Here is a 57671-nt window from a genome sequence, read left to right as displayed (position 1 = left end):
CCAGCTGTGCCGCGTTCCCTAAGAATCTGAAATATTGCTCGTAAAGCGGGTCATTTAACCCGAGTCTTGCCTCAATCGCTTTTACAGTAGCTTCCGGCGCACTTTCCCCTGCCATAATAACAGCTGGGTTACCTGGAGTGAGGTGCATCAGACTGAACACGAGTACCGTAACTCCGAGGAGCACGGGAATAAGCTGAAATAATCTGCGAACTATAAATTTAGTCATGATATCCTCCTCCTATTTTTTGGCCTTCGGATCGAGAGCGTCTCTCAAACCGTCCCCAAACAAGTTAAATGCGAGTACTACGATAACGATCATCATACCAGGGAAGAACGTAATGTGTGCTGCCTGATACATGTAGTTACGTCCGTCGTTAAGCATAGCTCCCCACTCAGGCGTCGGCGGCTGTACTCCTAATCCTAGGAACGACAGACCAGCTGCTGAAAGAATCGCTGTTGCGACAAATAAAGTTGTGTTAACGATAATCGGAGACATTATATTCGGCAGAATATGCTGGAATATAATTTTTCCGTCACGTGCACCAAGTGCTCTGATTGCATCAATGTATTCGAGTTTGCGCGTTGTCAGCGTTGAACCGCGGACGATACGTGCGAACTGCGGCAGCGCCCCGATTGCGATGGCCACAGTTACGTTGAATGTGCTTCCGCCAAGTACACTTACAATTGCAAGTGCAAGTAAGATACCGGGGAACGCAAGAAGAACGTCCATCAGGCGCATGATGACTGTATCAAGCCATCCGCCGAAGTATCCTGCGAGGAGACCGATTGGCACCCCGACTATAGCAGCCATAAAGGTTGCTGCAAAACCTACACCCAGTGTTATGTACATTCCGTGAAGAATACGATAAAAGATATCGCGGCCCAGGTGATCTGTACCAAACCAGTATTGCGCTGAAGGACCCAGCAGTTTATCGGTAAGGTTGGTCGCGTTTGAATTGACGCCTAGTATATTATAGTTGGCGTCCAGCGCACCAAAGATTGAAACGAAAAATAAAAATACCAATACGTAAAGACCGACGAGTGCTGCTTTGTTCTTTCGAAGCTTCTTATAGAAGTCTTTGAAATTGTCGAGTCTACGATTGGCAGGTTTTGTTACTGGAACCTGACTTGGTTGTATATTGGACATACAACTTAACCCCCTCTTGAAACTGAATATTAAGATAAATCTAAAAATTTCAGACATATTTATTGATAATACATCGATGTATAGACTATAACAAGAATGAATCCCATTCGTCTATACTTTTTACTGCCAATATTCGCAAAACTCAACATATTGAAAGCGTTTCCTTATATATATCAAGGGTTTGAGTAAAAATTAACGGTTGCATCTTTTTAATTCCTAGTGCTATAATCTGGATTATAATACATACAAGATTCCTATGAATTGAGTGTATCACAATAATGGAGGCTGTAAATTGGCTAATAAATATTATACATATCTATTGATGGCTGCACTTATGATAATAATGGCAGCTTGTACGAGTGACTCGGATGTCGAGGTCACTGATGAAGAAGGGAATACAGAAGAAACGAGTACCGGCGGAGATCTGGTTGCTTCATATGCAACAGATGTTTCATCACTTGATCCGGCAGGGCAGAACGATTTGCCGTCCGACCAGCGCAGAAATGTCATTTATGAAGGACTCCTTTATTTAAATGATGAGCTGGAGCCGGAACCCCGTCTTGCGACAGATTACGAGCAGACAGCTGAGACAACGTGGGTCTTTAATCTGCGTGAAGGTGTTCAGTTCCATGACGGAACTGAATTAAATGCAGAAGCGGTCAAAGCGAATATCGAAAGAATTGTTGACCCGGCAGTAGCATCATCACGGGCGAATATTTTTGAAATGATTGAAGAAATTAATGTCGTTGATGATTATACAGTTGAAATTATTACTGAATATCCATTTGCGGCACTGCCGAACTATCTGGCACATGATGCCGGCGGCATGGTCTCCAAAGCAGTAATCGATGAAGACTACCAGAATGCACTCGACGAAGCGGAGCTCGATATGACACTCGATGAGTTCTACGAACAGCGTGCAGCTGGCGGCGCAGAATATGAAGAAACAGCTAACGAGGTCGGAAGAGCGACAGGAACGATTGTTGAACAGAAACCTGTCGGTACAGGCTATATGCAATTCCAGTCACGCTCACCGGGAGAAAATGTAGTCGTTGAACGATTTGACGACTACTGGGATGAGCCTGCGAAACTCGACACGATTACTTTTAAAGTCGTTGCAGAAGATGCCTCAAGAATCGCTGAGCTTGAAAGCGGACAGTCTCACTTCATACAAGGGTTTGATAATGCGCAGTGGGAACGGATAGAAAACCATCCGGAGATGGAAACACATCCGGTGTATAACCTGTCTAATGAATACGTCGGTATGAATACACAAAAAGGACCGCTGGAAGATAAGAGAGTGCGTCAGGCAATCGGCCATATGGTCGACAAAGATACGATTATGGAAGGTATCTATTACGGTGTCGGCCGGACGATGAAAGGCGCACTGCAGGAAGAAATTTTAGGCTATAACGAAGATCTTGAAGATCTGGAGTACAACCCGGAACGTGCGAAAGAACTGCTTGAAGAAGCAGGCTACGGCGACGGCTTTGACTTGACGATTATGACAAATGACACACCTGAACGTGTCGATCTTGCAATTTATCTGCAGGAAGAACTGAAAGAAGTAGGTATTAATTTAAGCATCGAACAGCTTGAGTGGGGCGCGTACTTAGAAGCAGTCTCAAACGGTGAACACGATCTCTTCATCTTAGGATGGCCGAATCCTGTCGGTGATCCGGATCAGGGCATTTGGCCGCTGTTCCATTCATCCATGCAGGGCACGGCAGGCAACCGTTCGTTCTTTGATAATGCTGAAGTCGATGAACTGCTTGAACAGGGACGCAGAGAATTGGACGACGCTAAACGGGAAGAAATTTATCAGGAAATCGATAAAATTCTCGTAGAAGAACAGCCGGCAGTCTTTATCAGACAGTCACAAAGTGCGAATGCTGCACGTACTGAAGTCGAAGGGCTCTACATCAGCCACTTCAATAAACCTGATTTTAGAAATGTCACTATTAATGAGCAGTAGGAGTTTTTCATAAAAAAATAGAGATAATCCAGGGGGATATATAATATGAAGTATTTCAAACGTTTAACAATCGCTGCAATGGCACTGGGGCTTGCGGCATGTACGAGTGATGCAAATGTGGAAGTTGCAGGTGAAGACGGCGAAACGAATACTTCAGGGGGAGATTTCATTGCATCATATGCGAGTGATACCTCCTCGCTTGATCCGGCAGGACAAAATGATCTGCCGTCAGATCAGCGCAGAGACGTATTATATGAAGGGTTATTTGATATAGACGAAAATATGGAGCCGGAAATGACACTGGCAACAGACTTTGAGCAGGTCAATGACACAACCTGGGAATTCAGTCTGAGAGATGACGTAAAGTTCCATGATGGCACGGATTTTAATGGAGAAGCATTTAAGGCGAGCATCGAACGTATCGTTGACCCCGCTGTTGCGTCATCGCGCGCGAATATTTTTGAAATGATTACTGAAATTAACGTGATTGACGATTATACAGTAGAAGTTGTGACGGAATATCCGTTCGCAGCACTGCCGAACTATCTGGCGCATGATGCCGGCGGTATCGTCTCTAAGGAAGTAATAGATGAAGACTATCAGAATGCTATCGACCAGGCAGGACTTGATATGACTGTAGATGAATATTACGAACTCCGCGCTGCAGGCGGCGAAGAATTTGAGGAGACTGCCAATGCAATCGGCGCGGATACAGGGGCAGTAATCGAACAGAAACCGGTTGGAACGGGCTACATGAAGTTCCAGTCGAGAACACCGGGTGAATCAGTTGTCGTTGAACGATATGATGACTACTGGCAGGAACCGGCAAAAATCGATACGCTGACATTTAAAGTAGTCACAGAAGCGACCGCGCGTATTGCGGAGCTTGAAACAGGACAGTCTCACTTTATTTACGGTATTGAAAACTCGCAGTGGGACAGATTGGCAAGCAATCCGGAATTAATAACTGAAGAAGGCATTTATAACATTTCAAATGAATACATCGGCATGAATACAGAAAAAGGTGCACTTAAAGATAAAAGAGTGCGTCAGGCAATTGGTCATATGGTCGATAAAGAAGCGATTATGGAAGGTGTCTATTACGGGCAGGGGCGCACGATGAAAGGTGCGCTGCAGGAAGAAGTACTCGGCTATAACGAGGACTTGGAAGACCTTGAACATAATCCTGAGCGTGCAAAAGAGTTAATGAAGGAAGCGGGCTACGACGATGGTTTGGATTTGAAAATCCTGACGAACGATGTGCCGGAACGTGTCGATATCGCGATACTGATGCAGGAAGAGCTGAAAGACATCGGCATTAACCTGGAAGTAGAACAGCTTGAGTGGGGGACGTATCTCGAAGCAATATCGAACGGCGAGCATGATTTATTTATTCTCGGCTGGCCGAACGCAGTAGGAGACCCGGATCAGGGCTTATGGCCGCTGTTCCACTCCTCGATGAAAGGTTCGGGCGGAAACCGTGCATTCTTTGATAACGAAGAAGTCGATAAACTGCTTGAAGCCGGGCGCAAGGAGTCAGATACAGAAAAACGTGCAGAAATTTATAAGCAGGTCGATGAAATTCTCGTCGAAGAACAGCCTTCTATATTCATCAGACAAGCTCAGGGACCGCAAGCTCACCGTACAGAAGTTAAAAACTTTGATCCAGGAGCTCTCGGTAAGCCTGACTTCAGAACAGTAACATTGGAAGAACAGCCAGAGTAATAAAAATATAAACAGAAGCAAAAACTGCTAACTATTAATAGTAGGTTTTGCTTCTGTTTTTTTTCTCCAGCATATACAATTTAAATAATATGAAAATTGCACGGCGGAGGTAGTAAAATGGATCAGTGGTATAAAATAGATAATACAGGGAAAATTTTTCATGCAGTATCGAATGCATCGAACTCTGCAGTATTCCGTGTATCGATGACGCTGCACGAAACGATTGATCCGAAAATTCTGCAGAAAGCCCTCGATATCGTTGTAATGAGATTCCCGACACTGACGGTCAGAGTGCGTAAGGGGCTGTTCTGGGATTTCTTAGAACAGAACGATCAGGTGCTGCAGGTGAAAAAAGAGTCGGATTATCCATGTGCACCGATAGATAGAAAAGAAAATAATGCATTTTTAATCCGTGTGCTGTATTTCGGCAAGCGTATCTCGGTGGAAGTGTTTCACTCGCTGACGGACGGCGGCGGTGCGGCTGAGTTTTTAAAAACGCTCGCGTACCAATATGTAACGCTGAAAGGTGAACCGGTGGAAGCTGACGAGAAAATTATGCTGCCTGACGAGGCGCCGAAGCGTGAAGAAGTTGAAGACAGTTTTGAAAAGTATGCAACGTCGCGGGAAGTTAAAAACCCGGCGTCGAGCGACAAAAAGGCATATCAGCTAAAAGGAACGCAGCTTAACCCGCCCGGCATTAATGTAATTCAAGGTGTGGTCGATGCAGGCGCATTGAATACTTACGCAAAAGCACAGGGCACATCACTGACAGGATTTTTAACGAGTCTGCTGATAAAGGTCATTCATATGGAAAAAAACCGTGAGAAATCAAAAGCATCGCTGATTACTGTAGCGATGCCGGTCAGCCTCAGAAGACATTTCCCGTCGGTTTCAATCCGGAACTTTTTCTCGGTGTCGAATATCGGTGTCAGAATGAGTGACGATGTCTTGTTCGAAGATGTAATAACAGAAGTAACGAAACAGCTTATTGAAAAAACGGATAAAAGTTTTTTACAAGAAAGCATTAACCGTTTCGTCGCATTTCAAAGCAATCTGCTGCTTAGAATCATCCCGGTGTTCATTAAATATCCGGTGATGCGCTTCGCGTTTAATCAGTTTGGAGAACGGGCGAAGACAATCACGGTGTCGAATCTTGGCAATATTCAGCTGCCTGATTCCATGAGACCGTATGCCGATTCGATGGATGTCGTTCTTTATCCGACGAATAAAAGTCCGATTAACTGCGGAACTGCCACGGTAAACAATAAATTAACGATTACATTTTCACGTTCAATAGAAGAAAATGAAATCATAAGGACATTTTTTAAAGAAATCACAAGGTTAACAGGGCTTGAAGTGAAGGTATCTTCTAATGGATGGGGGGAGTAATGATGAACAGATGCGGGGAGTGTGAAATAGTCACGGAAGAACAGACATGCCCGCTGTGCCATAAAGTATTATCGGAAGTTGAACAGGCTGAGGACGACAAGGCCTATCCCGTCTACGACCAGCAGGAATATAAAACACGTGTGCGTATATCGAAACTCGCAATTATCGGGGGCATTCTCGCAACGCTGATCTGCTTTTTAATCAATGTTATCGTTATGCCGCATTTTCTGTGGGTGTTCTACGTGGCAGTGGCAATATTTTATCTGCTTGTATCGCTGAACCATACGATACTGTCAGCATCGCATCTCGGCGGTAAAATAACCGCCCAGGTCATCAGTCTGACGATACTGCTGCTCGTTATCGACGGTATGTCCGGTTCAGTGAAGTGGTCGGTTAACTATGTCGTACCGTTCGTTATTATTGCGGGGATTATGCTGATTTCAATCATTATGCTGAAAGTCCGCATGAATTGGACCGGCTACATCAGTTTTCTTTTGATGATGATTGGATTTGGATTTCTGCCGCTTATACTGTATCTGTCAGGCGTTGCAGATATCTTGTGGCCAAGCGTTTCGGCAGCATCATTCGGTGCGGCAACATTCATTGCAATGCTGCTTATTGCGAACGAATCATTTATGACACAGCTCGGCAGAAGATTTCATTTTTAATATAAGTAAATGATAAGAGGGACGGATGAGATGAAAATATTATTTAGAGGTATGGCGCTTTTTACTGCAGTCTCCGGTGTCATTATGTATGTCTACCGTGCACTGTTTGTACATAAAAGAAGTATCGGGAGCGAGCTTGCTGAAGATTTAATCAGGGTGGCGAACTTTGATATTCAGGATGTAAATGATGAAATGCTGGAACGTAATGCTGAAGAAAATCGCGTGGAGTATGAAATCCCAAAGAGTATCGTCAGGTCAGAAATCGAAAGTTATAAAGTATCAGGCATGAAAATATTCAGGATGTCTCCGAAAACAGAAAAACGCAAGCAGCGTGTACTGTACCTGCACGGCGGCGGATACATTCACCAGCCGTCGGTATTCCACTGGAGATTTTTAAGTAAACTCGTTAAAGAAACAGAGATGGAATTTATCGTGCCGATCTATCCTAAAGCACCGGAATATACGTATGAAGAAGCGTATGAAGCGGTGCAGGAATTATATAAGGGTCTTATCCGGGACGACAACAATATTGTCATCATGGGCGACTCCGCAGGCGGCGGTCTGACACTAGGTCTTGTACAGTGGATGAAAAAAGAGCAGCTGCCAATGCCGAAAGCACAAATTGTCATTTCACCATGGCTCGATATTACACTTTCCAATCCTGATATTGAAGCGTATGAAACGGTCGAACCGATGCTGAAACCCGATAACCTGAAAATTATCGGTAAAATATGGTCCGGAGATACAGAGCCGGATGACTATAAAGTCTCACCGATGTTTGGTGACTTGAGCGGGCTGCCGAAGCTCTATCTTATAGTAGGGACAAGAGAAATCATTCTGCCCGATGCACGGAAGTACATTCAGCTGCTCGCAGAATCAGGAGCGGATTACGAATATTACGAATATGCAATGCAGAATCATGTATTTCCGCTGTACCCGATTAAAGAAGGCATCGAGGCAAGAAAGCAGATTAGAGATATACTGCTTGAATATGATAGCTAGACAGTAAGATTAAGAAAGCGGAGCCTGGGCTCCGCTTTCTTTGTTTTGGCGTGTATTTCCTTTGTTAACCGACCTTACCGGCTGACAACATACACTGTGACAATATAAATTAAATTATCTGAAAATTGAGTTAGTTAGCGTTTTCATAAAAGGGAATCTCTGCTTTACTTCTAGTTAATTACATAAGAAGGGGGTTTATTATGAAATTTAATAAGTATTTAGCAATGTTACTTGGTGCAACTTTAGTTCTTTCAGCCTGCGGCGATGACTCCGCGGATGAACCTGCAGCAGAATCGGAAGAGGCGACAGATAGTGAGGAGAGTTCCGGCGATGCTGCTTCACTTGAGACGAATATCGTTACTATTGCGACCGGCGGTTCTTCAGGGCCTTACAATATTATTGCGACGACGCTTGCAGAGGGATACAGCAATGAGTTTGGTGTGAACTCCAGAACTCAGACAACTGGTGCATCAGCAGAGAACTTAAACTTAATGGCAGAAGAGAAAGTGGAAATGTCATTTGTGATGAGTGATGCTTTAACACAGGCTGTAAATGGTGAAGAGACATTCTCAGAACCGATTGATAATATCCAGCAGGTTGCAGCTCTTTATCCGAACTACGTACAGCTGATTTCTACTGACGGCGCGGGTATTGAAAGTGTTGAAGATCTTGCAGGAAAACGCGTTGCAGTCGGAGACCAGAACTCGGGTGTTGAAATTGCAACACGTGCGGTACTGGAAGCTCACGGCATGTCTTACGATGATATCGAAGTCGATTACTTAGGATACGCGGAAGCTTCTGAAGCAATGCGCGGCGGACAGCTTGATGCAGCATTCCTGACAAGCGGATTGCCTAACGCATCTGTAATGGAGCTGCAGAATTCAGTAGACCTCAAAATTGTACCAATCGAACAGGAAGCTGTAGATGTGCTGAGTGAAGATGCGGATTACTTTGAAGCATTGGAAATTCCGGCAGATACTTACGGTAATGAAGAAGCAGTGCCTACTGTTGCGATTATGAACGCGCTCGTTGTCCGTTCGGATATGAGTGAAGATGATGTTTATAACTTAACGAAATACATGTTTGAAAATCTGGATACTTTAGGCAATGCTCACCAGGCGGCGAATGATATTAATATTGAAACAGCAGAAGATAGTGCAGTAATCGATATTCACCCTGGAGCCCAAAAGTATTACGATGAGCAGTAAATTTAAATGGATGATTACGGGGAGCATGCTAGTTGTGCTCCTTTTCATCTTTCTGGTACCTCAAAAAAAGATTGTAATTGATTCTGAATCAGGTGAAGACCTTTATCTTCCCCCTGAAACTTTTGAAATTCACTGGATTCATTCGATTGAAAAAGAAGAATGGTTTGAAGTGTACAGCGTTGAAGATGAGAGTTTTATTTTAACGGAGTCGCATTTTAAAACGTTTGGCGCAGGGGTCCCAAGTGATTCGGATGAGCCTGCTGAAATGACAAAAGATGGTTTCGTAAAATACACGATAAACGATCCGTATCCCGATATTTACCTTAATGTTTCTGATAATGTCGAAACTAAAATTGTGCAGGATGATGAAGAAATCTTGCTGTACGAATTATACGAGCCGTATACCGCAGTGGAAATTACAATAGAATACATATCGTTAATCAAACAATTAACAGGGGGGTTAATATGAAAAAGCATACAGAACCGGCAGTTGCGCCGGACACTCAGGCAGTCCAGGAGAAATATGATAAAGATGCACGAACACGGAAATTCAGCAGTAAAGGTACCGTTTGGACTGTAACAATACTTGCAGTGCTGTATTCGCTGTTCCATTTATATATGGTCTTTAATCCGATGCCTGCACTGCAGCAGCGTTCTATACACGTTGCGGTCGGACTGGCACTAGTTTATATGCTTTACCCGATGTTTAAAAAGCAGGACCGGTCGAAACTTCCAATCTTAGACTGGGTGCTGGCAGCGGCAAGTTTATTTACTGCCGGATATATATTAATAGAATATCAGGCAATTGTTACTGAACGCGGCGGCATTCCGAATAACGTTGATATTATTATGGCAATTGTTACTGTGCTGCTAATTCTTGAAGCGGCACGTCGTGTGACCGGCTGGATATTGCCGATACTTGCGTTAATATTTTTAGTATATCCATTTATCAGTCATATGGATGTTCTGCCGAATATGATGATGACGCGTCCGTTTGATCTCGGTGATATATTCGGACAGCTGTATTTGAAAACTGAAGGACTGTACTCTACTGCTATAGGGGCGTCTGTAAACTTTATTTTCCTGTTTATTTTATTCGGGGCATTTTTACAAAAGTCTGGAATGGGTCAATTCTTTAACGACTTGGCAATGGCATTGGCCGGTGCCCAGCGGGGCGGACCAGCTAAAGTTGCCGTTGTTTCAAGCGGATTCATGGGAAGTATTAACGGTGCAGCAGTTGCAAACGTAGTAAGTACAGGCGCATTTACCATACCATTAATGAAAAAAATCGGTTATCACAAAAATTTCGCCGGTGCAGTTGAAGCCAGTGCATCAGTCGGCGGACAAATTCTGCCGCCGATTATGGGAGCGAGTGCATTTATTATGGCCGAAACTACGGGTATAAATTACGGTACTATCGCACTCGCTGCGCTGCTCCCGGCGCTCTTGTATTACTTTGCTGTAATTTTGCAAGTCCATTACAGAGCGGGAAAACGTGATTTAAAAGGTATTCCGAAGGCAGATTTACCGAGAGTTAAACAGGTAATGAAAGAACGCGGACACCTGATTATTCCACTTGTCGGTTTAGTCGTTATGCTGTTCATGAACATGCCAATACCGAGAGCAGCAATCTATACGATATTCCTGACGATTATTATTGCATCATTAAGAAAAACAACACGCATGTCATTTAAAGATATTTTTGACGGCCTTGCACTTGGTGCCCAGCAGGCGTTATCAGTAATGATTGCCTGTGCGGTTGTCGGAATTATTATCGGTGTCGTATCGTTAACGAGCTTTGGTGCGATAATGACTTCTGCAATTGCAGGATTAGGCGGAGGATCATTATTCCTGACACTGTTCTTTACGATGATTGCATCAATGGTGCTCGGTATGGGTCTGCCGTCAATACCGGCATATATCATTACTGCAACTATGGCAGCACCGGCACTTGCTGAATTCGGTGTGCCGATTCTGTTAGCACACATGTTTGTATTCTACTTTGGTATCTTTGCAAACGTGACACCGCCGGTAGCACTTGCGGCATTCGCTGGTGCGGGAATCGCGGACTGATGTGATTGGATTAAGTATAGCGATTATTATATTTATACTTAACTATGCGAAATGGAAAAAAGAAGAACCGGCAGCTGCATAAATTGATAAAGTTAAAGACACCCCTGCAACTGGATAAGGTGTCCGGCTGAGGGGTGATTTGTTTATAATTATATTCTCTTTCTGCTCATATTCATCAGCAGGTTAGTAAGTGTAAATAATAATTAGAGTTTTCTGAAATAATAGTTGTGCAATTTTAGTTTCTAGTGTAGTATTCTGAATATTATAAGAAGTTCTTTTAGGCTTCTGGGAATTGGGGGGAATCAAATGAAAAAGTTTAGTTTTATGGCATTACTCGGTGTATTAATACTTATTCTCGCAGCATGTACTGATGATAGTAATGTGGAAGAGGAAACAACTGAAGGTGAAGATGCCGCATCTGAGGAAGGCGGTACTCTGACTCTGGCAATGCCTAGTGATGCTGTATCGATGGACCCGCACGGCAGTAACGATGTGCCGTCTGAACAAATCCGCGATACAATTTATGAGCCGCTGTTAACGCAGGATGAAAACTTCGAAATCGTTCCTGTATTAGCTGAAGAGTATGAACAGATTGACGATACAACATGGGAGTTTAAACTTCGTGAAGGTGTTACTTTCCACGATGGCAGTGAATTTAATGCAGAAGTAGTTAAAGCAAATATCGAACGTGTGAAAGATATAGCGAAAGCTTCACCGCGTTCATTCCTGTTAGACATGGTAAGTGAGGTTAACATTATCGATGATTACACTGTTGAACTCGTTACAGAGTATCCTTTCGCACCGCTTGCGAACAACTTAACGCATGGTGCAGGTAAAATGATCAGTAAAGATTTAATCGATGCTGATTACCAGCAGGCACTGGATGAGGCTGACAGTGAATTATCTCTTGAAGAGTATTACGAACTGCGCGCTGAAGGCGGCGACGAACACGAAGCTGTAGCGAATGAAATCAGTTCATTTGTCGGTCAGCTTGTTGAATCTGAGCCCGTTGGAACAAACTACTTTAAGTTTGAATCAAGAAGCCCCGGCGAGCAGACAGCTGTTGTACGTAACGATGACTACTGGGGAGATACTGCACTGCTTGACGGTGTAAACTTCAAAGTAGTATCAGAACCGGGTTCACGTATTGCTGAGCTGGAGTCAGGTTCATCAGACGCAATTCTTGCTACACTTTCAAGTAATATTGAACGTGTGGAAAGCAATGAAGACGTAACACTGCTACGTAATGACTCAGTATCGATCGACTACATCGGTTTCAATACTGAAAAAGAACCATTCAACGATCCGAGAGTACGTCAGGCAATCACTCATGCATTTGACAGTGAAGCTGTACTTGAAGGAGTTTACAATGGCTCAGGCACACCGGCAGAAGCACCGCTTGCACCGGGAGTACTTGGTTATTCTGAAGACCTTGAAGGATTAGACTACAATATGGAACGGGCACAAGAACTGCTTGATGAAGCAGGCGTTGAAGACTTAACAATCAACTTAATGGTTAACGATGATAACCCTGAACGTGTCGATGTTGCATTATGGTTACAGGAATCATTAAGCACACTTGGAATTACAGTGAACGTGGAACAAGTTGAGTGGGGTGCATACCTTGCAGCGACTGGTGCAGGTGAACATGATATGTTCATCCTGGGCTGGAGCAACTCAACAGGTGACCCGGATAACGGAATTTCACCATTATTCCACAGCGATAACATCGGTGATACTGGTAACCGTTCATTCTACAACAACCCGGAACTGGACAGCATTTTAGACGAAGCCCGTCAGTCAACTGAAGAAAGCGAACGCGAACAGCTTTACATGGACGCTCAGCAGATCTTAGTAGACGAGGCACCGGCAATCTTTATCCGCCACGGTGAAAACTTAAATGCACATGGCAATCACGTTGAAGGATTCGAAGGCGATGCATATAACATCTTCGACTTCAGAGGAACTTCAATGCAGTAACTGAATAATTAACACGATAAACCACCCTTAAATCTTAATTATAAGATTTAAGGGTGGTTTTTTGGTGTATTGGAGCTTTTGGATGACCATGTCGAACTCACGAGGTAATCCGCGGCCTTTTGGATGACGATGTCGAACCCACAAGGTAATCCGGAGGCTTTTGGATGACCATGTCGAACTCGCGAGGTAGTCCAGCAGCATTCGGATTACCATGTCAATTCTATGAAGGGTTCCTGCAGCTTTTGAATCCCGTCTTCAATTCCATGAAGGGTTCCGTCAGCTTTTGGATCCCGTCTTCAATTCCATGAAGGGTTCCAGCAGACTTTGAATCCCGTCTCCAACTCCGTGAAGGGTTCCAGCAGACTTTGGATCCCGTCTCCAATTCCATGAAGGGTTCACTTTACCGTGAGGTGTTCCAAGACACTCCACCTCCCCGTTCATTGTAAAAAAATTGAAATTTTTATTAAACCTTAAAATATTTCCTGTTAAACAGAGTATGAGTGATATAAAAATAATATTATAAGCGAAGGGGCGTTTTCCATGAAGAAGTTCAGTTTTATCTCACTGACAGCATTTTTACTGTTAATTCTCGCAGCATGTACAGACGATAGTAATGTTGACGAAGAGGCAGCTAGCGATGATTCAGCTGCAACACAAGACGGCGGCATGACGATTGCAATTCCGTCTGATATTGTGTCACTCGATCTGCACGGGAGTAATGATGATCCTTCCGAGCAGATCCGGGATACGATTTACGAACCGCTAGTAACTCACGATGAGGATTTAAGTATCATCCCGGCTTTGGCTGAGGAGTATGAGCAGGTTGATGAAACGACGTGGACTTTTAAATTGCGTGAAGGTGTGACTTTCCACGATGGCAGCGAGTTTAATGCAGATGTGGTCAAAGCAAACATAGAACGGATTCAGGATCCGGCAAGGGCTTCTGCCCGCGCGTCGCTTCTTGATATGGTCAGCGAAGTAAATATTATCGATGACTACAATATCGAACTCGTTACAGAATATCCATATGCGCCGCTCTTAAATAATTTATCGCATGGTGCAGGGAAGATGATCATCAAAGATTTAATCGACGCAGATTATGAAAACGCACTGGAACAGGCAGAAAGTGATTTAACGCTCGATGAGTATTATGAACTGAGAACTGCTGGCGGCGAGGAGCATGATGCTGCTGTCGAAGACATCAGTCAGTTTGTCGGTGAAATGGTTGAAACCGGACCTGTCGGGACAAACTACTTCAAGTTTGAATCGAGAAGCCCGGGTGAAGAAACTGTCGTTTCCCGCAATGATGAATACTGGGATACACCGGCACTGCTTCAGGATATAACTTCTAAAGTGGTGACTGAGCCGGGAACGCGTATTGCAGAACTTGAATCAGGTTCATCGGATGCAATCTTGTCTACATTGACGAGCAACACGGACCGTATTGAAGAAACAGACGGTATGACACTTATGCGCAGTGATGCTGTAAACGTTGACTATATCGGATTTAATACAAGCAAAGAACCGTTTGATGATCCCAAAATCCGTCAGGCAATTTCACATGCTTTTGACAGTGAAACGGTTCTGGACGGCGTATATAACGGTTCCGGCATACCGGCCAATGGTCCGCTGGCACCGTCATTACTCGGCCACTCTGAAGAATTAGAAGGTCTCGATTATGATATGGCTCGTGCAGAAGAACTTCTTGCTGAAGCTGGAGCAGAAGATTTAACGATTAATCTCATGGTCAATGACGATAACCCCGAGCGTCTGGACGTTGCATTATGGCTCCAGGAGTCGTTAAATGAAATCGGTGTAACGCTGAATGTTGAACAAGTCGAGTGGGGCGCTTATCTAGATGCGACCGGCAACGCCGAACACGATATGTTCATTCTCGGCTGGGGGAATACAACAGGAGATCCGGATGAAACGATCGCTTCGCTGTACCATACGGATAATGCCGGCAATAATGGGAACCGTGCTTTTTACAGCAACCCTGAACTTGATCAAATTATAGATGATGCGCGTCAGGAAACGGACGAAGCCGCACGCGAATCACTTTATATCGATGCACAGGAAATTATTATTGAAGAAGCACCGTCAATTTTTATTCGTCACGGTGAATATTTAAATGCACATAACGACAACGTGCACGACTTTAAAGCCAACGGCTTCAATATGCTGGACTTCAGCGGGACTTATATCGAAGAGGAATAAATATAAAAATTTCACTATGCAGTCATGACTTTTTGAAATGTCATGACTGCATATTTTATATTTTTTCAGTTATGCATGAACTTATAAAAATTTATTGAAAGCGCTTTATTTTGAATAAAGTCCATGATATAGTGAGAAAAGGCTGAGGATTGATAATTTAACAGCAAATTATTATATTGTTAATATTTTCAAAATTCAACCTTGTAAGAAAAATTGTTTTACGGTAATATTATAAGAGTGAAATTTTAGGATTCTAAATAGTTCTAAAATTTAAAATTATTTGAGGGGGAAATACATAATGAAGAGCCTTAAACAACTGCTTACTTTAAGTTTAGTGCTGATGTTCACATTAGTACTGGCAGCTTGTACAAGCGACAGCGACGTTGAGCCTGAAAGCGAAGACGGCGCAGCAGAAGGTACACCGGCTGGGAGCCAGGACCTTGTCATCTCTGCAATGAGTGACATCGTATCAATGGACCCGCACGGTAACAACGACGTACCATCATCAAACGTACGTTACAACTTATACAATGGACTGACTGTCCTGAATGAAGATATGGAAGTGGAACCCGGTCTTGCGACAGAGTGGGAACCAGTAGATGACACAACATGGAGCTTTACTCTCCGTGATGATGTTACATTCCATGACGGCACACCTTTCAATGCGGAAGCTGTTGTTGCAAACCTTGACCGTGTACTTGACCCGGCTATGGCATCACCTCGTATGTTCTTATACGAAATGATTACTGATGTTGAAGCTGTAGATGAGTTCACAGTTGAAATTACGACAGAATATCCATTCGCACCATTACTTGCACACCTTGCGCATGATGGCGGCGGCATGATCAGTAAAGATGTTATCGATCAAGACTACCAGCAGGCGCTTGATGCTGCAGGTGAAGAGATGACAGCAGAAGAGTATTACGAACTACGCGACAGCGGCGAAGCTGAAGAAGTTCAGGATGCAATTTCATCTGACCTTGGTCAGTATGTTACAGAAAATCCAGTGGGAACAGGCATATTCAAATTACAAGAACGTACACCAGGTGAACAGGTTGTGCTTGAGCGCAACGATGATTACTTCGGTGAAGCTGCAACGCTTGATACAGTAACGTTCAAAGTAGTTCCTGAAACTGCTTCACGTATTGCTGAAATCGAAGCGGGTACTTCACACGTTGCCGGCGCAGTTGAATCAAGCAATGCTGAGCGTATTGCAAACGGAGCAGACACTACACTTGACGAAACAGAGTCAATGTCACTTTCTTACATCGGTTATAACACTGAAAAAGAACCATTAAACGATCCTTTAGTACGTCAGGCAATTTCTTATGCAATCGACCGTGAAGAAATCATTAACGGTGTATACGACGGCGTAGGTATTCCTGCTAACGGACCGCTTGCTCCAGGCGTATTCGGTTACGATGAAAACGTTGAAGGTATCTCTTACGATATCGAACGTGCAAAAGAATTAATGGCTGAAGCAGGACACGAAGATGGATTCGATGTGTCAATTCTGACTAATGATTCACCAGAACGTGTTAACACTGCAATCTACTTACAGGAATCACTTCAGGAAATTGGTATTAACCTTGAAGTTCAGCAAATGGAGTGGGGCGCGTACTTAGAAGAAACAGCAGCTGGTAACCACGACATGTTCGTTCTTGGATGGTCTACTGTAACAGGTGACGCGGACTATGGAACTTATCCGTTATTCCACTCATCAATGCATGGTGACCCAGGTAACCGTTCATTCTTATCAGACGATAAAGTGGATGAATTACTTGAAGCGGGACGTCGTGAAACAGATGAAGAAGCACGTCTGCAAATCTACTCTGAACTTCAGGAACAGCTGGTTGAAGCAGCGCCAATGGCATACATTCACCATCAGAACTACTTAACAGGTATGAACTCTAACGTTCAAGGCTTCTGGGTTGATGCACAAGGTATTTATCACCTTGATCAGGTAACAATTGAAGAATAGTAAAAGCTTAAGGAACCCGGCATATTTTTGCCGGGTTCTTTTCTATAAATTTAAAAAAATACATATGAATGGTATAATATTGGGTAAGATAAACTATAGGTGAATATAATGAAAAAACTGATGATGTTAATACTCGTACTGGGACTTGCGGCGTGCAGCGGTGAGGCAACTCAGGCAGAAAAAGATTTAGAGAATATCAATACGGAAATTACAGAGCTGGAAGATCAGATTAATACACTGCAGGGTGACAATGAAGCACTCCAGCAAAATGTTGATGCAAAAGAATCAGAGCTGGAAGCACTTGAAAAAGAATTCGAAGAAAACCAGCAGCCTGAAGAAGAAACAGAAGAACAAGAAGAGCCAGAAAACGAAGAGTAAAGGAGTTTTAATGATGCATGAAGAGAAATTTTATTTAATCGAAGGTAAAAAGATGACGCTTATGGAACTGGCTAGAGAACTCGAGTCAGCTGCCGGCGGTGAATTTGAAGATGTCCGCGGTTCAATCAATCGTGTTGTCGTAAAAAAACCGGCACCGGAACAAGGTTTTGAGACTTTTACCATTACTTTTAAGATGAAGCATACAGTCGATTTAATCGATGCGGTCGTAACGACTGATAACAAAAAGAAAAATCTTGAAGACTACGACTTCGAGAACAATGAGTTTACTGTACGTTTAATCAGTTATATCCGCCGCGATGTGCCAATTAAAAATGAATCAGAACTTTAATAGATAGGTCTGAATTAAAATGAAATATATTAAGACAAAACGTCTGATTTTACGCGACTGGCAGGAAAGTGACTTAAAAACATTTATAAGAATGAATCAGGATCCGGATGTCAGACGCTATTTCCCATCACTTGCTTCACCGGAAGAATCTGTTGAGTATGCACGGGTTGCTCAAAAGTGCATCGTCGACAGAGGCTTTGGCCTGTTTGCTGTGGAACGGAAAGATACGAATGAATTTATCGGTTTTACAGGCATTCACGTGCTTGAAGCAGATGACAGTCTGGATTTTGAGTTTCTGCCCTGTATTGAAATAGGATGGCGGCTTCAGAAGAAACACTGGAACCAGGGATTTGCGACGGAAGCCGCCCGCGGGGTATTGAAGTTCGTAGAACGCCAGACTGACATTAAAGAAGTATACGCTTATACGGCGGTACGGAATATTCCATCGATAAATATTATGGAGAAAATCGGTATGGAGCCGGTGAAAACTTTTGACCATCCTGATATTATGGACGGGCATTCTTTAAAACAGCATGTACTGTTTAAAAAATCTACAAAAAAAGAGCGCAGATTCAAATTGTAACTTTGAATCCGTGCTCTTTTTATTTTGCCATCTTATTTTAAATCTTCGTAAGTTCTAACTTTTACAGGAACGTATGATTCAAAGCCTTCAAGAATATCATTTAGATTATCGCTGATAAACAGCATATCCAAATAGCGTTCTTCTAAAAAGCCTTCTTCAATGGATTTATCGATGACCATCTTTAAAGTATCGAAATACCCGTCGACATTTAATATGCCGATTGGTTTTTCATGCAGACCGAGCTGACCCCAGGTGAAGACTTCAAAGAACTCTTCAAGCGTGCCTGCACCGCCCGGCATCATAATAATCGCATCACCTTCGGACTCAAGCTCGAGCTTACGCTGGTGCATAGACTGTACGATACGCATATCTTTTACACCGGGATGAGCGACTTCACGGTCGACAAGGAACTGGGGAATAACGCCGGTAACTTGGCCGTTTTCAGCTAAAGCGCCATTTGCGACTGCGCCCATCAGGCCGGTCGCGCCGCCGCCGTAAACGATGGTTAAGTTTTTCTTCGCAGCATCAGCTCCAAGCTTGTAAGCTGCCTTTTCATAGTTTTCATTTTTGCCGGTTTTGGCACCGCAGAATACGGTGATTTTTTTAACGCTCATACAGTTAGCTCCTATGCTGTTAAACTTATTTATTAAACATTAACTCTTCGTAGTTTTTAATCGACTGGTCTTTAACGTATGCACTGCCGTCTGTTACAACACGTTTACGCTTGTTTGCATGTTCAAAGTTCATACGGCGGTGTTTGTTGAATAAGCTGTTGCTGTTTCTTAGCTCTTCTTTTTCTTTTTTCTTTTCTGCAACATGCTTATCGCGTGCTGCACTGCGCGGATCTAAAATGTTTTTATGCTGCTGGCGAAGCGGTAAAGACTCGTCCTGCAGATCATTTGAATTTCTTGTGAATTCAGTATCATTGAGCACTTTTTCTTCATTAATTTCCTGGATGTTTGTCATTTTCTCACTGCTTTCAATAGTTTGAATTGCGTTACCTGTATATGGTACCAGTTCGTTCTGAACTTTGTCATCCTGGAAGGTGTTTTCTGCTTCTTCCGTTTCTTCTTCAATATCATCAAACATGTACATTTCACCGTAATCGGGTTCCTGGTTATCAGGTTCTGTTAATTTATCAGTGTTAATGTCCGGTGTCGGTTCATCAGAAGACATCAGTTCATCGGAAACTGTCATGCCATCTTCGATATCCTCAGCAGATTTTTCCTGGTGGGATTTAAAGATTTTCGGCACGAAAGAAGAACGGCTTTTATCGTCATTATCAGATATGCGTTTTTCTTTATGTGCTTCTTTATCTTTTTCAAAATGTTTTTCCAGAGACTCTTCCTGATCGAGGCTCTTCTGATAACTTTTAACTTCTTTGTTATAACTGCGTTCCTCGAGCGTATTGCTTACTTTCGTACCGATAGTCTGCGCAGTATTCTTCGTCGATTGATACGCACTTGATGCAGCATCTTTACTGCTGTCTTTCACGCGTGTATATACTGAATTTGAAACTGCGCCGAGCTTTTGCACATCGGGATGCTTCGTTATCTTTTTACGTTCATTAAATAAGGGAACTGCAATCAATGGTATAATTGTGGCTAACATTTTTAAATTTTTGTTCACTGGGACTGACCTCCATATAAATGCTGTTTAGATTAATTATACAATACCCTGGGCAATAAAGAATTAAACGGTATCAAGGTTTAAAAATTTTCAAATAATGGTATGAATATAAAGAATAGACGAGGAGGATTCAACATGTCAAATATAAATGAAACGATGAAATTAAAAGATATTTTATTTAAAGTGCCATCTTCGGCAGGCGTATTCCGCGAAATCGATATTGATTTTGTGAATCACGGTGAAAAGACTTTAAAAGAATCGCATGAAGAAGGCAGCTTTAATCTTGAAAACATTATTTATGAACTGAATGAGCAGTCGAAGGAACGTATCGAAGGCATCGATATTTCTTATATGGATCAGACGAGTATTATTAAATATATCGAACGTAAATATTACGAAGATCTGCTGGATGAACTGCCGGTATTAAATGATTACGTTGAAAAACTTAGTAAGAAATATAAAAAAGAAGAAGTTGAATACGATAAAGTAGCCGAACTCTTCTATAATATTTACCGGGAAATGACGGTTCATATTGAAACGGAACAGTCAGACGTGTATCCGCTTCTGCTGACGTACTACGAAGAAAACAGCGACGCGGCATATGAAGCATTGAAACCGCACATTACAAGACTGCTGGATGAACACAAAAACATCGTCCACTGGTTCAAGCAGATTCGCTCGCTGACAAACGGCTATACGCCGGTCGACAGCAACGAACCATTAAACGTCTTTGTAATGAAGAAACTGGAAGAAAACGAAGATAATATAATGACTCTCCTGCATCTGGAAAACAACCTGCTGTTTACCCCGTTCAGGTAGGATGTAAATCGGAAAACCCGCTCATGTGAGCGGGTTTTTGTTGTTTTTAGGGGAGAAATATATTGATTTTCAGACTGACGGGTCACTGTAGCTTTGACAATGACGGAGTAGCGGGTTTATCCCGTCATTGTGACTTTGACAATGACGGGGTAGGAGGTTTATCTCGTCACTGTAGTTTGGACAATGACGGGGTAGGAGGTTTATCTCGTCACTGTGACTTTGACAATGACGGGGTAGGAGGTTTATCTCGTCATTGTGAAGTCCATAATGCACAGCAGCGATCTCCTCTGCCTGCAACATCGTCTCACGAGCAGAGGAGAACAGCTGACCCCCATCCGCAACAACAAAAAAACGGGCGCATTTTCTGCACCCGGCCTAATCTAACTATATTATCCCTGCGTTTTCGGCAGTTCGACTGTAAACGTGGAGCCAACACCTTCCACACTTTTTACGTATATCTTACCCTCGTGGGATTCGACTAAGTGTTTAACAATGGCGAGGCCCAGTCCCGTTCCGCCTGAGTGGCGGCTCCGTGCTTTGTCGACCCGGTAGAATCGTTCAAACAGTCGGTCGAGGGCTTCTTCCGGAATGCCCATTCCGGTATCGCGCACCGTCAGCACAACTTTCGATGAGCGTTCTTCAGCGTCGATATAAATATCGCCGTTGTCCGAAGTATAGTTGACGGCGTTTGCGACCAGGTTCAGCACAATCTGCCCAAGCCGATCTTCATCTGCTTCAACATAGATTGGGTTTTCATCACTCGGCAGATGCAGCGTAATATTTTTATCGCGTGCAAATTTAGAAATCGTCTGCGTGGAGTTGCCAATAATTTCATTCAAGTTGACTTCGGTAATATTCAGCGGCATTGCTTGCTTTTCAATTTTCGACAGCTCGAGCAGATCCGTAATTAACCGGTTTAAGCGCTCGCTTTCATCGTAAATAATCTGCATAAACTGCTTGGCTGTCGTTTCATCTGGTACATCGCCGCTCAGCAAGGTTTCAGCAAAGCCTTTCACCGAAGTAATCGGTGTCTTCAGCTCGTGCGACACGTTCGCAACGAATTCACTGCGCATTTTCTCTAAGCGCCTAATATCAGTAATGTCATGCAGCACGATAATCGCCCCGCGCTGCTGCCAGCCCTGACTGTAGTACGGCGCAATATGCACGTCAAGAATACGTTCTTCCGGGAAGTAAATATGCGCCTCGTCGTGCCGCTTCACATTGTCTTCAATAACAGTTTCGATTAAATGATCGATACCGAGGGGTCCGAATACGTATGTGTATTCCTTGCCGTCAATTTTTGAAGTGTGTTTCGATAAAAAGCGTTCTGTCGCATGATTCGTAAGGTCGACTTTACCTTTATCGTCAATCAGCACAACGCCGCTCACGAGGTTCGACAGAATACTGTTTAACTGCTTTTCGCTTTCTTCTATTTCATTAACATGCGCCTGCAGACTTGCAGCGAGCGCATTAACGGATGTATTTAAATTACCGATTTCACCGGAATAGTCTGCATTAATTCGCGCACTGTAATCTTTATTCTGCAGCCTTTTTGTGACATTAATCACTCTGTTAATCGGCTTCGTAATATTGTAGCTTAACAGCGCCGCCGATATAACGGAAACGAGTAAAATGATGAACAGTATCGCACTCAGTGTAGTCCAGATAGCGCTGATGGCGTTATCTATCGACTGGGTCGACACAGAAGTTCTCACTGCACCGATAAGCTCGCCGTCAGCTTCGACGGGAATCGCCACGTACATCATCGACATATCCCGCGTATCACTCAGGCGGACCGACTCGCCGAGCTCTTGATTTTTCACGAGTACCGCATCAATCTCCGGCCGGTTAAGATGATTATCCATCGATTCAATATCACTTTCAGAATCGGCAATCACAGTCCCATCTCTCGCAATAATCGTATAACGGAGCGTAATCTCTTCATTAAAATGACTCGTCCATTCATCGAGCGTTTCACGGTCTTCATCAAGTCCGCCGAGCGTAATAACTTCAGAAATCAGCTGGGCGTTTTCAATCAGATGGTCTTTTGTCATATCTGTATATGTATTTTGAATGATTGAGCTGATAAAAAACCACAGCACCAGTACAAATGTTATCGATAATATTAAATACGATCCTGTGATTTTCAGCCACAGTCTCTGCATTTAATCCTGTCCTTCCATCTTATAGCCGAAGCCGCGAATCGTCCGTATATAAACCGGCTGTTTCGTGTCCGCTTCGATTTTTTCACGCAGGTGACTGATATGCACGTCAACAATGCGCGTATCGCCGTCGTAATGGAAATCCCATACGCCGTTTAAGAGCTGATCACGGCTGAGTACTTTACCGCGGTGATTTGCAAGATAGAGAAGAAGTTCGAATTCTTTCGGTGTTAAGACGAGCTGTTCGCCTTTAAACATCACCATATATTTATCCGGATGAATTTCCAGTTCCCCGATTTTAATCACTTCATCTTTAACTTCAGCGGCAACGAGGTTTGTGCGGCGCAGAATTGCTTTAACGCGCGCTACCACTTCTCTTGGACTGAAGGGTTTTGTCATATAGTCATCGGCCCCCAGTTCAAGACCGAGAATTTTATCGAACTCATCGTCTTTTGCTGTCAGCATTAATATAGGGGTATTAATTTTTTCCTGTCTGAGTGTTTTGCAGACATCCATGCCGTCCATGCCCGGAAGCATGAGATCGAGGACGATTAACGTCAGGTCTTCTGTTGTTGCGATATCAAGTGCATCATTGCCATTCTCAGCAGTCAGTACTTCAAAACCGCTCTGTTCCAGGTTGAATTTCAGTAATGTTAAAATTGATGGTTCATCATCCACAACTAGCAGCTTTTTCATCTATATGCCCTCCGTAAATTTCTTAATCTTATAACAACTATATTTTAGCACAATTCATACAATTTACAGACGAACTTTACACCTTCTTAACAATACGTCTGAATGCCCATATATTGTAAATCAATAAAATGATTTCAGGTGGTGTCTGTGATAAAATCAGAGGAGAATGATTTACTTAAATTTAATATATTAATGAGTGAAAATAATGGATAACAGATATTCAAGACAGTTGCTTTATTCAAATATCGGCGAGCGGGGGCAGGGGCTACTCGGAGAAAAAACGGCAGTTATTGTCGGCCTCGGAGCGCTCGGGTCTTTATCGTCTGAAATGCTCGCGAGAGCAGGCGTCGGCAAACTGATTTTAATCGACCGCGATTATGTCGAGCTGACTAATTTGCAGCGCCAGACATTATATAACGAAGAAGATGCGGAACTTAAAAAACCGAAAGCTGTTGCCGCCTACGATAAATTATCGAAAATCAACAGCAGCATCGATATCGAAGTGCACGTCGCACACTGCGATGCGGGGCTAATTGAGTCCGTCGCTAAGAATGCGGACCTCCTGTTAGACGGTACGGATAACTTCGATACACGTATGCTGATAAACGACGCGGCTTTTAAATATAAGATTCCGTGGATTTACGCGGCATGTGTCGAAGGCTCGTACTCAAGTGCAGCTTTTGTACCAGGTGAAACACCATGCTTCAGATGCTTAACGCCGGTTCTGCCGACGACGACATTGACGTGCGATACCGCAGGTATTATCTCGCCGGCAGTCCATATGGCCGTCAGCAACCAGGTGACGACAGCACTTAAAATACTGACGGAACAATTTACAGCGCCGTACCATATGCATATCGGCAACGTCTGGGATATGGACTATATGAAGTTCGATTTCGGCAATATGACGGACAGTACATGTCCGACGTGCCAGACTAAGGACTACCCAGAAATTAACAGAACCGAATCCAGTGCGATGAAATTCTGCGGCCGGGATATGATTCAGGTCATCGACGAACGCCTGACTGAAAATATCGTGACCGAGACACTGGAACAGGCAGATATTGCATTTAAAAAGACGCCGTATTTTATCGAATTTAATTACGGGGATACACGTATCGTCAGTTTTTCAAATGGCAGAATGCTGTTGCATAACGTTGAGAATTTAAATAAAGCACGAACCATCGTCAACCAACTATTTGGCTAGGAGCGGATACGAATGAGTATTGTGGACAGAATTGACAGAGATATTAAAGTAGCGGTGCTGACAGTCAGTGACACGCGTAATAAAACGACGGATAAGGGCGGTAAGCTCGTCATTGACTATATAGAAACAGTTAACGCTTTTGTACCGGATGAACATTATGAAGTCGTGAAAGACGAGATTGAAACGATTCAAAACGCAGTGAAAAAACACCTTGAAGCGGGTGTGGATGCGGTCATAACGACAGGCGGCACGGGCATCGCCAGACGCGACGTAACGATTGAAGCGGTCACGCCGCTGTTCGATAAGGAAATCGAAGGCTTCGGTGAACTCTTCCGTATGCTGAGCTACACAGAAGACATCGGATCACGCAGTTTACTGTCACGCGCAGCAGCGGGCACGCATGACCATCAGCTGATTATTTCCCTCCCCGGTTCAAGCGGTGCAGTGAAACTGGGCATGGAAAAACTCGTGATGCCGGAATTAAATCACTTAGTGTTTGAACTGAATAAAGAGAACTAGAGCGCCTCACATTGGGACAAATACGATTAATCGACCCAACGAGCGCCTCACATTGGGACAAATACGATTAATCGACCCAACGAGCGCCTCACATTGGGACAAGTACGACTAATCGTCCCAACGAGCGTCTCACATTGGGACACAACCTGCTAATCGCCTCAGGCAAGCGTCCCATCGCTTTACCCATCCTAAAAAATCCGCCTGCCTATATTAATAAGCAGACGGATTCAATCATATTTAAGCCTTGTAGTCGCCGGATTTACCGCCTGACTTTTCAAGGAGTTTCGTTTCTTTAATAATCATGCCTTTATCTAAAGCTTTGCACATGTCGTAGACAGTGAGTGCAACGGCGCTTGCTGCCGTCAGTGCTTCCATTTCAACACCGGTTTTGCCGGTCGTTTTTACTGTTGCTTCAATAACCAGTATGTAGGCGCCTTCTGTTTCCCAGCGGAACGATACATCGACACCGGACAAGGACAGCGGATGGCACATCGGAATGATTTGATGTGTATTTTTTGCCGCCATAATGCCAGCGACCTGAGCGACACCGAGAACATCACCTTTTTTAACAGTGCCTTCGGTAATTCCCTGGTAAATATTTTCCGGGACTTCTAAGAGCGCCTGTGCAGTTGCACTTCGCTTCGTCACCGTTTTATCTGAAATATCGACCATTTTAGCACGGCCTTCTTCATTAAAATGCGTAAAATTAGACATAATGACCCTCCCATTTAGTACAATAAGTATAAGTAAACAAATTATATCAGACATTAAGAAAAAAATGATAAATAACTTAAATACAGCGAGGATGATAAAGATGACTTTAAACAGAACACCGCTTCATGTTAACGATGCAGTGGCTAAACTGATGGAACATGTCACGGAGCTTGGTACAGAAACTGTCAGCTACAAGGATAGTTACAGCAGAGTGCTGGCGAAAGATTTAACAGCGACGTCGGATGTACCGTTATTTACTAAATCGGCAATGGACGGTTTTGCGATTAACTCCAAACACTCAAAAGGCGCTTCAGGCGAAACGAGAGTTGCGTTCAAAGTTGTCGAGGAAGTGCCGGCCGGCAGTTCGAGTGATTACGTGTTAAAAGACAATGAAGCATTCCGTATTATGACAGGTGCCGAAATTCCGGAGTCAGCGGATACGGTAGTAATGTTCGAACAGACGAAAGAAACTGATGACGGCTTTACGATCCGCCGTGAGTTTAAAGCGGATGAAAATATCGCGCAAAAAGGCGAGGAGTGTAAAGTCGGTGACGTCATTGTCGAAAAAGGCACGATGATTAATCCGGGTACTGTCGCAACGCTCGCAACCTTCGGCTACAGCGAAGTTGAAGTGTTCAAGCAGCCGTCAGTCGGTGTGTTATCTACAGGAACAGAATTGCTGGAAGTTGAAGATGAACTGGAACGCGGTAAAATCCGCAACTCAAACACACCGATGGTAATGGGGCAGCTGCAGCGTATGGGCATCGCAGGGAAACACTACAAACTCGAGACAGATGATTTCGATACGCTTTATACGCGTATTAAATCAATGCTCGAAGAAGTCGATGTCATTATTACAACAGGCGGCGTCTCGGTTGGAGATTACGACCTGCTGCCGAAAATCTATGATGCACTCGGCGCAGAAGTATTATTCAACAAAGTCGCAATGCGCCCGGGCAGTGTAACGACAGTGAGTACATTAGGCGATAAACTGCTCTTCGGTTTAAGCGGTAATCCGTCAGCGTGCTATTCAGGTTTTGAATTGTTTGCACGTCCTGCGCTGAATTTAATGCAGTCAGCAGCATTGCCGTTTGCGCCGATTATCGATGCGGTACTCGATGAAGATCATACGAAAGCCAATCCGTTTTCACGCTTTATCCGTGCGGAACTGTTTTTCAAAGAAGGGAAAATCTATGCACGTCCGTCCGGTTTTAATAAATCAAACGCAGTTACATCGATTGCACGAAGCAACGGTGTCATCGTTCTGCCGGGCGGTACGCGCGGATTTGAAAAAGGCGATACTGTCAAAGTGATGATGACCGATGTTACAACAGGTGCAGATAGTTTCGGGGTGGAGTAAATGAAAACATTACAGATAGCAGGCTATAAAAACACCGGGAAAACAACACTAATTCTCGATTTCGTGCAGTTATTGAAACAATACGGCTATACTGTGGCAATCATTAAGCACCATCATATTACGGAAGATGTAGAAAACAGCACGGATACCGGCAGATTTTTTGAAGCGGGCGCAGATTATACGACGTTCAATATGCCGGGACATTCAGTGATGCTGGAGCAGCCGGAAAAACCGCTGACAGTTCAACTTCAGCGCTTTCAAAATGAAGGTGTGGATTTCGTGCTCGTTGAAGGCTACAAAAATGAAAACTACTCAAAAATTATACTCACATATTCGTTTACAGCAGGCGATACAGATATTAATGAAATCGGTCTGACGAATGTGTTAAACCGCTTTGATATGCGTTATGATAAGGACAATGCAATGAATTGGTTTAAAGAATGGAGCAATATTGGCAATGAAAATGTTTGAAGTCGTATCTGAAGAACTGGATATAAATAAATATCATAAACTGACTGTAAATGAACATCAGGGTGCAGTCTGTACATTTACAGGACATGTCCGTGAATGGACAAAAGGCACACGTACAGTCCATTTGGAATATGAAGCGTATATTCCGATGGCAGAAAAAATGCTTGCTAAAATCGGCGATGAAATTGCTGAACGCTGGCCTGGTGTCATTACAGCAATCGGCCACCGTATCGGCAAGCTGGAAATTTCCGATATCGCAGTCGTGATTGTGACGAGCTCGCCGCACCGTACAGACAGCTACCGTGCGAATGAATACGCAGTGGAACGGTTAAAAGAAATCGTGCCGATCTGGAAAAAAGAAATATGGGAAGACGGCGAAGAATGGATTGGCGATTCCCGCAAATATCATCCGAGTGTGGAGGAAAACTAAATGGAAATTAAAGTTTTTGCAAGTATAAAAGAAAAAATCGGCAGCGATACTATCGATTTATTTGTCGGTGACTCAATTACTGTCGGTGAATTAAAGAACCATATTTTTGTCGACTATCCTGAACTGGACGGCGAAGTATTCCAGGTTGCTAAAAATGAAGCGTTTGTCAAAGATGACGAGGTCGTTACATCGGACGATATTGTCGCATTAATTCCACCGGTAAGCGGGGGCTGATATGATTGGAGTTATTTTAGCCGGCGGCAAATCGAGCCGTTTCGGTGAGGATAAGTCACTCTATATTTTAAACGGCAAACCGATGTACGAACATGTCGCACAAAAGTTGAAAAATGTTCAAGCAATCGACGGGATTGTCATCAATACAAATGATAAACTAAAGACAAGCTTTAATAATTATAAAGTGATTGTCGACGATCCGGAGTATGCGGATTACGGTCCGCTCGGCGGACTGTACCGTGCAGCGAGTGAATATCCGGGAGAATCACTGATGGTGATTTCCTGTGATACGCCGTATGTTGATTCAGCCTGGCTGGATATACTGGCAGAAGAAGCGGAGAAAACAGGCAGGACGACAATTACGGCTGATAACGACAGAGAGCATCCGCTCATCGGGGTTTATCAGCATGACACTTTAGCTGAACTTTTAGAACGTCAGCTGAAGACGAAACGGTTAAGTTTAAAGGCGTTTTTCGAGAATCTCGATGTCGATTATTTAAACATCGAGTCTTATAATCTCAATAGTACGACGCTGGTTAATATCAATCGAAAGACTGATATTAAATAAGGAGGAATTACATGGCTCAGGTAGTTACAGATAAATTTGGCCGTCCGATACGGGACTTAAGAATCTCGGTCACTGATAAATGTAACTTCAGATGCCGATACTGCATGCCGAAAGAAATTTTCGGAGATGATTTTGAATTCTTAAAGCGCGAACAGCTGCTTTCATTTGATGAGATTGAAAGACTCGCAAGAATTTATGCAGGTCTTGGTGTGAAGAAGTTACGCTTAACAGGCGGAGAACCGATGATGAGAAAAGACCTTCATGAATTAATCGAAAGATTGAATGTTATTGAGGGCATTGAAGATATTGGTTTAACAACGAACGGACTGCTGCTTAAAAAACACGGTCAGAAATTATATGATGCAGGACTCAGACGCATTAATATTAGTCTTGACGCAATGGACGATGAACTGTTCGGTAAAATTAACGACCGCGGCATCGGCACGTCACGCATCCTGGAACAGATTGAGTATGCAATCGGACTCGGTTTCCAGATTAAAATTAACATGGTTGTGCAAAAAGGCTTAAACGAGCAGGAAATTCTGCCGATGGCGAGATACTTTAAAAATCTGCCGGTCACATTGCGCTTCATTGAATTTATGGATGTCGGCAACGACAACGGCTGGAACTTCGATAAGGTTGTCAGCAAAAAAGAAATACTTGAAACACTGCAGACAGAATTTGATCTGGAACCGTTAGACCCGTCATATTACGGTGAAGTGGCTAAAGTGTACAAGCATAACGATGCTGCTGATTCTTATCTCGGATTTATTACGAGTGTCTCGGAAAGCTTCTGTTCGACATGTACGAGAGCAAGACTGTCATCTGACGGCAAGTTCTACGGCTGTCTGTTTGCAGTTGACGGTTTCGATATTAAAACATTGATGAGAGACGGCATCTCAGACGAGGAACTGACAGAAGTATTAATGGGTGTATGGGATAAACGTGATGACCGTTATTCGGAAATCAGAACTGAAATTACAGAAGAAATGCGCCGTAAACGCAAGAAAATTAACATGAGCTACATCGGCGGATAAATTTACAGAAAACGTGAAGGGGCCTCTTCACGTTTTTTGTGTCTAGAAGGTGAGAATTTGAAACTGAACTTAAGTTTAAAACAAGCTGTTCTATATAGTTCGCTTGCGATAATCAGCGTTGTTTTCTATATAGTATTCGGCCATCATCTGTCCCGTATACTGGAAAGCATCGTGATGGGTACCGGCCTAAATATTACACAGTCCCTGACGTATATGAGTATGTTTTTCATACTGTTTATCCTGACAGATAAATTCTACAATTTGTATACGCGTACGCGTGCGAATCAATCGATTGAACATAAAGCTGGGCAGCTGTTCGACCGTATCGATGTGAAAACACAGCGGGAATCAGAAGGCATGATTAATGCGCTACACGTGCATCTGGAAGAATACCGCTCGTATGAAACAGCTTTTGTGCCGACGATTATTAAAACGATGATTAAAGTGACGCTTATTATTGCAACGTTATTTTTTATCGATATTTACGCCGGGGCGATACTATTATTTACCGCACCGTTCATTCCGCTGTACTATGTGCTGGTAGGGCTGCAGACTCAGGAAGAGTCGGTCAAACAGGCAACGCGTTTTGACAATATCGGAACGTTGTTTTTAAACTTAATCCGCGGTAAGGATACGGTAAAAAATACGAACTCAAAAGAAACACTCATTAAGAGACTGGAGAGTGACAACAAAGGTTTTGTGAAAGAAACGATGCATATTTTAAAATACGCCTTCCAGTCGACGATGATGCTCGAGTTTATAACGATATTAGGTATCGGACTTGTAGCATTGGAAGTGGCACTGCGTATTATAATATTCCAGAATATTTCATTCTATACTGCATTTTTCGTCCTGCTCTTAGCACCGGAATTTTACAACGCACTGAAAGTACTCGGTACTGAATTCCATAACGGAAAACTGGCCCTCGGCAGTTACGAAAGAGCAGAAGAGATTATTAAGCAGCCGGCAATGAATACTTCTTACAGAGGTAAAACTGACAGCTGGGCTGCAACGGCAGAGAATCTGACAGTCGGTCACGACGATAAAATTCTCTTAAAAAACACAAACTTCAACTTCAGTAAAACCGGACTGACGGCAATTACAGGTGAATCCGGGGCAGGGAAAACGACACTGCTCCGCACACTCCTTGGATTGCATGAACCTGCAGCAGGTACGCTCGATGTACTGACGACTGACATCGGCTACGTCTCTGATCAGGTATATTTCTCGGATACGACAATTTATGACTATGTCTCGGGGAACAGCCATTCAGAAGAGAAAGTAATGGAAATACTGCATAAGTTAAATTTAACTGACAGTATCGATAATCTGGAAGCGGGCATTTATACGCCGATTGTCAATCACGATATTCCGTTGTCGGGCGGAGAAATTGTCCGCTTGAAAATGGCGCGTGTATTAATCTCCAAACCTGAAATTATTATTATGGATGAACCGACAGAGTTCCTGGATGCCCAAACAGAACAGCTTGTGATGAAGTATTTAACGGAGCTGAAAGAAACATCAGCAATTATTGCAGTGATTCACCGCCGCCAGCTGCTGTCGATTGCTGACAGCCACTACGTGTTAAATAATGGTGAACTGCAAAGAGGTGACACAGTATGATGTATTTAAAAGGTGAAAAGATGCATATCTTCTACAGTATCGTGCTCGGTATTATCGGCGGTCTCGTTGGTGTAGCGATATTCGGTCTGAGTGGTTATATGATCAGCTTAAGTTTCTTTGAACCGCCGTTCTTTCTTATTATTTTAATCATTGCGATGATTAAAATGTTCGGTTTAACAAAAGGTGCTGCGAAGTATATGGAGCGTCTGTTAAGCCACGATGCGACCTTTAAAATGATCGGCAGATTAAGAGCGTCGTACTTCAAACAGTCGGTAAACAGTACTGAAGATACGCACAGCGTGCGCTACATTCAAAAGCTGACGAGCTACTTTGACGATATTGAAGATTATTATATCCGGATTATTTACCCGTATGTCGTTGCGGTATTTATCTCACTTATATTGACAGTGCTGTCACTGTTAATTGACCCAATGTTACTCGTGATTCTGCTCGTATCAGTACTGATCTTACTATTAATTATGCCGCTGGTTATAAGCGGAATATCAGGGAAACTGTACGATGAAAGAAATAAGGTAGAGGATTCATTGTTTACACAGCTCTATCATTACATTCATGACTTTACGAACCTGTTCGTTGTAAAAGAAGACAGACAGGTAAACGAAAACATTAAAGCAACATATAAAAAAATTACAAAGAACGAAAACAAAGAAGCGTCACTCGATGCAGTCATTGATACAGTCAGCCTGCTGATTCAGCTCGGGATGATCCTCCTGATCATTGTACTGTTCAGCGGGGATTATCCGCTGTTAATTCCAATGATTATATTACTTTTAATGAGTTTCTTTGAACTGACAATACCGGTCATTAAACCGGCGAGTAAATACAAAGCGGTAAAAGCGCGTGTGGAAGCGGTAAATAATCCAGGCGGGTCAGTGCAGGAAGATAAACACCAGTCACTGTCACTGTCCAACATGACCTTCCGCTATCCTTCAACGAAACGCGATGTACTTAACAGTATTAATATAGATATTAAACCGGGCGAGAAACATGCACTGATCGGCAGCAGCGGCTCGGGCAAAACAACTTTGCTCAACCAGCTGATTAAGCAGTCGGATGCGGGAATTATGCCGCAGCATTTGGACTTTTACAACGCGACGGTAAAAGAAAATATTACGATGTTTAATCATTTTGAATCTGAAGAAAATCAGATTAATGAACTGCTTGAACAATTTGAGCTGGATCATTTCAAAGCGGATGATTATATTACGTCGACGGAGTATTTATCACTTGGTGAGAAGAAACGGATGCATCTGATCCGCATGTATATAGAAAACAAAAATACGTGGATACTGGATGAACCGACAGCCAGTTTAAACACACGGCTTCGTGATAAGATATGGGAAGAAATATTCCAAAAAGATACAGTGCTTGCGGCAACGCACGACCTCAGTCATCTTGACCGGTTTGATTATGTGCATTACCTTGAAGGCGGCACAATTATCGAGAGCAGCAGCACCGAAGATGCGCTGGATCACGACGGACCGGTCAGAGAAGCATATCGACGGTACAGAGATGCATTGTAAAGAAGTTTATAGAATGGATATATCCTTATGAGAACGGATTTTTATATGATATAATGTTCTTAATTTAACAAAATTAGTGGAGGTGACGGCTGTTGGGAAGGTGTATCTGAAAAGAACTGCAGAGAATACTCTGTTAAACAATATAAATCAAACTGAATTTCATGAACAAACGACCCAGGCGGTCACAAATTATCGGAGGTGAACCCCGTAGGAGGGGGACTGATTGGATATATCCACTATAACTAATTTATTACTATTTGTTTTATTAATCGTACTTACAATGCTTTTTGTAGGTTCAGAATTTGCATTTGTTAAAGCACGCATGTCGAGAATTCACGCATTGGTTGAACAGGGAAACAAAAGAGCAATACGTGTAGAAAAAATGATTAAAAACCTGGACTATTACTTATCTGCCTGTCAGCTGGGTATTACAGTGACAGCACTAGGTTTAGGTTGGATCGGGGAATCTACATTTGAAGTAATCTTACACCCGCTGTTTAACCTGATTGGTATTCCTGAATCAATGTCATCTGTTGCAACAGTGGCAGCAGCATTTATTATCGTAACGTTCATTCACGTTGTTGTTGGTGAACTTGCACCTAAGACTGTTGCGATTCAGTATGCAGAAAAAATGTCAATGGCACTAAGCGGTCCGCTATACTTTTTCGGTGTCGTTTTAAAACCATTTATTTGGACAATGAACGGTGCAGCAAGAGGACTTGTACGTTTAGTTGGTATTAAAGAAATGCCGACAGAACAGGCACACTCGGAAGAAGAGCTTAAAGTGATTATGACTGAAAGTTACCAGAGCGGTGAAATTAATCAGACAGAACTTGCTTATATGCAGAATATATTCTCATTTGATGAACGTACGGCAAAAGACGTTATGGTGCCGCGTACACAAATGATTACACTTGAAGAACCGGTAACGGTTGATCAGGTTATTGAAACAATTAAAGAATACAACTACACGAGATACCCTGTGACTGAGAGCAATGGTGACAAGGATAATATTATCGGTTTTATAAACGTCAGAGAATATTTAACAAATCACGTATCGGATGAACATGTCGCTGCAGGCGATTATATACATGAACTTCCGGTGATAACTGAATCATCACGTATCAGTGACGCGTTAGTTAAAATGCAGAGAGAAAGCGTGCATATCGCGCTGATCATTGATGAATACGGCGGTACAGCCGGTATGGTGACCATGGAAGATATTCTTGAAGAAATCGTTGGGGAAATCCGTGACGAGTTCGATGAAAATGAAGAACTGGATATAGTTAAAGTCGACGAGAATATTTACCACATTAACGGCCGTGTGCTGCTTGATGACCTTGAGGACGACTTTAAGATTTCGTTTAATGAAAGTGAAGATATCGATACGATCGGCGGCTGGATGCAGAGTATTAATACTGACATTGAAGAAGGCGAATATGTCGATACGGAATTTGACCGCTGGCAGGTGCTGGAAGTTGAAAACCATTCAATTAAACAGGTTGCCTACTTAAGAGACTACAACAGAGTATCCGATGAAACACAACTTGAAGAAGATGTTGATAAGAAAGATAACGAAAAATAATATTTACAGAGGAATCGGGGCAGAGATGTCCCGATTTTTTTGTTTATATATTCTGTGAGTCCGATGAAGTCCGTTCATCCGACTGGAAACGTGAATTCGGTCCGATGAAACCCGTTCATCCGACTGGAAACGTGAATGCAGTCCGATGAAACCCGTTCATCCGACTGGAAACGTGAATGCAGTCCGATGAAGTCCATTCATCCGACTGGAAACGTGAATTCGGTCCGATGAAACTTGATCATACGACTGGAAACCTAATTACAGTCTGATGGAACCTGCCTCTATGCCAAAGATTAAAAATTGGTCCGATGAACCTGTTAAATATTATGGTAAAATATAATCAAATATAAGGGGTGATGCGGCGATGGATATAGTAGGACTGGCTGCTGTAATATTAACTTTCACGATACCGCTTTATGCGATATACAGAGGTTATAATCAAAGCGATGATAAGATGGAATTAAAGAAAATAAAAGAACAGAGAAGACTGGAAGAAATTAAACAGGAAAACTATCTGCTGGAAAATGAATCGATGCGCATTGAACTGGACAAGATAAAAAAAGAGAATGAAAGAAAGCAAAAAGCACTAGAGAATAAAGAGGACCGACGCTGGCTGATTGAAGAGAGTGAAGAAGAGAAAGACAAAGCTGAGTAGAGCTTTGTCTTTCTTAATCATCGGACTTCATATGTTAAACTGGAAATAAGATAAATCGGAGGGATGATATGGGCATTTTTGAATTTCTCTTCTTCACCTCACTTGTGTTAATCGGCGGCGGGGTAAGTATTCCTTTATATGCAATGAAACGTGGATATAACCAGAGTGATCAGAAGCTCGAAATTAAAAAGATGGTTGAACAGCGTAAGCTTGAACAGATAAAGCAGGATAATTATCTGCTTGAAAATAAGTCGATGGCACTTGAACTGGAGCAGATTAAAGAAGAGCGGGAGCTGCGTGAGCAAAAAGCGCTTGATTCAAAAGAATCTCGCCGCTGGCTGATTGAAGATAAAAAAGAAAAAGAGCAGGTTTAAAAAGGGGCGGATTATATGAAAACATTAATTAAAAACGGTCTGATTGTCACGACAGAGCATGAATATAAAGGCGATATTTTAATCGAGGGGACTAAAATAGAAGCGGTCGGCAGAAACTTAAGAGTGGAAGCGGACAAAGTAATTGATGCTGAAGGAATGTATATATTGCCTGGCGGTGTGGATCAGCATGCACACTTTTCGTTTGAGTTTATGGGGGAGCGGACGAAAGGCTTTGAAACGACGAATGCAGCGGCACTTGGAGGCACGACGACGGTCATTGAGTTCGTAAACCAGGAACAGGGCAAGGGTCTTGTTGAAACGGTGGAAGCGTACCGTAAAGAGTGGGTAGAGGGTATTTCAATGGTGGATTACAGTTTCCACCCAGTTATTACAGATCCGACACCTGAAACGTTTAAGGATATTAAAAATCTGCCTGCAGCGGGTTATCCGACTGTTAAGCTGTTTATGGCGTATAAGGGCCAGTTTTTCCATTCGGATGATGAAGCGGTAACGAATGCGCTCCTGGAAGCGAAAGATGCAGGCGTTACTGTTATGGTGCATGCTGAGAATGCGGATTTAATTGATTTAATGCAGAAAAAAGCAATTGCGAATGGTGAAACAGATCCGTACCATCACGCATTAACACGTCCGCCGATTGTTGAAACGGAAGCAACAGAACGTGCGATTAATTTGGCGCGTTTTGCAGAGGCACCAATCTATATCGTACATGTAACGACTGAAGGTGCGGTAAATGCAATTAAGAAAGCGAAAGAAGAAGGACTGCCGGTATATGGTGAAACGTGTACGCAGTATTTACTTTTCGATAAAGAGTATCTTGCTAAAGAAGACTTCGAAGGATCGAAATATGTATGTTCACCTGCGTTAAGAGATAAGGCTGACCAGGAGTATTTATGGAAATCATTAAAAGACGGTTCAATTAATGCAGTAAGTTCCGATCACTGCGGATTTACGTTTGACCAGAAGAAAATGGGACTGGATGACTTCAGACTGATACCGAACGGCACACCGGGGCTGGAAAACAGACTGCCGATGTTATGGACATATGGTGTGGAAGCAGGGAAGATTACACGTTCAGAATTAGTAGATTACTATTCAACGATGCCTGCTAAAAACAATGGACTGGATCACCGTAAAGGATACATTGCTCCAGGGTATGATGCGGATGTTGTGATTTACAATCCGAATGTAGAGAAGAAAGTTACAGTAGAAGACAGCCTAAATGCACTGGATTACACGGCGTATGAAGGATTTGACCAGATCGGTGAATGTGATGCGGTGTTCTTAAGAGGAACACAGGTCGTTAAAGACGGTAAATACGTGGGTGAAAAAGGGCAGGGTGCGTTTATAAAAGGAACAGCATTCGGTACGGCGTTTAGGTAAATTATAAAAATAAAATAATGTCCTTCAGAGGGCATTATTTTTTACAGAAAAATATATAGGGAATAAGACTATCTAACAGGAGTGATGATGTGAAAAAAATATGGTTTATGCCATTTATTGTTTTGCTGTTAGTTTCGTCAGCTTGCTCTGATGGTGCAGAGGAGACAACAGAAAGTACTGAAGACAACCAAACTGCGAATGAAGTTGAAGAAAGCAGTAAAACGGATGGATCTGAAAACGCAGAGAAAGAGAATAATGAGTCAGCAGAGACAGCATCAAAGGCAGAGAATGAAACGAGTCAATCAGAAAATAATAATGGATCATCAGAATCTGCTGAAGATAAGGATAATCAAACAACAGAGAGTGAAGAACACACAAAAGTATCTAACTCAGCTTTATTATTTGATATAAACTCTCCAGAAGTACAATCTCAGCTTCTCGGAACAAGTGCCGGAAATGACCAAGGTACTTTTGAACAGGATGTAATAACTGAAGGCATGACTCAAACAGAAGTCGAAGAGTTATACGGACCTTATGAATTTACGTTTTATTCAGGTGGAGCTTCACCGGCATTCCATGGAAATCTTGGTGTTGTATACAGTGAGCGTGCACCGTATGGACCAGGGGATGATGGTTCTGACAGCAGCATCAACCCGCATGAAAACTATGTGGAGTATGTGTGGTATTTCGCGCATATTACTGAAGAAGAATTGATAAATGCTCTGGGTGAACCTGATCAATATGATGACGGGAGCCGGTCGATGAATGGCTTGCCGCATTATGTATATGAGGGTGAAGGAGAAGACGGAAGGTATTTTATTACCGGTGCAAGTACTTATAACTCTCCGGAAGGTGAACGGATTGGTCTGATTAAACGGGAGATTTTTGATGAAAATCCACAGACTCAGAGTTCATCTAATAATGATGAACGTTATTTTGATAAATATTATACTGAAGGATTCCCTGTTAAACTGACAGAGGAAGATGATTATTTCACTTACGATACGTTAAGAAACTTTATTTTCAAAACGTATTTAGACAGCCTGGCTGATTATTATAATGACGAAAATAACGATGTGCTTTCTATCCTGGAAGGAAATGCAATGGATAAAATTCAGGCTAATAAAGCATCTGGTAAGTTCAAAGATCATCAAAACTATCCGGGAACAACAGTTTCTGTACAGCAGATTTCAGAGAGAGAATATCAGATTACTGTAAACAGAACATATTCACATGCAACATCGAATGGGCAGGAAACGTCTCAGGTGACGTATACGGTGCTGGATACAAATGGAATGCTGAAAATAACTGATTATCAGTAAGTTATTAATTATAAAAGATACTTGAGGAGTGTAAAGATAACTTTACGTCACAGGGAGGCGCAGTTTTTGATGAATTTATTAAGCAGGGGTTTCCAATCGCTTCAGCCATAATTGGTAAACTGGTAATAATCAGTTGTACGTTTTTTTGTTTTAGAAAATTAACGTCTGTATAATCTCGTCATAGTTTCTTCCTAGCCGATTAATTGCTTCTACAATAAATTGATTACCCTCTCTGATAAATTCCATCGCTTCCTGAAATATAATTCTTTCAGAGATATTCTTTCCTGATAACTTCTCATTAAATATTTTCTCTGCACCAAATCTTTTAAACACTTCAATTTGTCTATCGAAGTTCTGATCCAGTGTAGAAACACGAGCATACGCAACTTTCATGAAACCACCCCTTTTATCTACTAATTATTTTACACCCTAATCATACATAAAATATTGAGGATTATCAGCAATCAATATTTGTATAATTAGGGTCTACCTTTATTAGGCAACTATATAACACTTTAAAAAAGAAATACTGTCAATTTCGATGTTATTTCGCACTGATTTGGGCGATAATTTGTACTATAGTTAAGAAGCCCAGCTAATCTTTTCACAAAGACAGCTGGGCTTTAAAGTTGGTTATGCAAAATAACACTTAAAATATATACAATTTATCGTCAAAAATGACAATCCTAGTATTTGTATTAAACAATTAAAAAACTCAAAACGTCTCAAAAATATTCGTTTATGAGATTATTTGTCTAAATGTCTATATAGAGTAGCGCGACTTATATTTGTAGCAGCTTTAATTTCATCCAGTGTGTATTTTTTTAACATATACATTTCAACTGCTCTTTTTATATTATCGTCACTTCGTTTAGGTCTTCCCATTTTCTTTCCATCTTTTCTTGCCTTTTTAACACCTAATTGTGTTCTGAATCTGACAACATCACTTTGAAAATTAGAAATTTCATTTAAAATGTGTTGGAAACTATATTCTGCAGCAGCAGAAACTAGTATGTCCGGATTGATAATAAGGATACGTACACCTTTTTTACTGCATAAGTCAATGATATCTACTAGCTGTTTTGTTGAGTCGGCTAGTATACATATATCTGTAATAAACAATTCATCATTTTCTTTCAGTGTCTCATGAAGCAAAGAGTCTAACTGATTTCTAAGTTTATTTTCTGCATGTTCTTCTATATAGATATCCTTAGTATGTTCTTCTAATTTTTTCTTTTGATTTTCAATATCATCATATAATTCAATAGGTCTTATATAACCGTATTTCATTTAATTCCACTCCTGTCTTTACAATATTGTAACATTAAATTTAAATATATTATTCTCATAAAGGGAAGTACATATGAAACTCTTCTGTTATAATTACTTTATATATTTAATTTAGAGTAGGAAGTGTATTATGTTAGAAAAATTTAAAAAGGAATGGCTGACAGCGCCGGGTACGAATATTTTGGCCGGTGTGGTAGTTGCATTAGCATTAATTCCTGAAGCAATCGCATTTTCAATTATTGCCGGAGTCGATCCGATGGTTGGTTTATATGCATCATTTCTTATTGCGGTAATCATTTCATTCGTTGGTGGACGGCCAGCTATGATTTCAGCTGCGACAGGGGCAATCGCGTTACTTATTGTGCCGCTAGTCAATGATTACGGGGTCGATTATCTGCTGGCAGCGACAATACTCATGGGAGTTATTCAACTAGTTTTTGGGCTGTTAAAAGTTGGTAAATTGATGAAGTTTATACCAAACTCGGTGATGATTGGTTTTGTTAATGCGCTGGCAATTATGATATTCATGTCGCAAATTGAACATATTTTTGGAATATCTATCGATAGTTATGTTTACGTCATCGCTACATTATTTATAGTCTATGTATTTCCAAAGTTCATTAAAAAAGTACCTGCACCATTAATCGCTCTTGTCGTCTTAACGGGTGTCTATATTATTTTCGGATCTAACGTAGGTACAGTCGGTGACCTTGGCACTATCGAAAGATCTCTGCCGAGCTTCTTCATTCCAGACGTTCCATTTACAATGGAAACTCTGATGATTATCTTGCCTTATTCGCTCTCTATGGCGGTTGTCGGACTGGTAGAAAGTCTACTAACTGCTAGAATTGTTGATAATGCAACAGACACTTACAGTAGTAAAAATAAAGAATCCCGCGGTCAAGGTATCGCAAACTTCATTACTGGATTCTTTGGTGGAATGGGTGGTTGTGCCATGATTGGTCAATCAATCATTAATGTGAGGTCGGGTGCCACAACAAGACTATCTACTTTCACTGCTGGTGTGTTTCTAATGTTCCTGATTATCGTGCTCGGTGATTGGGTTGTCCAAATTCCAATGCCAATACTTGCGGGTATTATGGTGATGGTCGCTATTGGTACATTCGACTGGAATTCATTCAAGTATATCGCTAAAGCGCCTCGTACAGATTCTTTCGTGATGCTGATTACCGTCACTATTGTATTGTTCACACATAACCTTGCAATCGGAGTTATCGTAGGGGTTATATTCAGTGCACTTTTCTTTGCTACAAAAATTTCGAAGGTAGACGTTCATTTAGAAGAAATGAAAAACACTATTACGCTAAGTTTTGAAGGACAGATTTTCTTCGCATCTATTGATACAACGCTTGAACAAATTGATTTTAAGAAATACGAAAAACCTGTTCAATTAGATTTTTCTAAGGCTCATTTATGGGATGATTCTGCAGTAGATGCAATTGATACGATTGTAAGAAAGTTTGAAGAAAAGGGCAACATTGTTCATATCAGGGAATTGAATACAGACAGTCGTAAGATTGTTAAAGAGCTGAGTCAATTAAATGAACAACATCTGACTTAATAATAAGGGGGAGATATTAATGTATAAATCAATTCTACTTGCCGCCGATGGTTCTGAGAACAGTATCAGGGCAGCAGAAGAAACATTAAATTTCATCAATGAAGAAACAGAAGTAACAATACTCAATGTGATCGACCCTACTGATTCTAAAAATGATGTATTACACAGTGGTCCTTCAGAAAGTATTATGCATAAACGTAAAGAAAAATTATCAAAGATTATAAATCTCTATGAGACGAATAACATCTCTTACACGATTCAGTATGAACATGGCGTACCCAATGAAACTGTGGTCGCTTTTGCCAATAAAGGACACTATCAGTTAGTCGTCCTTGGCAATAGGGGATTGAATAGTTTGCAGGAAATGGTAATGGGAAGTGTGAGCCATAAAGTGGCAAAACGTTCAGAAATTCCAGTAATGATAGTTAAATAACATTTGAAGAAACGACTACTGTAATGTACTTCATTTCAATGGTCGTTTCTTTATAATTAACATCTCTTAAATTTTTGGAATATATCATTTATGGTAACTCTCGTAACGTATGACCCGTTAATGAGATATATTTTTTCACCTATAGGTTTAAGAAGTTTTTTACTTTAGTGAAGTATTTTACATGAGGAAAAAGCATATTATCTGTCGTAAAAGATACATGAAAATTTTTATAATCAGTGATGGAAGTACAGTGGTTCTATTTTTTATTACAGTTTAAATATCGATAAAAAGTAGTTCTGCTAATGCCAATCGTTTCAATAATTTCTTTTACACTGTATTCTCCCGTATTATATAGATTAATAGCTTTTGTAATATCGGTGATTTTAACTCTTGGGCGGCCGCCTTTTCGATTCCTTCCTCTTGAATCTTTTAAACTCTCCTCAAAATTATATCTTTCTAATAAATCAGAATGATGTATAAAATATTGTTGACGGGTGTCCACTCGATTACACCCATAAACATACTGGCTCAAAAAATTACCTCCCTTATAATATATCATCTCAAAATATCCGTTTATAAGACTATTTATCTAAATGTCTATATAGAGTAGCTCGACTTATATTTGTAGCAGATTTAATTTCATCTAATGTGAATTTATTTAACGTATACATTTCTATCGCTTTTCTAATATTTTCATCGTTCCGTTTTGGTCTTCCCATCTGTTTTCCTTTTTTTGTAGCACTGTTTACTCCTTCTTTGGTCCTAAATCTGACTACGTCACTTTGAAAATTTGAGATTTCACTTAAAATTTGATTAAAGGTATATCGAGGTGTAGGGCTGATAAACATAGAAGGATTGATAATACGGATTGAAATAAAGTCGCGGTCTAAAGAATTGACAATATCGACAAGCTGTTTGGTTGAATCTGCTAAAATACATAAATCAGTAACATACAGTTGGTCATTTGGCTTCAATATATCATTAAGCAATCTATCTAATTGATATCGATTTTTAGTATCTGTATGATTTTCCCTTATAATGTTATGAGTATAAATTTTTATTTTTTTCTCTTGTTCAGGTATAACATCATATAAATCAATTGGTCTAATGTAGCCATATTTCATTAAATAACACTCCTTTCTTTAGAAAGTATAACATTTATTCTCATAAAGGGGTATACATATGGAACTATTCTGTTATACTTACTTTAGTTATTTTAAAAGAGTAGGAAGTGTATTTATGAAAGAAAAGTTTAAAAAAGAATGGCTGACTGCGCCGGGTACTAACATTATGGCTGGAGTCGTCGTCGCATTGGCTTTGATTCCAGAAGCCATCGCATTTTCAATTATTGCTGGAGTCGATCCAATGGTAGGGTTGTATGCTTCATTCCTTATTGCTGTAATCATTTCGATTGTCGGCGGTCGTCCAGCTATGATTTCGGGAGCAACCGGTGCAATCGCATTACTTATAGTCCCGCTTGTCAGTGAATACGGCGTTGATTATTTATTGGCAGCGACAATACTCATGGGAATTATTCAACTGATTCTAGGTTTGTTAAAAGTTGGAAAGTTAATGAAGTTTATTCCGAACTCAGTAATGATTGGCTTCGTTAATGCCCTTGGTATTATGATATTTATGTCTCAAATTGAACATATTTTCGGTATATCCATTGATACTTACATCTATGTAATTGTCACACTTCTTATCGTTTATATTGTTCCGAGATTCCTCAAGAAGGTACCTGCACCATTGATTGCACTCTTACTTTTGACAGGTATTTATATTATTTTTGGTTCTAACGTAGGGACAGTGGGGGATTTAGGAAATATTGAGCGATCTCTCCCAAGCTTCTTTATTCCAGATGTTCCATTTACCATGGAAACCCTAATGATTATTTTACCTTACTCGCTATCGATGGCTATTGTAGGTCTCGTAGAAAGTTTACTGACTGCTAAAATAGTCGATAACGCAACGGACACTTACAGCAGCAAAAACAGAGAATCCCGCGGTCAGGGTATCGCAAACTTTATTACAGGATTCTTTGGTGGTATGGGTGGTTGTGCCATGATTGGTCAATCAGTTATCAACGTGAAATCAGGTGCCACAACTAGATTGTCTTCTCTCAGTGCGGGTGTTGTATTAATATTGATGATTATTGTTCTGGGCAATTGGGTTGTTCAGATTCCAATGCCAATACTTGCCGGTATTATGGTAATGGTTTCTATTGGTACATTCGACTGGAGTTCTTTCAGATATGTGCAAAAAGCACCAAGGACTGATGCATTCGTCATGCTCATCACAGTAGCTATTGTATTATTTACACATAACCTTGCAATCGGTGTTATTGTGGGTGTTATATTCAGTGCGCTCTTCTTTGCGACGAAAATCTCAAAAGTCGATGTGTATCTGGAAGAAATGGAAAATACTATTACGCTGCATTTTGAAGGTCAGATTTTCTTTGCATCAATTGATACAACAATTGAAAAAATTGATTTCAAGAAATATGATAAACCGATTCAATTAGATTTTTCCAAAGCTCATTTATGGGATGACTCCGCAGTAGATGCGATTGATACCATCGTAAGAAAGTTTGAGGAAAAAGGTAATACAGTTTATATCAAACAATTAAATACAGACAGTCGTAAAATTGTTAAAGAACTGAGCCAGTTGAATGAACAGCACCTTACTTAAGATATAGGAGGAATTTCGATGTATAAATCAATTTTGCTTGCCGCAGACGGTTCTGATAATAGTATCAGAGCCGCAAAGGAAACGTTAAATTTTATCAATGAAGAGTCAGAAGTTACCATACTCAATGTCATCGATCCAGCAGATTCTAAAGACGATGTGCTACACAGTGGAGTTTCAGAAAGTATTATTAATAAGAGAAAAGAAAAACTGTCAGAAATTATTAGTGTTTATGAATCGAACGATATTCCTTACCTGATTCATTATGAACATGGTGTGCCGAATGAAACTGTTGTCGCTTTTGCCAATAAAGGACAGTATCAATTAGTCGTTTTGGGCAATAGGGGATTGAATAGTCTGCAGGAAATGGTAATGGGAAGTGTGAGTCACAAAGTTGCCAAACGTTCGAAAATTCCAGTAATGATTGTTAAATAAACATTTGAAGCGTCTATAGAAAATCCTATAGACGCTTCTTTTTAAATTTTTATCAAAAAAACCATTTATACATAGAAGAATATATAAGCGAAATTAATTAAATAAATAAAGCATGCATACTCATATTCAAGGTGAAATTTATGTAGAAGAAATAAGTTGATCTCCAGGTGTTTGTGGCTAATCACCGGATGAAATACTTATTAAGTGTGAACTAAATGGTTAAAGTATAGTTAAATGTAAGATACATAATTTCATAAAATTTCGTAAGACAACATTTAAATTAAGTGCAAAATAAAATATAAAGTTACACCAAAACTAATGGAATCAATAGTCTTATAATGTTTATTTAGGGTCTAATCTAATCAAACAAAAATTTAAGAGAGAAGTCATATCTACAAGTTTTTTAACCAGAAGATTATTTTGATTTATTTCAAAAATTTTCAAACCGTTCTTAAAAGTGTATTTTTATAACCGTATGATAAAAGAGAAATTTTAGTCGCTTACTTCGTTTCAAGATATTACTGATACAATAAGGTTAAAAATCGGTACGTTTAACGGAACAAGTGTAGGTATTATAATAAACGTTTTTGATTTTGATGAAAAATAAGCTGTTCAATTTTTGATTGAACAGCTTTACCTAGTTATCCTTACTTTTATTCTTTTACCCTCAAAAGGCGGAGAGCATTCAGTATTACAATAATAGCAGCTCCTGTATCACTTAATACGGCCATTCATAGTGTAAGTATTCCCAAGAATATCAGAACAAATGCCGCCAACTTTATTGTGATGGAAAACCAGGTACGGTTGGGAAAATCCCCTTCCTGCGATTACCGTTCACAAACGCCCAAAAAGAGCAACTGGCCCTTTTAGCTCTGGGACTGTCTTGGCATAGAGAAGGTAAAACCTTTCCCACTTAAAAGAACGGAAAAAGACGCTCTGTCCTGGCATTATCTTTGGCTCGACGCTTGCCCCCATACGGATATTAATCGTTTCGAAACTTTTAATACAGTCAATGTAACTTTTGAATGTAAACTGGCTGCCTTAAGTCACTGTTTATGATTTTATGCTTCCCATGCTCTTTAATTGCTTATTTGACCGCCCGTATGATAAAAACGGTATGCAAGGCATTGTTTTTACTCATAACATCTTTATTAGATTGCTCTGTTTTTTAGTGTCCAATGTTATGGGAACATTGTAGAATCCACACTTCAAAGTTCATTCATGTCAATCGATTCGTTCATTATTTAGATCTTAATAATCGAAGTCCATTTAGTATAACAACTAAAGTACTTCCTTCATGAACAATTACACTGATTGTAATATCAGTTAATCCTAACAAACTAACGACAACTAAAAAGGCAACAACTGCCATTGAAAAAATAATATTTTGCCTAATAACACGACCCATATTTGAGGAAATTTTATGAGACTGTACTAATTTAGATAAATTGTTCTGCATTAAAACCAAATCAGATACTTCTACTGCCACATCAGTACCGCCCCCCATAGCTATACCAACATCAGCATTAACAAGGGCCGGTGCATCGTTCACACCATCTCCGACCATGGCAGTAACTCCAAATTTTTCTTTTTGTTCTTCTATAATTCTGGATTTATCTTCAGGCATTACATTAGCGATAACTTCGTCTATTCCCAATTGTTCGCCTACAGCTTTTCCCGTCATTTCCGAATCACCAGTAATTAAAGTCGTGTGGATACCAAGTTTCTTAAAGTAATTAATTGTTTCTTTAGCATGCTCATTCGGAATATCCATTAGAGCTATAAGCCCAATAACTTCTTCATTTTCTGCTACGTATACAACCGTCTTTCCTTCTGATGCCCAATCATGATTGAACTGGGTATACTCTTCAGAAACACTTTCAAAAGAAGTAGGCTTACCAATACGATAATTTTTTCCATTATAATCTCCTGTCAGACCTTTTCCAATTTGATTAGTAACTTCGATGCCTATTTTATTTTTAACTTCAAATTTTTCTAAAATAGCATTAGCGAGTGGGTGATTGGATTCCTTTTCAAGGGCGACTATAATATCAATAATATTTTCTTCGTTCACAGAATGAGTGAAATAGTAATTTGTTACTTTAGGTTCTCCGTTCGTAAGGGTTCCTGTTTTATCGAAGGCAATTGCATCTATATCCGCTAATTGTGATAGGTAAGTACTTCCTTTTGAAAGCACGCCTTTTTTAGCTAGGTTAGATGTTGTAGATAATGTTACAGATACAGTAGCTGCTGCCAAAGCACACGGTGAAGCTGCGACTAAAAGCACTAATCCCCTGTAAACACTTTGCGACCATGTCCAATCAAATAAAAAAGGAGCAAGTAACATTACTAATGGTATTGCGATTAAAACGATATTAACATATTTAGGCTCGAATTTTTGAATGATACTGGCAGCTTTTGTTTGATTATCTTGGTTTTGACTAACTAATTGTAAAATTTTAGAGAATACAGTATCCTTGTTTTCCTTAGTGACTTCCATAGTAAAAGTACCTGTTCCATTAATCGTACTTCCAAAAACTTCGTCACCCTTAGACTTCTCTTTCGCTATACTTTCCCCATTAATAGAAGATTCATCAATTGAGGTAGTACCCGATAAAATAATTCCATCAATTGGAACTTGATCACCGTTCAGCACTTGGAGTTGATCTCCAACTTTTAATTCACTGACATCAACAATTTTTGTGTTTCCATCAGGTAGAATTAATTTAGCTGTCGTTGGGTTCATTTCGAGTAGCTTAGTAATTTCTCTTTTACTTCTTCCTTCAGCGTAATCTTCAAGAAAATGAGCGCCGGAAAAAATAAGTATCAAAAGGGTTCCTTCCCAAAAACTCCCTATCAGAGAAGCCCCGATTGCAGCTAATCCCATTAGAATATGAGAATTAGGAGTGAATTTCCCCTTTAATTTAGTATTTTCAACTGTCTCTCCAATTCCTTCGAGAAGAATTACATGGTAGCCGGCTGTGATTGTGGCAAATGAAAATAAGATGTTTTGTATTAATAAATTTTCATCGCTTAAAAAAAGCCCAATTATAGCCAACACTAAGCCAATAAAATATGAAATAATTGGCATTTTTCCGTGGGTATGATCGTGGCTATGACTTTCGTGTGCTTGTTGCTCTTGAATATTTTTCATTTCTATCACCTTTCTAAATAAATATGATATATCGGGTTCCAATATATTCGCAGTAAGCTTAACTAAACCAGGACGTTAATTGACCACATCCAAACTTTTTGTTCCAATAATACATCCTATGAATTTATCAACCGTATTCACTAACCCTCTCTGCTACACCCATCTCACTTTCTTTCGAGATATCATACAACGCTTTCCATTCTGTTTTTTGTTTTCCATATCCATTGCAAAACCCTCTTTTCATACGCTTATAATCTATATTGTTATATAATCATATAACAATATTAATGACGTAAATTACTATTAACACTCATTACTGGTTTACGGAATACTAGTTATGATAGGCGTGATCGATCGCCTGTTTTAGCATATTCATAGTATGTTCATCATTATGGGAGTAAAACAACGTTGTGCCTTCCCTTCGGAATTTTACTAACCGTAAATTTTTCAAGAACCGCAATTGATGGGAAACTGTTGATTGTCTAAGATGTAGCGTTTCAGCAATACCGTTTACCGAATACTCCTTATAAAAGAGCGAATGGAGAATCCGGATTCTCGTAGGATCACCTAACGCTTTAAATGTTTGCGATACGACAAATAATGTTTCATCATCTAAGTCCTTATTATTTACTTCCTCAAATTCTTTTTTTTCTTCCATTATTTTTCCCTCACTTTAGGTTTCAAGTCCAAATCTTATATAATAATCACTATTTATCTACATATATTAATATATGTTCATATATATGATATTATCATCTGAATAAAGAGTCAAATAATATTTAATATGAATTCATATATTTTGTTTTGATTTTTTAGCGTAAAATAAACAAAGCATTTTTAAGGAGAGTAGTGGGATGAGTGCAGTATGGATGATCCGGCATTCGCTTCTGCATTTTGAATTGGTGTGGCGGTGGACTCGCTTGGATAATGAAAGGTTTTCAAAGTGGTCATGGCTTCATTTATTCATTATGTGCAGGCCTTATAATTGGTTTATTATTTTTTGAAATGATTCCAGAAAGTATTGAATTAGGCGGGTGGGTAATTTAAATCGGTGGAATAGCAATAGGCTTAGTATTATTCCAATCCATTCATCTATTAATAGATAAAATTACAATTATCACTAATAGTCATCAAAAAGATATTTTCGTTCGATCGGGAGTACTTTTAACTACCAGTATAGCAATTCATAATTTCCCTGTTGGCATCGCGATTGGATCAACAATTGGAACAAGTATGGGAAATTTCATGTTGACCACCTTATTTCTACATAACATACCTGAAGGAATAATTATTTTTAGCTGCGTTCGGTATGCTTACTTGGATACTGTTCGCAATAATTTTAGCAATCCATATCACGACAGGGTAATTATTCAGTCAATTGTTCGAGATTGGAAAATCATCTTTCATTGCATTATTTTCCTTAGCGTATGTTTTCCGTGTTTTGTTGGTAGGGCCCTTTATTATTCAAACATCTGCTTGAATAAAGAAAAATAAGATGATACACTATATTCAAACAAATATTTGAATGATGAGGTGTATGTATGAATAAAAAAGAAACATGTGAAGTTTTTTGTTATGACGAAGAAAAGGTTAACCGGATGCAAGAGAATTTACAAACTGTCGATATTGCCGGTATATCACAGATGCTTAAGGCCATCGCTGATGTGAATAGGGCCAAAATCACCTATTCCTTATGCCGGGAAGAGGAATTATGTGTCTGTGACATCGCAAATATACTCGGTGTGACTGTAGCAAATGCTTCTCATCATTTACGCACTCTCTACAAAGAAGGCATCGTCACATTCAGGAAAGAAGGCAAACTTGCGTTCTATTCTCTGGAAGATCAGCATATTAGGGAAATCATGACGATTGCATTAATACATAGGAAAGAAGTGATAACCAATGTCTGAAGGGATTGCAGAGCTGACTGAAGAAGAAAAAAAAGTTTACCGTGTTCAGGGGTTTTCCTGTGCGAACTGTGCAGGGAAATTTGAGCGTAATGTGAAGAAACTACCTGAAGTTCAAGATGCGAAGGTGAATTTTGGCGCATCAAAAATTTCTGTATATGGTTCTGCAACGGTTGAGGAACTGGAAGAAGCAGGGGCATTTGAAAACCTCAAAGTGGTGCCTGAAAAGTCTATGCGTCAAACGCAACCAGAAGTAAATAAAGAAAAAAAAGTTTACCGTGTTCAGGGGTTTTCCTGTGCGAACTGTGCAGGGAAATTTGAGAATAATGTGAAGAAACTACCTGAAGTTCAAGATGCGAAGGTGAATTTTGGCGCATCAAAAATTTCTGTATATGGTTCTGCAACGGTTGAGGAACTGGAAGAAGCAGGGGCGTTTGAAAACCTCAAAGTGGTGCCTGAGAAATCCCGGGAAGAAAGTGGACAAGACAAAAAAGAAAAGGAAGTAACCATTCCATTTTATAAAAAGCACAGCACTCTGCTCTATTCGCTACTGTTTATCGCTTTTGGCTTCATTTCAATGTTGGTGAATGGTGATGACAATATTCTTACACCACTGCTGTTCATCACTTCCATGATTGTCGGAGGGGCTTCAATGCTGAAAACGGGTCTCCAGAATTTAGTCCGGTTTGAATTTGATATGCGAACCCTGATGACAGTCGCAGTGATTGGCGGTGTCATCATCGGAGAATGGGCCGAGGTCGCCATTGTTGTCATCTTGTTTGCCATCAGCGAAGCGTTGGAGCGTTTCTCGATGGATCGAGCAAGGCAATCCATCAGTTCATTGATGGATATTGCTCCTAAAGAGGCACTTGTCAGACGCAACGGACAGGAAATGACAGTGCACGTCAATGATATTGCTGTGGGCGATATCATGATTGTTAAGCCTGGACAGAAAATTGCTATGGACGGCGTAATTGTCAATGGCTACTCTGCAATCAACCAGGCAGCAATCACAGGTGAATCAGTGCCGGTTGAAAAATCGATCGATGATGAAGTATTTGCAGGGACACTGAACGAAGAAGGCTTACTGGAAGTTAAAATCACTAAATTGGTTGAAGATACGACCATTGCCAAAATCATTCATCTGGTGGAAGAAGCACAAGGTGAGCGTGCTCCTGCCCAGGCATTCGTTGATAAATTTGCAAAATATTATACGCCTGCCATTATGGTTGTCGCAGTGCTGGTTGCGATTGTACCCCCGTTATTTTTCGGTGCGAGCTGGTCCACTTGGGTGTATCAAGGGTTAGCGGTTCTCGTTGTAGGTTGTCCATGTGCATTGGTAATTTCCACGCCGATAGCGATTGTTTCGGCAATCGGAAATGCTGCCAAGAAGGGAGTCCTTGTAAAAGGCGGGGTCTACCTCGAAGAAATGGGTGGATTAAAGGCCATTGCATTTGATAAGACCGGCACACTCACAAAAGGCGTCCCGGTTGTAACTGATTATCGTTTAATCGACAATGCAATTGATGAAAAGGAAATGCTGGCAGTCATCACAGCATTGGAAGATCGTTCCCAGCATCCATTGGCATCCGCGATTATAAAGAAGGCAGACAGTTATAACCTTCCTTATTCTGATATTTTTGTCGAAGACTTTTCTTCCATTACAGGCAAAGGGATACGGGGCAAAATCAATAATGAAATGTATTACGTTGGCAGCCCGGCATTATTTGAAGAGATAGAGGCAGCTAATTTCAATGATTCAATTAAAAGTGATGTCAAAACACTTCAAGAACAAGGTAAGACCGTTATGGTTGCAGGAACGAAAAATACAGTTCAGGCAATCATTGCAGTCGCGGATGAAGTCCGCGAATCAAGTAAAGCGGTAATCCAGAAGCTGCATCAGGCAGGCATCGAAAAAACAGTCATGCTTACGGGGGATAATCATAGTACTGCCCGTGCGATTGGTTCACATGTCGGTGTCACAGATATTCAATCTGAATTACTCCCGCAGGATAAACTAGACGTAATCAAGCAACTAAAAACTGATTATCGTCATGTAGGCATGGTCGGCGATGGGGTCAATGACGCCCCGGCGCTGGCAGCTTCCACCGTTGGTATCGCTATGGGTGGCGCCGGTACAGATACCGCTCTTGAAACAGCGGATGTCGCTTTAATGGGCGATGACCTGAGGAAACTGCCCTTTACCATCAAACTTAGCCGTAAAACATTGAACATCATCAAAGCGAATATCGCTTTTGCCATTGGAATCAAACTGATTGCTCTATTGTTGGTCATCCCAGGATGGCTGACACTATGGATTGCGATTCTCTCGGACATGGGTGCCACTTTAGTGGTGGCCTTGAATGGTTTGAGGCTTATGCGTGTGAAGGAAGATGAATTAAGCTTGGGTTCTTCCCAGATAAATAAAAGTACTGATGTCGAAATATTGGAGTTGGAAAAATGATTATAACGGCATTTACAGCTGCTGCCATCTATGTAGCGACAGGAATCGACTATCTCGTCATATTGATTCTTCTGTTTTCGCAAATCAAAAAGAGTAATCAAATAAAACATATCTGGATTGGACAATATATTGGGACAGTCATTATTATACTCGCGAGTCTTCTGGTGTCATTGGGCGTTGCTAATCTAGTTCCCCAACAATGGATGATCGGACTGCTTGGACTGCTGCCGCTTTACCTGGGTATAAAAATATGGATTCAAGGTGAAGAAGACGAAGATGAAGGCAACATTCTCTCCCTTTTCTCTTCAGGCAGATTCAATCAATTATTCATAACGGTCACTTTCATTGTACTGGCTTCCAGTGCGGATGATTTCGCTATCTATATACCGTACTTTACGACTTTAAATATGATGGAAATCATTATTGCCGTCATTGTTTTCATGATCATGGTTGGTGTTCTATGTCTAATCAGCTATCGATTGGCTTCCTTGAATTTTGTTTCAGATAAAATCGAAAAATATGAACGTTGGATCGTTCCAATCGTCTTTATAGGATTAGGAATTTATATCCTATTTGAAAATGGCACATTCAACGCTCTGTTCTCATTCCTATTTTAATAGAAAATTTTATAAGCCGATATCTCTCTTTTAATGTGAGATATCGGCTTAATTTTAGTGCAAAATATCACTTAAATAAGTGCAAAATAAAGTCAAAAGTCACACCCAGATTTAAGACAAAGGTCTGCTAAACTTTAATCACCGATTCACATCCGGTTACCCCTTCTGTCACTTTCGTAATTATTCTGCACTAATTCAGACGATAATTTGCATTATAATTAAAGAACCCAGCTTGTCTTCGTAAGAAGACAAGCTGGGTTCTAAAGTAGTATGTGCAAAATAGTATTTAAAATATATGCAATTCATCGGTGAAAGAGACACTCTAGTGTTGTCTATTTAGGATCTACTTTAATCAATCAAAAATTTAAGAGAGAAAAACACATCTATAAATTTTTAACCAGAAGATTTTTTTCTAATTATAAATGAATAACGTTCGTAAAAGTATATGCAAAATATTGAACGTTCGTAAACTATTTTTATATGTTTAAGAACGTTTATTTTAATCTATTTCAAATGTTTTTAAACCGTTCTTAAAAGTGTACTTTTACGAACGCTTATTTCTGAAGATACTTATGAAAAGATGACCCAAAAAAGATACAACAGGAAATGTTAATTTAATATTAAAAGTAAATAAAAACACAATAAATTCCATAGAAATTCTAGCATTTAATGCTTAATCAAAGTAAAAATAAAGTTTTTTATATATACATACATACAGTACGTATGTATAATTGATTTATATTGTAAAGGAGAGTGATTTAATTGAAATGGAATAGTTTTTATCCTGTATTGATGATTGAAGAGTTGAAGCGCAGCAAAGAATTCTATATGAATTATTTTGGATATTCAGTATCATTCGAGGCTGACTGGTATGTAAGTCTTGTTAATAAACGAACGAACGGTGAATTGGCTTTACTTGACCTTAACCACGAAACAATACCTGAAGGTTATGGCAAGGCAGCGCAAGGTCTTTTATTGAACATAGAGGTAGAAGATGTTGATGCTATTTATCAAAAACTTGCAATAGAAAACCAGTTGCCTATCGTATTGGATATACGTAGTGAAGCATTCGGGCAACGACACTTTATTACAAGAGATCCTAATGGTGTTCTAATAGATGTAATAAAAGTTATCCCTGCGGACGATAATTACACAAAACAATATGTAGACGAGAATTTTGGTTCAAATTAATAATGGGTCAGTATATTCCACTCAAATATTATTTTGACAAGGATTTAGCTGAAAGGTTAGCGACATTAATTTCAATAAATTATAAATCATTTCCCAACAAAATATTTATCGATAATGTTTCGAAAAGAGTAGAGAACAAAGAATTAAAAGCACGTGTTTTAGTGATTGCAGAAGAATTACACAAAGCGCTGCCTAAAGAGTTTGATAAAGCGCTTCTTGTATTATTGTCTGTACTGGGACCAGTAAACCAGACAGAAAAAGGCATGTTTACGAACGGTTATTTTCTAATGCCCATAGCACGTTACGTAGAATTATATGGCTCAAGTCATGTCTCTTTATCTTTGGAAGCACTTTATGAGATTACTCAAAGACACACCTCAGAATATGCAATTCGACCATTTATTGTAAACAATACTAACGAATGCTTAAAATACTTTGATATATGGAGAAAAGATAATAATTCTCACGTAAGACGACTTGTAAGCGAAGGAACTCGCCCAAGATTACCCTGGGCCTCAAAGATAGACTATATAAATGGGGATATAAATCAAAATTTAGTTTTACTTGATTCACTTAAAAATGATTCATCTAATTACGTCAGAAAATCTGTAGGAAATCACCTTAACGATCTATCTAAAGAAGAGCCAGAAATCGTGTTATCATGGCTACTTGAAAGAAGAACAACTACATCACCAATAGTAATAAAAAGAGGACTGCGTACTTTAGTTAAAAAGGAATATCCAGGAGCACTAGAAATGATAAGAGAAATATAGAGAGGTACTTTAAAGTGAAAAAAAAAAGGAACAAGCTAATCAAACTAGAAAACAATTAATAGAAATTGCAACCGAATTATTTTCGGAACATGGCTATTCAAAAGTTTCATTGGAAGATATTGTTGAAACAGAGCAATTGACACGCGGGGCAGTATACCATCACTTTAAGAGCAAAAAAGGATTGTTTTATGCAGTTTTCGAGCACGCGCATCAACTAATTGCAGAAGAAATTAGTGCAGTAGATGAAAAAAACGAGGATCAGTTGGAGCAATTAATAGAAGGCTGTAGAATATTCATTGAAACTATTTCAAAAGAAAATATGTATCGAATTCTGCTAGTAGACGGTCCATCTGTATTGGGGTGGCAAATTTTCCGAAGATTTGACAAAGAAAACTCAATGAAATTACTACAAAATCAGATTGAACAGTTACAAGATAAGGATATTCTTCAACAAAACTCTTCAATTGTAATGACGCATGCTTTATCAGGAGCTATTAACGAACTTTCAATATGGGTGTCAGAACAAAACGATAAGAAAAAAGCAATAGAGAAGTCCATGGTTGTGATAGAAGGAATAATTTTAGGATTTAAGAACCCTTATTAAACTTAATGATTACATTACTAAATTCGAATAAAAATAATAATGCGAGAGCGTAAAATATCTTGTGTAAATGAAGTTAGAAGGCTTCCAGTCAATTTTACAGTTTACATATCATAACTGATTGGTAGTTGCTATAAGTACAGAAAAAACTCCAATCCCCTTTCTTAGCAAAGGAGTTGGAGTTTTCTCATTTACATGCAAAATAAAGAAGAAAGTGATAAGCAGTAAAATCGATATTCTATTAATGTCTATTTGGGATCTACCCTAAAAAAACAAAATTTAATAGAAAGAAGCACATCTATAAATTGTTTAACCAGAAGATTAATTTTCTTTTTATAAATGAAAACGTTCATAAATTTATATGCAAAATATTGATCGTTCTTAAAAATCGATGTATTAAAAGAATATGGGTGTAATCGCATATTCTCAGAGAAATTCAGTGGAAGAAAGTATAGACGGACAGAGTTAGATAAGTTTTTAGATTACATGCGTGATGGTGACACACTTGTGATTACTGAGCTAGATGATTAGGTCGCACGACGAAACAATTGATTGAGCTATCTCAACACCTTGAAAATGAAAAGATTGATTTTCAAATTATAGATGTGAATATTACAACTAAAGATGCGATGGGGGAAATGTACTTTACTATGATGAGTGAATTTGCAGAACTATAAACAAACTTATTAAGTGAGCGACAAAGAAAGGTCTAGAGCCAGCACGTGACAGAGGATGATTATGTGGGCGACCTGGCATAACGGATCAAAAGAAAGGGATGATAATGTCGCTATATAAATAGTACAACTATTCAGATGAAGAAATCGCAAAGATGGTAGGTGTGTATAGATTAACCATTTATAAAGTGATTAATGAGAGAAAAAGTGAGTGACATAAGGGCAATAAATATACTGAATTGTTTTGACAGGTATAGACTTTTTTTATTTACAAGTGAGTATTCGGAATGCTATAATTTACTTAACAAATAAAGTTTCCACATGATGAAACACCGAATCCCCAATCTATGTCCGTAGATTGGGGATTTTTAATGGTGTATTGGAAGTCATCTAGCTATTTTTTATCTCTATCTAACCAATAATTAAATAGAGCTATAATTACACCGACAATAATTGGTGCAATTATTAAATCAAATAAAGTTAGCCACATGATGTCACCTCCTTCCATGCTAATGAATCGTCTACACTTGATTGGACAACTCCTATGAGGGAGGTTATTGTTAAATCAATGAAAGTAGGCGTTTTTTTATGTCAAGAACGAGAAGAACATTTACCCCTGAATTTAAACTACAGATGGTCCGATTATTTGAAAATGGTAAATCAAAATCTGAAATTGTACGGGAGTATGATCTCACGGCTTCAGCTTTAGATAAATGGGTTAAAAATCATCAGAACACAGGTTCATTTAATCATATTGACAATTTATCTGAAGAAGAGCGCGAACTCAGAAGACTTCGCAAAGACATTCAACAGTTAAAAATGGAAAACGAGATTCTA

Annotated in this window: 53 protein-coding genes and 3 pseudogenes (1 of these 56 running past the window's edge); 42 read left to right on the top strand and 14 right to left on the bottom strand. The window is 40.4% G+C overall.

Going from position 1 to position 57671, the window contains the following annotated elements:
• On the bottom strand, positions 1-226 hold the start of the coding sequence (locus tag H625_RS0104115) for an ABC transporter permease (RefSeq protein WP_026858793.1). The gene continues 695 nt to the left of window position 1, outside the view; the window shows 226 of its 921 coding nt (coding positions 1-226); it begins with the start codon at positions 224-226; its stop codon lies beyond the left edge, outside the window.
• Between the two features lie 12 nt (positions 227-238).
• Complete coding sequence (locus tag H625_RS0104110) at positions 239-1147, bottom strand: ABC transporter permease (RefSeq protein WP_026858792.1); 909 nt, start codon at positions 1145-1147, stop codon at positions 239-241.
• Between the two features lie 292 nt (positions 1148-1439).
• On the opposite strand from H625_RS0104110, the gene H625_RS0104105 reads away from it, so the two are divergent.
• From H625_RS0104105 to H625_RS0104040, 14 genes and pseudogenes are all read left to right on the top strand, one after another.
• Positions 1440-3122 (top strand): glutathione ABC transporter substrate-binding protein, encoded by a 1683-nt coding sequence (locus H625_RS0104105; protein ID WP_026858791.1) that lies wholly within the window; start codon positions 1440-1442, stop codon positions 3120-3122.
• Between the two features lie 45 nt (positions 3123-3167).
• Complete coding sequence (locus H625_RS0104100) at positions 3168-4847, top strand: ABC transporter substrate-binding protein (protein ID WP_026858790.1); 1680 nt, start codon at positions 3168-3170, stop codon at positions 4845-4847.
• A 117-nt stretch (positions 4848-4964) separates the two neighbouring features.
• Complete coding sequence (locus H625_RS0104095) at positions 4965-6236, top strand: alcohol acetyltransferase (RefSeq protein WP_026858789.1); 1272 nt, start codon at positions 4965-4967, stop codon at positions 6234-6236.
• Positions 6237-6238: 2 nt separating this feature from the next.
• Positions 6239-6904 carry a DUF6320 domain-containing protein gene (locus H625_RS0104090; RefSeq protein ID WP_026858788.1) on the top strand — a complete coding sequence of 222 codons (666 nt, stop codon included), beginning with the start codon at positions 6239-6241 and terminating at the stop codon, positions 6902-6904.
• A gap of 9 nt (positions 6905-6913) precedes the next feature.
• A complete protein-coding gene (locus H625_RS0104085) occupies positions 6914-7906 on the top strand; it encodes an alpha/beta hydrolase (protein ID WP_084135727.1) in 993 nt (330 codons plus the stop codon).
• Positions 7907-8106: 200 nt separating this feature from the next.
• A complete protein-coding gene (locus H625_RS0104080) occupies positions 8107-9114 on the top strand; it encodes a TAXI family TRAP transporter solute-binding subunit (RefSeq protein ID WP_026858786.1) in 1008 nt (335 codons plus the stop codon).
• Positions 9104-9583, top strand: coding sequence for a DUF1850 domain-containing protein (locus tag H625_RS12510; protein ID WP_051238962.1), 480 nt, complete (start codon positions 9104-9106; stop codon positions 9581-9583). The genes H625_RS0104080 and H625_RS12510 overlap by 11 nt, the downstream gene beginning before the upstream one ends.
• A pseudogene (locus tag H625_RS12505) lies at positions 9580-11181 on the top strand (TRAP transporter permease); the annotation flags it as partial. The gene H625_RS12510 and the pseudogene H625_RS12505, both read left to right, overlap by 4 nt.
• 312 nt (positions 11182-11493) lie before the next feature.
• Positions 11494-13167, top strand: a complete 1674-nt coding sequence (locus tag H625_RS0104065) for a glutathione ABC transporter substrate-binding protein (RefSeq protein WP_026858785.1) — start codon at positions 11494-11496, stop codon at positions 13165-13167.
• A 540-nt stretch (positions 13168-13707) separates the two neighbouring features.
• Positions 13708-15384 (top strand): glutathione ABC transporter substrate-binding protein, encoded by a 1677-nt coding sequence (locus tag H625_RS0104060; RefSeq protein WP_026858784.1) that lies wholly within the window; start codon positions 13708-13710, stop codon positions 15382-15384.
• A gap of 298 nt (positions 15385-15682) precedes the next feature.
• Complete coding sequence (locus tag H625_RS0104055) at positions 15683-17365, top strand: glutathione ABC transporter substrate-binding protein (RefSeq protein ID WP_026858783.1); 1683 nt, start codon at positions 15683-15685, stop codon at positions 17363-17365.
• Positions 17366-17473: 108 nt separating this feature from the next.
• Positions 17474-17743, top strand: a complete 270-nt coding sequence (locus H625_RS0104050; RefSeq protein WP_026858782.1) for a hypothetical protein — start codon at positions 17474-17476, stop codon at positions 17741-17743.
• A gap of 13 nt (positions 17744-17756) precedes the next feature.
• Positions 17757-18092 (top strand): hypothetical protein, encoded by a 336-nt coding sequence (locus H625_RS0104045; protein WP_026858781.1) that lies wholly within the window; start codon positions 17757-17759, stop codon positions 18090-18092.
• Between the two features lie 19 nt (positions 18093-18111).
• The gene (locus tag H625_RS0104040) at positions 18112-18675 is read left to right on the top strand and encodes a GNAT family N-acetyltransferase (RefSeq protein WP_026858780.1); all 564 of its coding nucleotides are present in this window, start codon (positions 18112-18114) and stop codon (positions 18673-18675) included.
• Between the two features lie 32 nt (positions 18676-18707).
• Here H625_RS0104040 and H625_RS0104035 read toward each other — a convergent pair whose 3' ends face one another.
• Positions 18708-19289, bottom strand: a complete 582-nt coding sequence (locus H625_RS0104035; RefSeq protein WP_026858779.1) for an LOG family protein — start codon at positions 19287-19289, stop codon at positions 18708-18710.
• Between the two features lie 25 nt (positions 19290-19314).
• Positions 19315-20304: a hypothetical protein gene (locus H625_RS0104030; protein ID WP_026858778.1), complete on the bottom strand. Its 990-nt coding sequence runs from the start codon at positions 20302-20304 to the stop codon at positions 19315-19317.
• A 135-nt stretch (positions 20305-20439) separates the two neighbouring features.
• On the opposite strand from H625_RS0104030, the gene H625_RS0104025 reads away from it, so the two are divergent.
• On the top strand, positions 20440-21123 hold the full coding sequence (locus tag H625_RS0104025) for a hemerythrin domain-containing protein (RefSeq protein ID WP_026858777.1): 684 nt from the start codon (positions 20440-20442) through the stop codon (positions 21121-21123).
• Between the two features lie 389 nt (positions 21124-21512).
• On the opposite strand, the gene pnpS is transcribed toward H625_RS0104025, so the two are convergent.
• On the bottom strand, positions 21513-23288 hold the full coding sequence (pnpS, locus tag H625_RS0104020) for a two-component system histidine kinase PnpS (RefSeq protein ID WP_026858776.1): 1776 nt from the start codon (positions 23286-23288) through the stop codon (positions 21513-21515).
• On the bottom strand, positions 23289-23981 hold the full coding sequence (locus tag H625_RS0104015; RefSeq protein WP_026858775.1) for a response regulator transcription factor: 693 nt from the start codon (positions 23979-23981) through the stop codon (positions 23289-23291).
• Between the two features lie 205 nt (positions 23982-24186).
• Between H625_RS0104015 and H625_RS0104010 the strand changes: the two genes are divergently transcribed.
• Entirely contained in the window at positions 24187-25188 is a 1002-nt protein-coding gene (locus tag H625_RS0104010) for a ThiF family adenylyltransferase (protein WP_026858774.1), read from the top strand.
• 12 nt (positions 25189-25200) lie between these two features.
• Positions 25201-25707: a MogA/MoaB family molybdenum cofactor biosynthesis protein gene (locus H625_RS0104005; RefSeq protein WP_026858773.1), complete on the top strand. Its 507-nt coding sequence runs from the start codon at positions 25201-25203 to the stop codon at positions 25705-25707.
• Positions 25708-25944: 237 nt separating this feature from the next.
• On the opposite strand, the gene moaC is transcribed toward H625_RS0104005, so the two are convergent.
• Entirely contained in the window at positions 25945-26421 is a 477-nt protein-coding gene (gene moaC, locus H625_RS0104000) for a cyclic pyranopterin monophosphate synthase MoaC (RefSeq protein WP_026858772.1), read from the bottom strand.
• Positions 26422-26521: 100 nt separating this feature from the next.
• Here moaC and H625_RS0103995 point away from each other — a divergent pair, with 100 nt between their 5' ends.
• The 13 genes from H625_RS0103995 to H625_RS0103930 all read left to right on the top strand — a co-directional run bounded on the left by H625_RS0103995 (position 26522) and on the right by H625_RS0103930 (position 39025).
• Positions 26522-27781, top strand: a complete 1260-nt coding sequence (locus H625_RS0103995; protein ID WP_026858771.1) for a molybdopterin molybdotransferase MoeA — start codon at positions 26522-26524, stop codon at positions 27779-27781.
• The gene (gene mobB / locus H625_RS0103990) at positions 27782-28252 is read left to right on the top strand and encodes a molybdopterin-guanine dinucleotide biosynthesis protein B (protein WP_026858770.1); all 471 of its coding nucleotides are present in this window, start codon (positions 27782-27784) and stop codon (positions 28250-28252) included.
• Positions 28239-28682 carry a molybdenum cofactor biosynthesis protein MoaE gene (locus H625_RS0103985; RefSeq protein WP_026858769.1) on the top strand — a complete coding sequence of 148 codons (444 nt, stop codon included), beginning with the start codon at positions 28239-28241 and terminating at the stop codon, positions 28680-28682. Before mobB ends, H625_RS0103985 begins: the two co-directional genes overlap by 14 nt.
• Complete coding sequence (locus tag H625_RS0103980) at positions 28683-28916, top strand: MoaD/ThiS family protein (protein ID WP_026858768.1); 234 nt, start codon at positions 28683-28685, stop codon at positions 28914-28916.
• A gap of 1 nt (position 28917) precedes the next feature.
• Positions 28918-29484 carry a molybdenum cofactor guanylyltransferase gene (mobA, locus tag H625_RS0103975; protein WP_026858767.1) on the top strand — a complete coding sequence of 189 codons (567 nt, stop codon included), beginning with the start codon at positions 28918-28920 and terminating at the stop codon, positions 29482-29484.
• 11 nt (positions 29485-29495) lie between these two features.
• Positions 29496-30521, top strand: a complete 1026-nt coding sequence (gene moaA / locus H625_RS0103970) for a GTP 3',8-cyclase MoaA (RefSeq protein WP_026858766.1) — start codon at positions 29496-29498, stop codon at positions 30519-30521.
• Positions 30522-30578: 57 nt separating this feature from the next.
• The gene (locus H625_RS0103965; protein WP_026858765.1) at positions 30579-32144 is read left to right on the top strand and encodes an ATP-binding cassette domain-containing protein; all 1566 of its coding nucleotides are present in this window, start codon (positions 30579-30581) and stop codon (positions 32142-32144) included.
• A complete protein-coding gene (locus H625_RS0103960) occupies positions 32141-33688 on the top strand; it encodes an ATP-binding cassette domain-containing protein (protein WP_026858764.1) in 1548 nt (515 codons plus the stop codon). Before H625_RS0103965 ends, H625_RS0103960 begins: the two co-directional genes overlap by 4 nt.
• Before the next feature lie 223 nt (positions 33689-33911).
• The gene (locus H625_RS0103955; protein ID WP_026858763.1) at positions 33912-35273 is read left to right on the top strand and encodes a hemolysin family protein; all 1362 of its coding nucleotides are present in this window, start codon (positions 33912-33914) and stop codon (positions 35271-35273) included.
• A gap of 364 nt (positions 35274-35637) precedes the next feature.
• A complete protein-coding gene (locus H625_RS12500; protein ID WP_035785138.1) occupies positions 35638-35928 on the top strand; it encodes a hypothetical protein in 291 nt (96 codons plus the stop codon).
• A 68-nt stretch (positions 35929-35996) separates the two neighbouring features.
• Positions 35997-36302: a hypothetical protein gene (locus tag H625_RS0103940; protein WP_026858762.1), complete on the top strand. Its 306-nt coding sequence runs from the start codon at positions 35997-35999 to the stop codon at positions 36300-36302.
• Positions 36303-36317: 15 nt separating this feature from the next.
• Entirely contained in the window at positions 36318-37703 is a 1386-nt protein-coding gene (gene hydA / locus H625_RS0103935) for a dihydropyrimidinase (RefSeq protein WP_026858761.1), read from the top strand.
• Between the two features lie 89 nt (positions 37704-37792).
• Positions 37793-39025 (top strand): hypothetical protein, encoded by a 1233-nt coding sequence (locus H625_RS0103930; protein ID WP_026858760.1) that lies wholly within the window; start codon positions 37793-37795, stop codon positions 39023-39025.
• A 79-nt stretch (positions 39026-39104) separates the two neighbouring features.
• Here H625_RS0103930 and H625_RS12495 read toward each other — a convergent pair.
• Both H625_RS12495 and H625_RS0103920 read right to left on the bottom strand, forming a co-directional pair.
• A pseudogene (locus H625_RS12495) lies at positions 39105-39418 on the bottom strand (recombinase family protein); the annotation flags it as partial.
• A gap of 354 nt (positions 39419-39772) precedes the next feature.
• Positions 39773-40315 (bottom strand): recombinase family protein, encoded by a 543-nt coding sequence (locus tag H625_RS0103920; RefSeq protein WP_026858759.1) that lies wholly within the window; start codon positions 40313-40315, stop codon positions 39773-39775.
• Positions 40316-40445: 130 nt separating this feature from the next.
• Here H625_RS0103920 and H625_RS0103915 point away from each other — a divergent pair, with 130 nt between their 5' ends.
• Together H625_RS0103915 and H625_RS0103910 are read left to right on the top strand one after the other, a co-directional pair.
• The gene (locus tag H625_RS0103915; protein ID WP_035785136.1) at positions 40446-41897 is read left to right on the top strand and encodes a SulP family inorganic anion transporter; all 1452 of its coding nucleotides are present in this window, start codon (positions 40446-40448) and stop codon (positions 41895-41897) included.
• Between the two features lie 19 nt (positions 41898-41916).
• Positions 41917-42330 (top strand): universal stress protein, encoded by a 414-nt coding sequence (locus H625_RS0103910; protein ID WP_026858757.1) that lies wholly within the window; start codon positions 41917-41919, stop codon positions 42328-42330.
• 256 nt (positions 42331-42586) lie between these two features.
• Here the strand turns inward: H625_RS0103910 and H625_RS0103905 are convergent, their stop codons facing one another.
• Both H625_RS0103905 and H625_RS0103900 read right to left on the bottom strand, forming a co-directional pair.
• Positions 42587-42862, bottom strand: a complete 276-nt coding sequence (locus tag H625_RS0103905) for a helix-turn-helix domain-containing protein (protein ID WP_026858756.1) — start codon at positions 42860-42862, stop codon at positions 42587-42589.
• Positions 42863-42911: 49 nt separating this feature from the next.
• Complete coding sequence (locus H625_RS0103900; RefSeq protein ID WP_026858755.1) at positions 42912-43454, bottom strand: recombinase family protein; 543 nt, start codon at positions 43452-43454, stop codon at positions 42912-42914.
• A gap of 115 nt (positions 43455-43569) precedes the next feature.
• Here H625_RS0103900 and H625_RS0103895 point away from each other — a divergent pair, with 115 nt between their 5' ends.
• The gene (locus H625_RS0103895; RefSeq protein ID WP_026858754.1) at positions 43570-45021 is read left to right on the top strand and encodes a SulP family inorganic anion transporter; all 1452 of its coding nucleotides are present in this window, start codon (positions 43570-43572) and stop codon (positions 45019-45021) included.
• Between the two features lie 18 nt (positions 45022-45039).
• Positions 45040-45453: a universal stress protein gene (locus tag H625_RS0103890; protein ID WP_026858753.1), complete on the top strand. Its 414-nt coding sequence runs from the start codon at positions 45040-45042 to the stop codon at positions 45451-45453.
• A gap of 1240 nt (positions 45454-46693) precedes the next feature.
• Here the strand turns inward: H625_RS0103890 and H625_RS0103885 are convergent.
• Together H625_RS0103885 and H625_RS0103880 are read right to left on the bottom strand one after the other, a co-directional pair.
• A complete protein-coding gene (locus tag H625_RS0103885) occupies positions 46694-48607 on the bottom strand; it encodes a heavy metal translocating P-type ATPase (protein ID WP_026858752.1) in 1914 nt (637 codons plus the stop codon).
• A 331-nt stretch (positions 48608-48938) separates the two neighbouring features.
• Positions 48939-49265 carry an ArsR/SmtB family transcription factor gene (locus H625_RS0103880; RefSeq protein WP_026858751.1) on the bottom strand — a complete coding sequence of 109 codons (327 nt, stop codon included), beginning with the start codon at positions 49263-49265 and terminating at the stop codon, positions 48939-48941.
• An 883-nt stretch (positions 49266-50148) separates the two neighbouring features.
• On the opposite strand from H625_RS0103880, the gene H625_RS0103875 reads away from it, so the two are divergent.
• The 7 genes and pseudogenes from H625_RS0103875 (at position 50149) to H625_RS13415 (ending at position 57049) form a co-directional block, all read left to right on the top strand.
• On the top strand, positions 50149-50517 hold the full coding sequence (locus H625_RS0103875) for an ArsR/SmtB family transcription factor (RefSeq protein WP_026858750.1): 369 nt from the start codon (positions 50149-50151) through the stop codon (positions 50515-50517).
• Entirely contained in the window at positions 50510-52978 is a 2469-nt protein-coding gene (locus tag H625_RS12485; RefSeq protein ID WP_084135720.1) for a heavy metal translocating P-type ATPase, read from the top strand. The genes H625_RS0103875 and H625_RS12485 overlap by 8 nt, the downstream gene beginning before the upstream one ends.
• Positions 52975-53595: a CadD family cadmium resistance transporter gene (locus tag H625_RS0103865; RefSeq protein WP_026858749.1), complete on the top strand. Its 621-nt coding sequence runs from the start codon at positions 52975-52977 to the stop codon at positions 53593-53595. Before H625_RS12485 ends, H625_RS0103865 begins: the two co-directional genes overlap by 4 nt.
• 762 nt (positions 53596-54357) lie before the next feature.
• Positions 54358-54786: a VOC family protein gene (locus H625_RS0103860; RefSeq protein WP_026858748.1), complete on the top strand. Its 429-nt coding sequence runs from the start codon at positions 54358-54360 to the stop codon at positions 54784-54786.
• A gap of 2 nt (positions 54787-54788) precedes the next feature.
• Entirely contained in the window at positions 54789-55559 is a 771-nt protein-coding gene (locus H625_RS0103855) for a DNA alkylation repair protein (RefSeq protein WP_026858747.1), read from the top strand.
• A 58-nt stretch (positions 55560-55617) separates the two neighbouring features.
• Positions 55618-56163: a TetR/AcrR family transcriptional regulator gene (locus tag H625_RS12480; RefSeq protein ID WP_084135718.1), complete on the top strand. Its 546-nt coding sequence runs from the start codon at positions 55618-55620 to the stop codon at positions 56161-56163.
• A gap of 384 nt (positions 56164-56547) precedes the next feature.
• A pseudogene (locus tag H625_RS13415) lies at positions 56548-57049 on the top strand (recombinase family protein).
• 179 nt (positions 57050-57228) lie between these two features.
• Here the strand turns inward: H625_RS13415 and H625_RS13560 are convergent.
• Positions 57229-57324 carry a type I toxin-antitoxin system Fst family toxin gene (locus tag H625_RS13560; RefSeq protein WP_156897181.1) on the bottom strand — a complete coding sequence of 32 codons (96 nt, stop codon included), beginning with the start codon at positions 57322-57324 and terminating at the stop codon, positions 57229-57231.
• Between the two features lie 98 nt (positions 57325-57422).
• Between H625_RS13560 and H625_RS13860 the strand changes: the two genes are divergently transcribed.
• A partial coding sequence (locus H625_RS13860; RefSeq protein WP_035785133.1) for a transposase occupies positions 57423-57671 on the top strand: 249 nt, incomplete at its 3' end.

Origin of the sequence: Jeotgalicoccus psychrophilus DSM 19085, from assembly GCF_000425845.1 — a bacterium.
Classification (GTDB): Bacteria; Bacillota; Bacilli; order Staphylococcales; family Salinicoccaceae; genus Jeotgalicoccus; species Jeotgalicoccus psychrophilus.
The sequence above is the reverse complement of the archived record's forward strand: the minus strand, read 5'-3'. Positions and strand labels throughout refer to the sequence as shown.

Excerpts from the sequence above, each read along its gene's own strand:
- H625_RS0104060 (WP_026858784.1), top strand. The coding sequence starts at position 13,708 with ATGAAGAAGTTCAGTTTTATCTCACTGACAGCATTTTTACTGTTAATT.
- H625_RS12485 (WP_084135720.1), top strand. The coding sequence starts at position 50,510 with ATGTCTGAAGGGATTGCAGAGCTGACTGAAGAAGAAAAAAAAGTTTAC.
- H625_RS13560 (WP_156897181.1), bottom strand. The coding sequence starts at position 57,324 with ATGTGGCTAACTTTATTTGATTTAATAATTGCACCAATTATTGTCGGT.
- H625_RS0104045 (WP_026858781.1), top strand. The coding sequence starts at position 17,757 with ATGCATGAAGAGAAATTTTATTTAATCGAAGGTAAAAAGATGACGCTT.
- H625_RS0103890 (WP_026858753.1), top strand. The coding sequence starts at position 45,040 with ATGTATAAATCAATTTTGCTTGCCGCAGACGGTTCTGATAATAGTATC.
- H625_RS0103885 (WP_026858752.1), bottom strand. The coding sequence starts at position 48,607 with ATGAAAAATATTCAAGAGCAACAAGCACACGAAAGTCATAGCCACGAT.
- mobA (WP_026858767.1), top strand. The coding sequence starts at position 28,918 with ATGATTGGAGTTATTTTAGCCGGCGGCAAATCGAGCCGTTTCGGTGAG.
- mobB (WP_026858770.1), top strand. The coding sequence starts at position 27,782 with ATGAAAACATTACAGATAGCAGGCTATAAAAACACCGGGAAAACAACA.
- H625_RS0103895 (WP_026858754.1), top strand. The coding sequence starts at position 43,570 with ATGAAAGAAAAGTTTAAAAAAGAATGGCTGACTGCGCCGGGTACTAAC.
- H625_RS0103865 (WP_026858749.1), top strand. The coding sequence starts at position 52,975 with ATGATTATAACGGCATTTACAGCTGCTGCCATCTATGTAGCGACAGGA.
- H625_RS0104100 (WP_026858790.1), top strand. The coding sequence starts at position 3,168 with ATGAAGTATTTCAAACGTTTAACAATCGCTGCAATGGCACTGGGGCTT.
- H625_RS0104010 (WP_026858774.1), top strand. The coding sequence starts at position 24,187 with ATGGATAACAGATATTCAAGACAGTTGCTTTATTCAAATATCGGCGAG.
- H625_RS0104095 (WP_026858789.1), top strand. The coding sequence starts at position 4,965 with ATGGATCAGTGGTATAAAATAGATAATACAGGGAAAATTTTTCATGCA.
- H625_RS0103995 (WP_026858771.1), top strand. The coding sequence starts at position 26,522 with ATGACTTTAAACAGAACACCGCTTCATGTTAACGATGCAGTGGCTAAA.
- H625_RS0104110 (WP_026858792.1), bottom strand. The coding sequence starts at position 1,147 with ATGTCCAATATACAACCAAGTCAGGTTCCAGTAACAAAACCTGCCAAT.
- H625_RS0103980 (WP_026858768.1), top strand. The coding sequence starts at position 28,683 with ATGGAAATTAAAGTTTTTGCAAGTATAAAAGAAAAAATCGGCAGCGAT.
- H625_RS0103910 (WP_026858757.1), top strand. The coding sequence starts at position 41,917 with ATGTATAAATCAATTCTACTTGCCGCCGATGGTTCTGAGAACAGTATC.
- H625_RS0103985 (WP_026858769.1), top strand. The coding sequence starts at position 28,239 with ATGAAAATGTTTGAAGTCGTATCTGAAGAACTGGATATAAATAAATAT.
- H625_RS0104065 (WP_026858785.1), top strand. The coding sequence starts at position 11,494 with ATGAAAAAGTTTAGTTTTATGGCATTACTCGGTGTATTAATACTTATT.
- H625_RS0104025 (WP_026858777.1), top strand. The coding sequence starts at position 20,440 with ATGTCAAATATAAATGAAACGATGAAATTAAAAGATATTTTATTTAAA.
- moaC (WP_026858772.1), bottom strand. The coding sequence starts at position 26,421 with ATGTCTAATTTTACGCATTTTAATGAAGAAGGCCGTGCTAAAATGGTC.
- H625_RS0104035 (WP_026858779.1), bottom strand. The coding sequence starts at position 19,289 with ATGAGCGTTAAAAAAATCACCGTATTCTGCGGTGCCAAAACCGGCAAA.
- H625_RS0103920 (WP_026858759.1), bottom strand. The coding sequence starts at position 40,315 with ATGAAATACGGTTATATAAGACCTATTGAATTATATGATGATATTGAA.
- moaA (WP_026858766.1), top strand. The coding sequence starts at position 29,496 with ATGGCTCAGGTAGTTACAGATAAATTTGGCCGTCCGATACGGGACTTA.
- H625_RS0104050 (WP_026858782.1), top strand. The coding sequence starts at position 17,474 with ATGAAAAAACTGATGATGTTAATACTCGTACTGGGACTTGCGGCGTGC.
- H625_RS0104005 (WP_026858773.1), top strand. The coding sequence starts at position 25,201 with ATGAGTATTGTGGACAGAATTGACAGAGATATTAAAGTAGCGGTGCTG.
- H625_RS0103855 (WP_026858747.1), top strand. The coding sequence starts at position 54,789 with ATGGGTCAGTATATTCCACTCAAATATTATTTTGACAAGGATTTAGCT.
- H625_RS0103940 (WP_026858762.1), top strand. The coding sequence starts at position 35,997 with ATGGGCATTTTTGAATTTCTCTTCTTCACCTCACTTGTGTTAATCGGC.
- H625_RS0103915 (WP_035785136.1), top strand. The coding sequence starts at position 40,446 with ATGTTAGAAAAATTTAAAAAGGAATGGCTGACAGCGCCGGGTACGAAT.
- H625_RS0104015 (WP_026858775.1), bottom strand. The coding sequence starts at position 23,981 with ATGAAAAAGCTGCTAGTTGTGGATGATGAACCATCAATTTTAACATTA.
- H625_RS0103880 (WP_026858751.1), bottom strand. The coding sequence starts at position 49,265 with ATGGAAGAAAAAAAAGAATTTGAGGAAGTAAATAATAAGGACTTAGAT.
- H625_RS0104040 (WP_026858780.1), top strand. The coding sequence starts at position 18,112 with ATGAAATATATTAAGACAAAACGTCTGATTTTACGCGACTGGCAGGAA.
- H625_RS12510 (WP_051238962.1), top strand. The coding sequence starts at position 9,104 with ATGAGCAGTAAATTTAAATGGATGATTACGGGGAGCATGCTAGTTGTG.
- H625_RS0103900 (WP_026858755.1), bottom strand. The coding sequence starts at position 43,454 with ATGAAATATGGCTACATTAGACCAATTGATTTATATGATGTTATACCT.
- H625_RS0103875 (WP_026858750.1), top strand. The coding sequence starts at position 50,149 with ATGAATAAAAAAGAAACATGTGAAGTTTTTTGTTATGACGAAGAAAAG.
- hydA (WP_026858761.1), top strand. The coding sequence starts at position 36,318 with ATGAAAACATTAATTAAAAACGGTCTGATTGTCACGACAGAGCATGAA.
- pnpS (WP_026858776.1), bottom strand. The coding sequence starts at position 23,288 with ATGCAGAGACTGTGGCTGAAAATCACAGGATCGTATTTAATATTATCG.
- H625_RS0104055 (WP_026858783.1), top strand. The coding sequence starts at position 15,683 with ATGAAGAGCCTTAAACAACTGCTTACTTTAAGTTTAGTGCTGATGTTC.
- H625_RS12500 (WP_035785138.1), top strand. The coding sequence starts at position 35,638 with ATGGATATAGTAGGACTGGCTGCTGTAATATTAACTTTCACGATACCG.
- H625_RS0103960 (WP_026858764.1), top strand. The coding sequence starts at position 32,141 with ATGATGTATTTAAAAGGTGAAAAGATGCATATCTTCTACAGTATCGTG.
- H625_RS0104080 (WP_026858786.1), top strand. The coding sequence starts at position 8,107 with ATGAAATTTAATAAGTATTTAGCAATGTTACTTGGTGCAACTTTAGTT.
- H625_RS0104085 (WP_084135727.1), top strand. The coding sequence starts at position 6,914 with ATGATAAGAGGGACGGATGAGATGAAAATATTATTTAGAGGTATGGCG.
- H625_RS0104090 (WP_026858788.1), top strand. The coding sequence starts at position 6,239 with ATGAACAGATGCGGGGAGTGTGAAATAGTCACGGAAGAACAGACATGC.